Source organism: bacterium (assembly GCA_016703265.1).
In the GTDB taxonomy this organism is placed as follows: domain Bacteria; phylum Krumholzibacteriota; class Krumholzibacteriia; order LZORAL124-64-63; family LZORAL124-64-63; genus CAINDZ01.
Genome location: JADJCK010000003.1, coordinates 1 through 57671, shown reverse-complemented (window position 1 = coordinate 57671; position 57671 = coordinate 1). Strand labels below are relative to the sequence as shown.

General features: G+C 69.5%; 46 protein-coding genes and 4 pseudogenes (1 of these 50 running past the window's edge). 25 read left to right on the top strand and 25 right to left on the bottom strand.

Annotation, left to right across the window (positions count from 1 at the left end; translation table 11 throughout):
• The 3 genes and pseudogenes from carB to IPG61_04625 form a co-directional block, all read right to left on the bottom strand.
• Positions 1-2879: pseudogene (gene carB, locus IPG61_04635) on the bottom strand (carbamoyl-phosphate synthase large subunit); it reaches 392 nt to the left of the window's first position.
• Positions 2863-3993 carry a glutamine-hydrolyzing carbamoyl-phosphate synthase small subunit gene (gene carA / locus IPG61_04630; protein MBK6733362.1) on the bottom strand — a complete coding sequence of 377 codons (1131 nt, stop codon included), beginning with the start codon at positions 3991-3993 and terminating at the stop codon, positions 2863-2865. Before carA ends, carB begins: the two are co-directional and overlap by 17 nt.
• Positions 3993-4862, bottom strand: a complete 870-nt coding sequence (locus IPG61_04625) for a hypothetical protein (protein MBK6733361.1) — start codon at positions 4860-4862, stop codon at positions 3993-3995. The genes carA and IPG61_04625 overlap by 1 nt, the downstream gene beginning before the upstream one ends.
• A gap of 244 nt (positions 4863-5106) precedes the next feature.
• Here IPG61_04625 and IPG61_04620 point away from each other — a divergent pair, with 244 nt between their 5' ends.
• Positions 5107-7140, top strand: coding sequence for a glycosyltransferase (locus IPG61_04620; protein ID MBK6733360.1), 2034 nt, complete (start codon positions 5107-5109; stop codon positions 7138-7140).
• A gap of 24 nt (positions 7141-7164) precedes the next feature.
• Here the strand turns inward: IPG61_04620 and IPG61_04615 are convergent, their stop codons facing one another.
• Complete coding sequence (locus tag IPG61_04615) at positions 7165-7551, bottom strand: hypothetical protein (GenBank protein ID MBK6733359.1); 387 nt, start codon at positions 7549-7551, stop codon at positions 7165-7167.
• A gap of 220 nt (positions 7552-7771) precedes the next feature.
• Between IPG61_04615 and asnS the strand changes: the two genes are divergently transcribed.
• The 6 genes and pseudogenes from asnS to IPG61_04585 all read left to right on the top strand — a co-directional run bounded on the left by asnS (position 7772) and on the right by IPG61_04585 (position 14340).
• Positions 7772-9160: an asparagine--tRNA ligase gene (asnS, locus tag IPG61_04610; protein ID MBK6733358.1), complete on the top strand. Its 1389-nt coding sequence runs from the start codon at positions 7772-7774 to the stop codon at positions 9158-9160.
• A gap of 13 nt (positions 9161-9173) precedes the next feature.
• The gene (locus IPG61_04605; GenBank protein MBK6733357.1) at positions 9174-9587 is read left to right on the top strand and encodes a GNAT family N-acetyltransferase; all 414 of its coding nucleotides are present in this window, start codon (positions 9174-9176) and stop codon (positions 9585-9587) included.
• On the top strand, positions 9584-10957 hold the full coding sequence (locus tag IPG61_04600; GenBank protein ID MBK6733356.1) for a peptide MFS transporter: 1374 nt from the start codon (positions 9584-9586) through the stop codon (positions 10955-10957). Before IPG61_04605 ends, IPG61_04600 begins: the two co-directional genes overlap by 4 nt.
• A gap of 116 nt (positions 10958-11073) precedes the next feature.
• A complete protein-coding gene (locus IPG61_04595) occupies positions 11074-12276 on the top strand; it encodes an HDOD domain-containing protein (GenBank protein ID MBK6733355.1) in 1203 nt (400 codons plus the stop codon).
• Between the two features lie 107 nt (positions 12277-12383).
• Positions 12384-12827, top strand: a complete 444-nt coding sequence (gene nrfH, locus IPG61_04590; GenBank protein MBK6733354.1) for a cytochrome c nitrite reductase small subunit — start codon at positions 12384-12386, stop codon at positions 12825-12827.
• Between the two features lie 12 nt (positions 12828-12839).
• Positions 12840-14340: pseudogene (locus IPG61_04585) on the top strand (ammonia-forming cytochrome c nitrite reductase subunit c552).
• A gap of 167 nt (positions 14341-14507) precedes the next feature.
• Here the strand turns inward: IPG61_04585 and IPG61_04580 are convergent.
• The 5 genes from IPG61_04580 to IPG61_04560 form a co-directional block, all read right to left on the bottom strand.
• On the bottom strand, positions 14508-15683 hold the full coding sequence (locus tag IPG61_04580; protein MBK6733353.1) for an HNH endonuclease: 1176 nt from the start codon (positions 15681-15683) through the stop codon (positions 14508-14510).
• Between the two features lie 319 nt (positions 15684-16002).
• Positions 16003-16704: a hypothetical protein gene (locus IPG61_04575; GenBank protein MBK6733352.1), complete on the bottom strand. Its 702-nt coding sequence runs from the start codon at positions 16702-16704 to the stop codon at positions 16003-16005.
• 45 nt (positions 16705-16749) lie between these two features.
• Complete coding sequence (locus tag IPG61_04570; protein MBK6733351.1) at positions 16750-17874, bottom strand: MFS transporter; 1125 nt, start codon at positions 17872-17874, stop codon at positions 16750-16752.
• A gap of 119 nt (positions 17875-17993) precedes the next feature.
• Positions 17994-18332 (bottom strand): STAS domain-containing protein, encoded by a 339-nt coding sequence (locus IPG61_04565; protein ID MBK6733350.1) that lies wholly within the window; start codon positions 18330-18332, stop codon positions 17994-17996.
• 18 nt (positions 18333-18350) lie between these two features.
• Entirely contained in the window at positions 18351-20027 is a 1677-nt protein-coding gene (locus tag IPG61_04560) for an AMP-binding protein (GenBank protein ID MBK6733349.1), read from the bottom strand.
• Between the two features lie 728 nt (positions 20028-20755).
• On the opposite strand from IPG61_04560, the gene IPG61_04555 reads away from it, so the two are divergent.
• Together IPG61_04555 and IPG61_04550 are read left to right on the top strand one after the other, a co-directional pair.
• Entirely contained in the window at positions 20756-21295 is a 540-nt protein-coding gene (locus tag IPG61_04555) for a YfiR family protein (protein MBK6733348.1), read from the top strand.
• A complete protein-coding gene (locus IPG61_04550) occupies positions 21295-23349 on the top strand; it encodes a TonB-dependent receptor (GenBank protein MBK6733347.1) in 2055 nt (684 codons plus the stop codon). The genes IPG61_04555 and IPG61_04550 overlap by 1 nt, the downstream gene beginning before the upstream one ends.
• A gap of 75 nt (positions 23350-23424) precedes the next feature.
• Here IPG61_04550 and IPG61_04545 read toward each other — a convergent pair whose 3' ends face one another.
• From IPG61_04545 to IPG61_04535, 3 genes and pseudogenes are all read right to left on the bottom strand, one after another.
• A complete protein-coding gene (locus IPG61_04545) occupies positions 23425-24048 on the bottom strand; it encodes a hypothetical protein (GenBank protein MBK6733346.1) in 624 nt (207 codons plus the stop codon).
• A gap of 7 nt (positions 24049-24055) precedes the next feature.
• Positions 24056-26000, bottom strand: a pseudogene (gene lysF / locus IPG61_04540) (homoaconitase).
• Positions 26001-26138: 138 nt separating this feature from the next.
• Complete coding sequence (locus IPG61_04535; protein MBK6733345.1) at positions 26139-26594, bottom strand: CBS domain-containing protein; 456 nt, start codon at positions 26592-26594, stop codon at positions 26139-26141.
• 171 nt (positions 26595-26765) lie between these two features.
• Between IPG61_04535 and IPG61_04530 the strand changes: the two genes are divergently transcribed.
• The gene (locus IPG61_04530) at positions 26766-27230 is read left to right on the top strand and encodes a hypothetical protein (GenBank protein ID MBK6733344.1); all 465 of its coding nucleotides are present in this window, start codon (positions 26766-26768) and stop codon (positions 27228-27230) included.
• Between the two features lie 6 nt (positions 27231-27236).
• Here the strand turns inward: IPG61_04530 and IPG61_04525 are convergent, their stop codons facing one another.
• Both IPG61_04525 and IPG61_04520 read right to left on the bottom strand, forming a co-directional pair.
• Positions 27237-29585: a PAS domain S-box protein gene (locus IPG61_04525; GenBank protein ID MBK6733343.1), complete on the bottom strand. Its 2349-nt coding sequence runs from the start codon at positions 29583-29585 to the stop codon at positions 27237-27239.
• A 101-nt stretch (positions 29586-29686) separates the two neighbouring features.
• Positions 29687-31774: a thioredoxin domain-containing protein gene (locus IPG61_04520; GenBank protein MBK6733342.1), complete on the bottom strand. Its 2088-nt coding sequence runs from the start codon at positions 31772-31774 to the stop codon at positions 29687-29689.
• 294 nt (positions 31775-32068) lie between these two features.
• Here IPG61_04520 and IPG61_04515 point away from each other — a divergent pair, with 294 nt between their 5' ends.
• From IPG61_04515 to IPG61_04460, 12 genes are all read left to right on the top strand, one after another.
• On the top strand, positions 32069-32395 hold the full coding sequence (locus tag IPG61_04515; GenBank protein MBK6733341.1) for an iron-sulfur cluster assembly accessory protein: 327 nt from the start codon (positions 32069-32071) through the stop codon (positions 32393-32395).
• A 314-nt stretch (positions 32396-32709) separates the two neighbouring features.
• Positions 32710-33324, top strand: coding sequence for a cytochrome c3 family protein (locus IPG61_04510; protein MBK6733340.1), 615 nt, complete (start codon positions 32710-32712; stop codon positions 33322-33324).
• A gap of 16 nt (positions 33325-33340) precedes the next feature.
• Positions 33341-36439, top strand: a complete 3099-nt coding sequence (locus IPG61_04505; protein ID MBK6733339.1) for a TAT-variant-translocated molybdopterin oxidoreductase — start codon at positions 33341-33343, stop codon at positions 36437-36439.
• A gap of 80 nt (positions 36440-36519) precedes the next feature.
• Complete coding sequence (gene nrfD / locus IPG61_04500; protein MBK6733338.1) at positions 36520-37980, top strand: polysulfide reductase NrfD; 1461 nt, start codon at positions 36520-36522, stop codon at positions 37978-37980.
• Positions 37980-38540, top strand: a complete 561-nt coding sequence (locus IPG61_04495; protein ID MBK6733337.1) for a DUF3341 domain-containing protein — start codon at positions 37980-37982, stop codon at positions 38538-38540. Before nrfD ends, IPG61_04495 begins: the two co-directional genes overlap by 1 nt.
• A gap of 3 nt (positions 38541-38543) precedes the next feature.
• A complete protein-coding gene (locus tag IPG61_04490; protein MBK6733336.1) occupies positions 38544-39191 on the top strand; it encodes a cytochrome c in 648 nt (215 codons plus the stop codon).
• A gap of 55 nt (positions 39192-39246) precedes the next feature.
• Positions 39247-40455 carry a quinol:cytochrome C oxidoreductase gene (locus IPG61_04485; protein MBK6733335.1) on the top strand — a complete coding sequence of 403 codons (1209 nt, stop codon included), beginning with the start codon at positions 39247-39249 and terminating at the stop codon, positions 40453-40455.
• A gap of 52 nt (positions 40456-40507) precedes the next feature.
• Positions 40508-40882, top strand: a complete 375-nt coding sequence (locus IPG61_04480; GenBank protein MBK6733334.1) for a hypothetical protein — start codon at positions 40508-40510, stop codon at positions 40880-40882.
• 126 nt (positions 40883-41008) lie between these two features.
• Positions 41009-41899 (top strand): c-type cytochrome, encoded by an 891-nt coding sequence (locus tag IPG61_04475; protein ID MBK6733333.1) that lies wholly within the window; start codon positions 41009-41011, stop codon positions 41897-41899.
• Entirely contained in the window at positions 41900-43417 is a 1518-nt protein-coding gene (locus IPG61_04470; protein MBK6733332.1) for a cbb3-type cytochrome c oxidase subunit I, read from the top strand.
• A gap of 9 nt (positions 43418-43426) precedes the next feature.
• Entirely contained in the window at positions 43427-43966 is a 540-nt protein-coding gene (locus IPG61_04465) for a YeeE/YedE family protein (GenBank protein MBK6733331.1), read from the top strand.
• Complete coding sequence (locus IPG61_04460) at positions 43963-44562, top strand: YeeE/YedE family protein (protein ID MBK6733330.1); 600 nt, start codon at positions 43963-43965, stop codon at positions 44560-44562. The genes IPG61_04465 and IPG61_04460 overlap by 4 nt, the downstream gene beginning before the upstream one ends.
• 19 nt (positions 44563-44581) lie before the next feature.
• On the opposite strand, the gene IPG61_04455 is transcribed toward IPG61_04460, so the two are convergent.
• Positions 44582-44872, bottom strand: coding sequence for a hypothetical protein (locus tag IPG61_04455; protein ID MBK6733329.1), 291 nt, complete (start codon positions 44870-44872; stop codon positions 44582-44584).
• Between the two features lie 241 nt (positions 44873-45113).
• Here IPG61_04455 and IPG61_04450 point away from each other — a divergent pair, with 241 nt between their 5' ends.
• Entirely contained in the window at positions 45114-46631 is a 1518-nt protein-coding gene (locus tag IPG61_04450; GenBank protein ID MBK6733328.1) for a NapC/NirT family cytochrome c, read from the top strand.
• Between the two features lie 115 nt (positions 46632-46746).
• Complete coding sequence (locus IPG61_04445) at positions 46747-48975, top strand: NADP-dependent isocitrate dehydrogenase (GenBank protein MBK6733327.1); 2229 nt, start codon at positions 46747-46749, stop codon at positions 48973-48975.
• Positions 48976-49193: 218 nt separating this feature from the next.
• Here the strand turns inward: IPG61_04445 and IPG61_04440 are convergent, their stop codons facing one another.
• The 3 genes from IPG61_04440 to IPG61_04430 form a co-directional block, all read right to left on the bottom strand.
• Positions 49194-49883, bottom strand: a complete 690-nt coding sequence (locus IPG61_04440) for a CPBP family intramembrane metalloprotease (GenBank protein MBK6733326.1) — start codon at positions 49881-49883, stop codon at positions 49194-49196.
• The gene (locus IPG61_04435) at positions 49853-51925 is read right to left on the bottom strand and encodes a radical SAM protein (protein MBK6733325.1); all 2073 of its coding nucleotides are present in this window, start codon (positions 51923-51925) and stop codon (positions 49853-49855) included. Before IPG61_04435 ends, IPG61_04440 begins: the two co-directional genes overlap by 31 nt.
• Positions 51926-52124: 199 nt before the next feature.
• Positions 52125-52466, bottom strand: coding sequence for a hypothetical protein (locus tag IPG61_04430; GenBank protein MBK6733324.1), 342 nt, complete (start codon positions 52464-52466; stop codon positions 52125-52127).
• A 152-nt stretch (positions 52467-52618) separates the two neighbouring features.
• Here IPG61_04430 and IPG61_04425 point away from each other — a divergent pair, with 152 nt between their 5' ends.
• Positions 52619-52930, top strand: a complete 312-nt coding sequence (locus IPG61_04425; GenBank protein ID MBK6733323.1) for an antibiotic biosynthesis monooxygenase — start codon at positions 52619-52621, stop codon at positions 52928-52930.
• A gap of 78 nt (positions 52931-53008) precedes the next feature.
• On the opposite strand, the gene IPG61_04420 is transcribed toward IPG61_04425, so the two are convergent.
• The 7 genes and pseudogenes from IPG61_04420 to IPG61_04390 form a co-directional block, all read right to left on the bottom strand.
• Complete coding sequence (locus tag IPG61_04420; protein ID MBK6733322.1) at positions 53009-54718, bottom strand: T9SS type A sorting domain-containing protein; 1710 nt, start codon at positions 54716-54718, stop codon at positions 53009-53011.
• Between the two features lie 2 nt (positions 54719-54720).
• Positions 54721-55095 (bottom strand): hypothetical protein, encoded by a 375-nt coding sequence (locus IPG61_04415; GenBank protein ID MBK6733321.1) that lies wholly within the window; start codon positions 55093-55095, stop codon positions 54721-54723.
• Positions 55096-55237: 142 nt separating this feature from the next.
• Positions 55238-55810, bottom strand: a complete 573-nt coding sequence (locus IPG61_04410; GenBank protein ID MBK6733320.1) for an alkaline phosphatase — start codon at positions 55808-55810, stop codon at positions 55238-55240.
• On the bottom strand, positions 55741-56475 hold the full coding sequence (locus tag IPG61_04405; GenBank protein MBK6733319.1) for an alkaline phosphatase: 735 nt from the start codon (positions 56473-56475) through the stop codon (positions 55741-55743). Before IPG61_04405 ends, IPG61_04410 begins: the two co-directional genes overlap by 70 nt.
• 101 nt (positions 56476-56576) lie before the next feature.
• Positions 56577-56768, bottom strand: coding sequence for a hypothetical protein (locus IPG61_04400; protein MBK6733318.1), 192 nt, complete (start codon positions 56766-56768; stop codon positions 56577-56579).
• Positions 56769-56801: 33 nt separating this feature from the next.
• Positions 56802-57452: pseudogene (locus tag IPG61_04395) on the bottom strand (C69 family dipeptidase).
• Between the two features lie 21 nt (positions 57453-57473).
• Positions 57474-57647: a hypothetical protein gene (locus IPG61_04390; GenBank protein ID MBK6733317.1), complete on the bottom strand. Its 174-nt coding sequence runs from the start codon at positions 57645-57647 to the stop codon at positions 57474-57476.
• Positions 57648-57671 lie beyond the last annotated feature (24 nt).

Sequence of the window (57671 nt, the reverse complement as noted above, 5' to 3'; positions counted from 1 at the left end):
CGGCGCCCTCGTCGGGCAGGCCCTGGCCGCAGGCCAGCTGCGCGCGCGCGAAGGCCTCGCCGAAACCGCGACCGACACCCATCACCTCGCCCGTGCTCTTCATCTCGGGTCCCAGCAGGTGATCGGTGAGCGGGAAGCGGCGGAACGGGAACACCGGTCCCTTCACGAAGACGCGGCCCGCCGGCACCGGCGCCTCGCCGATGGCCAGGCCCTGTTCCTTCAGCGACACGCCCATCATGCAGCGCGTGGCGGCGCGGGCCAGCGGCACGCCGGTGGCCTTCTCCAGGAACGGCACCGTGCGCGAGGCGCGCGGATTGATCTCGATCACGTGGATCACGCCCTGGTAGCTGGCGAACTGGATGTTCAGCAGGCCGACGACGCCCAGCGAGCGGGCCAGTCGCCGGGTGTACAGCTGCATCATCGCCAGTTCGGAGGCGTTGGTCTTGAAGGGCGGCAGCACGGCGAAGCTGTCGCCGCTGTGGATGCCGCACTCCTCGATGTGCTGCATGATGCCGCCGATGAGCACATCGCTGCCGTCGCAGACGGCGTCGACGTCGAACTCGACGGCGTCCTCCAGGAACTGGTCGATGAGCACGGGATGGTCGCCGCTGACGAGCGCCGCGGCGCTGAACCACTCGCGCATCTGGGCCTCGTCGTACACCACGCGCATGGCGCGGCCGCCGAGCACGTAGCTGGGCCGCACCATCACCGGGTAGCCCAGTTCCAGGGCCACGGCGCAGCCGGTCTCCAGGTCGCGGGCGCTGCCGGAGCGGGGCGAGGGGAATGTCCAGGTCGGCCAGCAGGCGGCCGCAGCGGGCGCGGTCCTCGGCGCGATCGATCGCCTCGACGCCGGTGCCAAGCAGCCGCACGCCGGCAGCGTGCAGGTCGCGCGCGAGGTTGAGCGGCGTCTGGCCGCCAAGGGTGACGATGACGCCCTCGGGCTTCTCCACCTCGATGATGTGCATCACTTCCTCGAACCGCAGGGGCTCGAAGTAGAGGCGGTCCGAGAGGTCGTAGTCGGTGCTCACGGTCTCGGGGTTGCAGTTGACCAGGATGGCCTCGATGCCGTCGGCGCGCAGCGCCTGCACGGCGTGGCAGCAGCAGGTGTCGAACTCGATGCCCTGGCCGATGCGGTTGGGCCCGCTGCCCAGCACGATCACCTTGCGGCGGTCGGTGGGGCGGCTCTCGCAGGGGCCGTCCTCCCAGGTGGAGTAGAGGTAGGGCGTGTCGGAGGGGAACTCGGCCGCACAGGTGTCCACGCGCCGGAACACCGGGCGCAGGCCCTGCGCCTGCCGCGCCGCCAGCACCAGCGCCGCGCGCAGGCGCACCGTGGTCGACTCGTCGGCGCCCACGACCTGCCCCGTCTCCCATTGCAGCAGCTTCGCGATGCGCCGGTCGCTGAAGCCCTCGCGCTTGGCCTCGCGCAGCAGGTCTTCCGGCAGTTCCGACAGCGTGTAGCTGCGCAGGCGGCCCTCGACCTCCATGAGGCGGGCCAGGTTGTCCAGGAACCAGGGGTCGATGCCGGTCAGGCGGTGCAACTGCTCGGGCTCGAGCCCGCGTCGCATCGCCTCGTGCAGGTCGGCCAGGCGGCCCTGGCGGGGACGCGTCAGGTCGCGTGCCAGTTCCTCGCGCGAGCGGCCGCTGGTGGTGCTCTCCCAGCCGTCGAGGCCCAGTTCCAGCGAGCGCAGCGCCTTCTGGAACGCCTCGCGGAAGGTGCGGCCGATGGCCATGACCTCGCCAACCGACTGCATCGTGGTGCCCAGCCGGTCGGGCGTGCCGGGGAACTTCTCGAAGGCCCAGCGCGGCACCTTGACCACCGTGTAGTCGAGCGTCGGCTCGAAGCAGGCGCTGCTGGTGCCGGTGATCTCGTTCGGCAGCTCGGGCAGCGTGTAGCCCACGGCCAGCAGTGCCGCCACCTTGGCGATGGGGTAGCCCGTGGCCTTGCTTGCCAGGGCGCTGCTGCGGCTGACGCGGGGGTTCATCTCGATGACCAGCGAGCGCCCGCTCTCGGGGTCGACGGCGAACTGCACGTTGCTGCCGCCGGTCACCACGCCGACGGCGTCGAGCACCTTCAGGGCGTCGTTGCGCAGCCGCTGGAACTCGCGGTCGGTCAGCGTCTGTGCCGGCGCCACCGTGACGCTGTCGCCGGTGTGCACGCCCATCGCATCGAAGTTCTCGATGCTGCAGACGATGATGCCGTTGCCGGCGTGGTCACGAATGACTTCGAGCTCGTATTCCTTCCAGCCCAGCACCGACTCCTCGACCAGCACGCTGCCGACCGGCGAGGCGGCAATGCCTTCGCGCAGCTGTTCGCGCAGCTCGGCCTCGTCGTGGGCGATGCCGCTGCCGGCGCCGCCGAGCGTGAAGCTGGCGCGCAGGATCATCGGGAAGGAGAGGGCGGCCAGCACTGCGGGCGCCTGCTCGACGGCCGTCACCAGCAGGCTGCGCGGCGTCTCCAGACCGATGGCGGCCATCTGCTGCTTGAACAGCTCGCGGTCCTCGGCCAGGCGGACGGTGCGTGGACTGGCGCCGATCAGCTCCACTCCGTAGCGCGCGAGCACGCCGCTGTCGGCCAGCTCGACGGCCAGGTTCAGGCCGGTCTGGCCACCGACGGTCGGCAGCAGCGCATCGGGGCGCTCGGCGGCGATCACCTGCTCGAGCATCGCGCAGGTCAGCGGCTCGATGTAGGTCGCATCGGCCAGTTCCTCGTCGGTCATGATCGTGGCCGGGTTGCTGTTCACCAGCACCACGCGGTAGCCCTCGCGCTTCAGCGCGCGCACGGCCTGCGTGCCGGAATAGTCGAATTCGCTGGCCTGGCCGATGACGATGGGACCCGAGCCCACGACGAGGATGGTCTTCAGGTCAGTTCGCCGTGGCATGGCGCTCCTTGAGGGTTGCGGCCAGCTGGCGACGGGCGAGCATGCGTTCGCGGAAGGCGTGGAACAGGTGCAGGCTGTCGCTGGGACCGGGCGCCGCCTCGGGATGGAACTGCACCGAGAAGGCGTCGCGGCCTACCGCGCGCAGGCCCTCGACGGAGCGGTCGTTCAGGCTCACGTGCGTCACCAGGGCGCGGCGGGGATCGAGGCTGCCGTCGGGCACCGCGTAGTTGTGGTTCTGGCTGGTGATCTCGACGCGACCGGTGGCCAGGTTGTGCACGGGGTGGTTGGCGCCGTGGTGGCCGAACGGCAGCTTCACCGTGTCGGCGCCGAGCGCGCGGGCCAGCAGCTGGTGTCCCAGGCAGATGCCGAACAGCGGCACATCGGCCGCCAGGAGCCGGCCCACGGTGGCCACCAGGTGCGGCAGCGTGGCCGGGTCGCCGGGCCCGTTGCTCAGGAAGACGCCCTCGGTCGGCCCGGCCAGCAGCTCGTCGGCGCCCGTCGACGCCGGGAACACGCGGACCCGGCAACCGGCCTCGACCAGGCAGTCGAGGATGCTCTTCTTCACGCCGTAGTCGAGCACCGCCACTTCGCAGGGGTCGGCGATCGTCGGCTGGCGTTCGTAGGGACCGGCCGTCGTCCGCGTGACGCGCGACACCCAGTCGACCTTGTCCATGGCCGGCAGCGCGCGGGCGCGCTCGACCAGTTCGCGCGGATCGCCCGCCCCGACGAAGCCGCGACAGACGCCGCCGTCGCGCAGGGCGATCGTCAGCGCCCGCGTGTCGATGTCCGAGACGGCCGGCACGCCGGCGCGCCGCAGCGCGTGGTCGAGGTTGTGCTCGCTGCCGCGGTGGTAGTTGCGGCGGCAGAAGTCGCGCACCACCACGGCCCGCGGATGCACACGCTCGGACTCGCTGTCACCCGCATGCACGCCGTAGTTGCCAATGTGTGCGGCCGTGAAGACGACCACCTGCCCGGCGTAGCTGGGATCGGTCAGGATCTCCTGGTAGCCGGTCATCCCCGTATGGAAGACGACCTCGCCGCCCGCCGCGAGCGGGGCGCCCAGCAGCCGACCGGTGAAGATGCGCCCGTTTTCCAGCGCGATATGCCCGCGCATCAGCCGCGCTCCGAGGACGAGCGCAGGGCGGTGCCGTGCGGGACCGCGTGCATGACCTGCGCGATGCGGTCCATGGGGTCGATGAGCGTGTCGGTGACCTTCTCAAGCCCCATCAGGTACTGAAGCAGGCGGCCCAGGTCCAGGCTCAACGAGGCGCGTCCGTCCTGCACCTCGCCTTCCATGGCCACGCCGGCGTAGGGCAGGATGTACTCCACGCTCTCGCACAGGCTCGGCGCCGGCGCTGCCGCCGTGCCCTCCAGCTTGTGCGGGCGCGGCTGGTGGATGACCTGGCAGGGCAGGTTGCCGCAGTGCCGCAGCAGCGTCGCCTTGGCGGCCATATGGAGCGGCTGCCCGTACTCCAGGTCCCAGCCCTTGTCGTGCAGTACGGCCAGCGCCTCGGCGTATTCCAGGCAGGGGTGTTCCATGCGCAGCATGCGGTCGAGCCGCGTCACGTCGCGGCCGCCCAGCAGGTCGGCGCCCAGATCGGCGGCCACGAACCGCAACAGGTCGCGCTGCAGCGCCGCGAGGTCGGCCAGGGTCTGGTCGGAGCGGGCCGCTTCCATCAGCTTGAATCCGCGCAGGTGCCGCGGCTCCAGGCGGCCGCCCGGCGGCATGATCTCCGATTCGCACCACACGGCGCCGAAGCCCAGCGACAGCATGCCGTCCAGCTGCACGCGCGCCGGGTGGTCGGCCAGGGCGGTCACCGGCACCTCGTGGAAGCCGTCGGTCTCGAAGAATTCGCGGAGGCGTCGCACGACGCGGTTGTGGATGGCCAGGCGGCGCGCGAGCGGGCGCGGACGGCCGGGGGCTTCGAACATGGCGGCGGCGGGAAACGCTGGCCCGGGAACCGGGCTTTCGACGGTCATCATGGCGGGTCTCCTTTTGACGCTCGCTGACGTCAGTTAAAGGGCGGCCGCAGGATAGCCGTCGGGGACGTCCGTGTCAGGCCGCGCGGCGCGCGCGGCCCAATGTGCACGAATATTGCTCGTCTCGAATTCAAGCCGTTGCCAAACCGCAAGTTAAGCAACAGTTGCCGCGGCGGCTGATCGGATTCCGGCCAGAGGGGACCCGCAGATGCCCAATTTCGTCCCGACCACGGGCCAGGATGGCAGCGTGCCTGACGTTTCCATCATCATGCCCGTCTTCAACAAGTTGCAGCTGACCGAGCCCTGCCTGGACTCGATCCACCGCGAGGGCGCGCAGGCCAGCTACGAGATCATCGTCGTGGACAACGGCTCGACCGACGGCTCCCGTGAATGGCTGGCCGGGCAGGAGCGGCTGGGGCGCCTGCGGCTGATCATCAACCCCGACAACCTGGGCTTCGCGCGCGGCTGCAACCTGGGCGCGGCGGCGGCACGTGGCCGGCACCTGCTCTTCCTGAACAACGACATGGAAGTGACTTCGGGTTGGCTCGAGCCGCTGGTATCGACGCTGGATACCGATCCCGACGTGGGCATCGTCGGCGCGCGCCTGCTGTTCGCCGACGACACCATCCAGCACGGCGGCGTGGCGCTGGTGCAGGTGACGAAGGACGGCTGGACGCACATCGGCGGGCTTCACCTGTCGTACCAGGCGCCGGCGGACCACCAGGGCGCGCAGAACGCGCAGGTGATGCAGATCGTGACCGGGGCGTGCCTGCTCATCCGGCCGGAGGTCTTCGCGGCGGTGGGCGGCTTCGAGGAACGCTACTGGAACGGCAACGAGGATGTCGACCTGTGCCTGAAGGTGCGTGAACTGGGCTGGGACGTTGTGTACCGCGGCGAATCGGTGGTCTACCACTACGAGTCGCAGAGCGGTCCCGAGCGGTTCAGCCAGGTCGAGCGCAACGTGAAGACGTTCAACGAGATCTGGTTCGGGCGCGCGAAGCCCGATTTCGTGCAGGCTGCCGACGGCCACTTCTCGCCGACGGCAGACAACCAGATCCGACCTTATGCCGCGCCGCGGCTGCTGTACCACGACCACCGTCGCGGTGGTCGCGACGAGGCCAAGCCGCCGCGTGCATCCATCATCGTGCTGACCTGGAACGCCCTGGAGCACACGCGACGCTGCGTCGCCTCGCTGCTCGAGCACACCGACCCGCGCCATGAGCTGATCTTCGTCGACAACGGGTCGACCGACGGCACCGAGGCCTGGCTGGGCGAGGTGGCCCGCAGCCAGCCGCGCGTGCGCGTCATCCTCAACAATGCGAACCTGGGCTTTGCGGCCGGCAACAACGTGGGCCTGGCCGCCGCCCGCGGCGATTTCATGGTGCTGCTCAACAGCGACACCGTGGTCACGGCCGGCTGGCTCGACCGGCTCATGCGGCCGGCGCTGGCCGATGCGCGCGTGGGCCTGGTGGGACCGGTCACGAACAACGTCACCGGTGTGCAGAAACTGGCGCGCGTGGGCTACGACCAGGAAAGCCTGCAGGGACTGGAAGGGTTCGCGGCCCGCCATGCGGCCGAGCATGCGGGCAAGTCGTCGCCAGCGCTGTGGATCGTCGGCTTCTGCCTGCTGCTGCGCCGCGACGTGGTCGAGCGGCTGGGCGGGCTCGACGTCATCTTCGGCCGGGGCAACTACGAGGACACCGACTACTGCCTGCGCGCCTTCCTGGCCGGGTTCCGCGCGGAAGTGGCGCTGGACTGCTTCATCCACCACGTGGGCAGCGCCAGCTTCGACGCCGCCGGCGTCGACTACCGGCAGCAGATGAACGCCAACTTCGAGGTGTTCCGCCGCAAGTGGAACCTCGACGCCGATGTGCGACGCACGGGGCAGTTCAACCTGCCCGAGATCATCTCCAGCGGCATGGTGGCGCCGCTCCAGTTCCGCCCGCTGCCGTCCTCGCCGCACTACGACCTGACGCCGCTGCCGGACTGGGAAGCGGCCGCCTGGCTCACCCGTGGCGAGCAGGCGTTCGGGCGCGGCGACCTCGAGGAAGCCGAACTGTGGCTGCGCGCGGTGCAGGGGCTGCGTCCCGAACTGGCGCGGGCCGCGAACGACCTGGCCTGCGTGCTGTGGCGCCGCGATCCCGAGGGCGAGGGGCGCCGCGAAGCCGTGCGCCTGCTCGAGGGCGTGCTCGCGCGCGACCCCGATGACGAGGACGCCCGCTGGAACCTGGCGGAGATGGCGGGAAGGAACGCGCAGCCGGCCCTGGCCGCGCGGCCCTGAGGCCGGCGGCCGGGCGGCGGCGGATCAGATCAAGACGGTCTCCACGCCGCGCACGAACTCGCGGCGGCACTTCTGCAGGACGCCCTTCTTGACGACACCCATCTCGGTGAGGATCTCGCCGAGGCCGGGGCGCACGCGACGCTGCTCCTCGAGCAGCAGTTCCATGGTTTCCCGTTCCAGGTAGCCCATGAAGATGGCCTGTTCGCCGAAGCGCAGGCCCGTCTCCGGCTGCTCGGCCAGGATCGCGAACACCTGCTTCATGTTGAGCATGCCCTGCTTGAGGGCCAGGCGGCCGATGGGCGGCGTGCGGCGGCGCTGCTCGTCCAGGGCCTGCAGGGCGTCCTCGGGCGCGATGACGTTGGTGTCGACCAGAAACTGGGCGAAGGCTTCGCTGAAACGCAGGTCATCCATCAGGACCTTGCTCCCGGGTTGCCGACCGCTGGTGGCGGCGGACGCCGAAGTGCTGCTCACGCCGACGGTATCGGCAGGCCCGGCGGGGGCTTGACCCCCGGTTGCGGCGGGGGCCGGCGGCTTGTCGCCCATCCCCGGTTGCGCTATCTTCCGCGTTCCGGACGCCGCCCCGCGGGGGCGTTCCCCTGTTCCCACCCAAGGAGCGACGATGGCCCACGAGATGATCGCGAAACTGCTGGCCGGCGCGGTGCCGGTAGGCGAGACGGTGACGGTCAAGGGCTGGGTGCGGACCCGGCGCGACTCGAAGGCGGGCCTCAGCTTCATCAACGTGCACGACGGCACCTGTTTCGCGCCTCTTCAGGTCGTGGCCCCGGGCGACCTGCCCAACTATGCGGACCAGGTCACGCGCCTGGGGGCCGGCTGCTCGGTCATCGTCACCGGCGAACTGGTGGCCTCGCAGGGCCAGGGCCAGAGCGTGGAGCTGAAGGCGGCGTCGATCGAGGTCGTGGGCTGGGTCGATGACCCCGAAACCTACCCGATGCAGCCCAAGCGGCATTCGATGGAGTACCTGCGCGAGGTGGCGCACCTGCGCTCGCGCACGAACGTGATCGGCGCCGCCACCCGCGTGCGCAACTGCCTGGCGCAGGCCGTGCACCGGTTCTACCACGAGCGCGGCTTCTTCTGGATCCACACCCCGATCATCACCGCCAGTGACTGCGAGGGCGCCGGCGAGATGTTCCGCGTCTCCACGCTGGACATGGCGAACCTGCCGCGCACGCCCGAGGGCCGCATCGACTACAGCCAGGATTTCTTCGGCCGCGAGGCGTTCCTGACCGTGTCGGGGCAGCTCAACGTCGAGACCTACTGCTGCGCCCTGAGCCGGGTCTACACCTTCGGGCCCACGTTCCGCGCCGAGAACAGCAACACCAGCCGGCACCTGTCCGAGTTCTGGATGATCGAGCCGGAGATCGCGTTTGCCGACCTGAAGGCCGACGCCGACCTGGCCGAGGACTTCCTGCGCTACATCTTCACCGCCGTGCTGGCCGAGCGCGCCGACGATATGGCGTTCTTCGCCGAGCACGTGGACAAGGAGGCGATCACGCGCCTCGAGTCGTTCGTGAAGAGCAGCTTCGAGCGGATGGACTACACACAGGCCGTGGCCGCGCTGGAGAAGGCGCCGCGCAAGTTCGAGTACCCAGTCACCTGGGGCATGGACCTGCAGTCCGAGCACGAGCGCTACCTGTGCGAGGAGCTCTGCAAGCGCCCGGTGGTCGTGATGAACTACCCGAAGGACATCAAGGCTTTCTACATGCGGCTGAACGACGATGGCCGTACCGTGGCTGCCATGGACGTGCTGGCGCCGGGCATCGGCGAGATCATCGGCGGCTCGCAGCGCGAGGAGCGCCTGTCGGTGCTGGACGCCCGCCTGGACGAGATGAAGTTGCCGAAGGAAGGCTACTGGTGGTATCGCGACCTGCGCCGCTACGGCACGGTGCCCCACGCGGGCTTCGGGCTGGGCTTCGAGCGGGCCGTGAACTACGTCACGGGGATCGCGAACATCCGCGACGTGATCCCCTTCCCGCGGGCGCCGAAATCGGCCGAGTTCTAGGACGGTGCCGGTGATGGAATGGACACGTAACCGCTATCGCATCAGCGACGACAAGTCCGAACTGGACCTGTTCTGGGTCGTGCCCGCCATCCAGGATTCGTACTGGGCATCGGGCCGGTCGCGCGCCGTTATCGAGCAGTCCATCGCCAATTCGCTCACCCTGGGCCTGTACGCCGACGGCCGGCAGATCGGCTTTGCCCGCGCGGTCACCGACAAGTGCACCTTCGCCTGGGTCTGCGACGTGATGGTGCACCAGGACTACCGCCACATCGGCCTGGGCAAGTGGCTCATGGACTGCCTGGGCGAGCACCCGGACATGGCCGACGTCGCCGAGCAGTTCCTGCGCACCCGCGACGCCCACGGTCTCTACGAACAGTACGGCTACCGCGTCTGCGACGCGATGGTCCGCAACCGGGAGCAGGCATGACGGGTGGACACCCCAAGGGCCTGCAGGTCCTGTTCTACACCGAGATGTGGGAACGCTTCAGCTACTACGGCATGCGCGCCATCCTCGTGCTGTACATGACCAGGGCCCTGGGCTTCGACGTGGCGCGCGCCTCCACCGTCTACGGGAACTTCACCGGCCTGGCCTACCTGATGCCGCTGGCCGGCGGCTACATCGCCGACCGCTGGTGGGGCAACCGCCGCTCGATCCTGGTCGGCGGCCTGGTCATGGCGCTCGGCCAGTTCCTGATGTTCGTGGGCGCCTCGTTCCACGACAACGCCGCCATCGCCATCCCCATGCTGTGGGGCGGGCTGGGCGTCATCGTCTGCGGCACGGGCCTGTTCAAGGCAAACATCGCCTCGATGGTGGGCTCGCTCTACGCGCCGGAGGATCGCCGCAAGGACTCCGCCTTCACCATCTTCTACATGGGCATCAACATCGGTGCCTTCCTGGCGCCGCTCGTGGCCGGCGGCCTGGGCGACACGGGCAACCCGGCCGACTTCCGCTGGGGCTTCCTCTCGGCCGCGGTGGGCATGGCGGCCGCCACGCTCATCTTCCAGGTGTACAAGGACCGCTACGTGGTCGACGCCCAGGGGCGCCCCCTGGGCCTGCCGTCGTCGCAGCGCACGCGCTCGCACGCCGACGGCGCGCACGACGCCCCGCTCAATCGCGAGGACTGGGAGCGCGTGGCCGTCATCTTCATCCTCTCGTTCTTCGTGATCTTCTTCTGGATGGCGTTCGAGCAGGCCGGCGCCTCGCTGACCGTGTTCGCCGACCGCCAGACCGAGCGCGGGCTGCTGGGCTGGACCGTGCCCGCCAGCTGGTTCCAGTCGATCAACGCCGTGGCCATCGTGCTGTTCGCGCCGGTCTTCGCCCTCCTGTGGCAGAAGCTGGGCGCCCGCAAGCTGGACCCGAGCACGCCGGTCAAGATGTCGCTCGGCTTCGTCTTCCTGGGCCTCGGCTACCTGGTGATCGCCTTCGGCGTGAAGGGCGTGGGGGCCGACGTCAAGGTGAGCATGATGTGGCTCGTGGGCCTGTACCTGATGCACACCTTCGGCGAGTTGTGCCTGTCGCCCATCGGCCTGTCGGCCGTCAGCCGCCTGTCGCCGCCCCGGTTCGCCTCGCTGATGATGGGCGTCTGGTACCTGGCCAGCTCGGCCGCCAACAAGCTGGCCGGCGTGCTGAGCAGCTTCTACCCCGAGGCCGGCAAGCCCACGCCGGTGCTGCTGGGCTACCGCGTCACCGGGCTGCACGAGTTCTTCATCATCTTCGTGGCGATGTCGGCCGTGGCCGGTACGGTGTTGTTCCTCCTGGCGCGGCCCATTTCGCGCTGGAGCCACGGCCGGGCCTGAGCGGGGGCATCTCCCGCTAAACATCCGCCGGTTCCGTCCGATCATTCCCGGAACGGGATTGCCCGGTTCCTGCCGACGTACGGCCGGCGACCGGGTCGGACGGGAGTGGCCGGGGGATGTCGCTGGGCGACAGGCGCGTGCACGTCCTGCGTGCGATCGACGAATTGCCGCCTCTGAACCAGGTGGCGCGCCACCTCCTGTCCCTGCTCGGCGACGACCGCACTTCTGCCGGCGACCTTGACCGCATCATCCGCAACGACCAGGCCCTGACCGCCCGCGTGCTGAAGCACGCCAACTCGTCCGTGTTCGGGAAGTCGCGCCGCATCTCGTCGCTGACCGAGGCCGTCGTGCTGATGGGCGATGCGCGCCTGTCGGATCTCGTGCTCAGCGCCGCCGTCGACGACGTTGTCGGCGAATCCGGGATCCCCGGCTTCAGCGAGGTGGCCTGGGACCACTCGATCGACTGCGCGGCCGCGGCGCGCGCGCTGGCCCGCTTCAATGGCGGGATCGATCCCGACACGGCGTTCGTCGCCGGCCTCATGCACGACATCGGCCTGCTCGTGGTGGCGCGCGCGGCGCCGGCCGAGATGGCCGAACTGCTGGCCGCGAACCCGGAGGACCCGCTGGCGGCCGAGCGCCGCCTGCTCGGCATCAATCACCCCCAGGTGGGCCAGCGCCTGCTGGAGAAGTGGAACCTGCCGGGGCCGCTCTGCGAGGCTGTCCGGCTGCACCATGCGCCGCATCGCAAGTACGTCTCGGTGAATCCGCTCGTGAACTTCGTGGCCCTGGCCGACCTGCTGTCGACCATCGACGGCGCCGCGCTCTACCCCGCCGGCGCGCGGGCCGACCTCTTCGTCCTGCTGAAGCTGTGCGGCGTGACCCCCGAACGGCTCGGCGCTCTCTTCGAGGACCTGGCCCGCAGCCGCGACGAGGCCGACCGCCTGCTGGCAGCCGTGCGCGGGCGCGGTGCCCGCGGCGAGGCCGGTGCCGCGCCGCACGTCGTCTTCTCGGTCTTCGCCACCGACGCGCTGCGCCGCGAGTGGTACGAGAACGTGCTGCGCCACCTGGGCCACGCCGTCGTGCCGCTCGGCGACAATCAGGAGGCAGCCCCCGACGGCCCGGCCTGGGTGGTGGCCGACCTGCACGGCGCCTCGCCCGACGCCCGGGCCAGGGTCGCCGCCTGGGCTGATCGCCGCGGCGCGTCCGTGGCGCTGGTCGACACGTCGCTGCCGGACAGTCCCCCGTGGCGGGATGCCCCGCGTTTGCCGATGGTGTTGACCAACCGCGCCGTGGCGGCGCTGGAGCCTGCGCTGGCCTGACATTCCGCCTGGCCCACATTGTGAAATAAATAACTTGATATCTGGATCTAGAGGTCCGAATATGTTCTCCACGCGTCCGCGACGGCACCAGTCGGGAAGGGAGGAACATGGGACTCTTACTGGCCATCCTGTTGGGTGCTTTGGTGGGCCTCGGCGGCTCGACGTTCATCTACGGCAAGGGGCTCTCCTACTTCTCGAACGACCCGCAGTCCTGCAAGAACTGCCACATCATGAACGACCAGTACGATGGCTGGCTCAAGTCGAGCCATCACGCCGTGGCGACCTGCAACGACTGCCACTCGCCGCACACCCTGCTGCCCAAGCTCATCACCAAGGCCGATAACGGCTTCTGGCACTCCAAGGGCTTCACGCTGCAGGACTTTCCCGAGCCCATCCGTATCCGTCAGCACAACCGGCAGGTGCTCAACCGCAACTGCATGGAGTGCCACCACGAACTCGTCGAGGACGTCGTCGCGGCCCACGGGAACGACGACACGCGCTTCGATTGCATCCGCTGCCACGTCGCGTCCGGGCACGGCCCCGAGCGCTAGAAGGAGACCCCGATGAAGATGCGGTACATCCTGGTCGCTCTTGGCTCCGCCCTGGCGATGTTCGCCCTGTTCGCGCTGCGCGACAACATGTCCGAGCGCAAGACCGAGGCGAAGACGACCGTCTTCAAGCTGGTGGACCTGACCGAGCGCACGACCGACCCGGCCCAGTGGGGCAAGAACTTCCCCCGCCAGTACGACAGCTACAAGCGCACGGTCGACATGGAGCGCACGCGCTACGGCGGCAGCGAAGCCGACCCGACGGCGGTCGGCGCCGACGACGTCCACAAGACGGTCAGCAACATCGAGCGCGACACCCGCCTCAAGACGATGTGGAACGGCTACGCGTTTGCCATCGACTTCCGCGAGGACCGCGGCCACGCCTACATGCTGCACGACCAGCGCGAGACCGACCGCGTCCTGAAGAAGCCCCAGGTCGGCGCCTGCCTGCACTTGCCACGCCTCGATCACCGTGGCCTACCGCGAGGCGGGCATCGCCGCCGGCGCCCCCGGCACGCTCGACGAGCCGCTGCTGAGCGCCAACGGCCAGGAACAGCTGATGAAGGGCTTCCCCGTCATCTCGGCCCTGCCCTACGAAGAGGCGTCGAAGAAGGTCGAGCACCCCGTCACCTGCCTGGACTGCCACGACCCGGGCTCGAACCAGCTGCGCATCACGCGTCCCGGCCTGCTGAACGGCCTGGCCGTGCTCGCGGCCAGCGACGACCCCGTGCCGCATCTGGAGTCGGTCGAGAAGTGGCGCGCCGGCGACCGCGCCGCGCCCTACAACCCGAACACGCTGGCCAGCCGCCAGGAACTGCGCTCGCTCGTCTGCGCGCAGTGTCACGTGGAGTACTACTGCGCGTCGAAGGAGACGCTCTTCTTCCCCTGGAACAAGGGCCTGAAGGTGGAGCAGATCGAAGCCGTCTACGACGAGCACAAGTTCCCCGACGGCGCGCCGTTCATGGACTTCAAGCACAAGCAGAGCGGCGCCGCGGCCTACAAGGCCCAGCACCCCGAGTTCGAGATGTGGAGCCAGGGCGTGCACGCCCGTGCCGGCGTGGCCTGCGCCGACTGCCATATGCCCTACATCCGTGAAGGCGCGATGAAGGTCAGCGACCACCACGTCCGCAGCCCGCTGCTGAACGACGCCAAGGCCTGCCAGGTCTGCCACCGCGAGACGGCCGAGGAACTGACGTCCCGTGTGCACATCATCCAGGACCGCACCGCGGCCCTGATGAGCCGCGCGCTGGACGCCGTCGTGGCCCTCATCGGCGAAACCGAGGCCGCCATGGCCGCCGGCGCCACCGACGACCAGCTGGCCGAAGCCCGCAGCCTGCAGAAAAAGGCCCAGTTCCGCGTCGACTTCGTCAACGCCGAGAACTCGATGGGCTTCCACGCCCCGCAGGAGGCGGCCCGCATCCTCGGCGAGGCGATCGATTACGCGCAGCAGGGCCGGCTGAGCCTGGCAAAGCTGGGCCTGTCCGCGGCGGCGAAGCAGGTGGCGGTCGCGCCGTAGCGGACGCGAACATCACGCACCATGCCTGCGGCCGCGCTTCCGGAAGGGGCGCGGCCGTTTGCTTCTGTTGCCGGCGCACGTCGGGGCTTGATGGTGCCGCACTCAGCGGTAAGCGCTCCGCGCCCGCGCCCGCTTCCGCACCCGTCTCCGCTCCAGCCTGGTCCCGCTTACTCCCGCCCACCGCCGCCGACTTGCGCCGGCGCAAGTGCCAGCCGGCCGTCGCCCGCAGCGCCCCCGGCATGCATCCGCTCATGCGCGAACTGGTGGCACCGGCTGCACAGCGTGACCAGGTTCGCGGCATCGTTCGAGCCCCCGTCCTGACGCGCCACAAGGTGATGCACCTCGAGGAAGCGCGGCGAGCCGCACCCGGGCGTGGTGCAGCGGTGCCGATCGCGCGAAAGCACCTTCGCACGCACCGACGGCGCGATCACCGCGCGGTTCGGCTTTCCCGGCTCGCGCACGCGCGCATCGCAGGCGACGGCCCCCGCTTGCGCCGGCGCAAGTCGGTGCGGCTCGCCCGTGCCGGTCGCCACGGTCGCAGCGGCGCAGTCGTGGCACTGTTGGACAACAATCTGGTAGGCCGGCGCGGCAACCCGCCGTTCGCGAACAGTCGAAGCGTCCCCGACAGCCGCAGCTCCCGCCACCAGCGCCTCGAGCCCCGCCAAGACCGCTTCCAGCCGGTCAGCCCCTGCCGGCACGGCGCGCAGCTTCCGCGCCTTCTCGAGCAGCACTTCGAAACGGGCCGCCTGCAGCGCATCGCCGCGCAAGGTGATCGTGCAGGGCACCCGGGCCTGATCTTCGCAAGGATCAACGCACACCACTGGCCCGCCCACGACTTGCGCCGGCGCAAGCGCTGCACCCATGTCCAACTGTGCGCCGGCCCCCGCAGCGTTGCGCGCCTGGCGCCGCGCCACCCCGCGCGCCGCCTGCACCTCGCGCTCGAGTTCGCGCCGGCCGCAATCGGCCGCCCGCGCCACCCACTGCACCTCGCTGGCTGGCGTCGCAACGCGGGCCACCTGCTGCGCCTTGGTCCAGCCCAGCGTGCCGTCGGCCACCGCTTCGCGCAGTGCCGGCAGGCGGTCGAGGTCGTCGGCCAGGCGCTTGAACTGCCAGGTGCGGTTGTCGGTGAAGCCCAGCGCCTCGCGCGCGTAACAGAGCAGCGAGGGATGACCCAGGGCGCGATAGAGTTCGCGCCGCTGCACCTCGGCGAACCACAGCACGGCACATTCGCGGGCGCGGTCGCAGACAGCCAGGGCACTGCGGAGCGCAGCATCGACCTCGGCGGCGGGGAGCCCGGCGGTGAAGGCGGGAAGCTCATGGGAATGGGCGGTAGCGGCGTGCATGGCGGCGCCTTTCATTGCGGTCGGGGAACCCGGGGAGGATGGCGAAAATATAGCGACAAATATATCTAACCGCCATATTTATAAGATATTTATATCGCAGACGAATGGGCGGCGAGGCACGCAGTTTGAATCCCCGACACCGTCGTTCGGGGGCTACCGAACGTCGCGCGGTCCGCAGCGCCGGGACCGGCCTCGCCGCCATGCCCAACCGCCCGAAACCACGCACACACCCGCCGCCCCATCGCCCCTCCGCAAGCCGCACAAAAAAACCGCGCCCACTCAACGCAGGCGCGGTTCGACATCTCGCATCAACAGCCCATCACCCCGCCTTGCGCGCGCCTTCCATCATCTTCATCAGGTCGGCTTCCATCGCCTTGGCGGTGGCCACCGGGCCGGTGAGCTTGAAGAAGAGGCTGCCCTGCGGGCCCTCGAGCACGACGCCCACCAGGCGGTAGCCTTCGAGCATCTTCGTCTCGCCGCCCATCATCGGGCCGCCGCCCGACTTGTAGGTGCCTTCGAGGGTGATGATGTGGCCGGGCATGCCGTCGGCGCTGAACGAGGTGCGCTTGGCCGTAGCGGAGGGGTCGCTGCCGTCGGGCATGACCATCTGGTTGACCCAGCGCTGCAGGTTGGCGTCGACGCCGCCGCCCGATTCGGCGCCGAAGTAGAACACGTTCACTTCGGCCGGGGCCGTGTCGCCGCCGATCGGGGCCAGGCGGTACTGGGCCTGGCGCATGTTGGTCGGGCCCAGGTCCTGCCAGCCCGCCGGCGGTGTGAAGGCGACGGCGGCGAGGATGGCCTGGCGTCCGGTCGCGCCACCTTCGGCCGGCTGTGCAGCCGGCTGTGCTGCCGGCTGCGCTGCAGGCTGCTGCATGGACGGCTGTGATTGCGCCGCCGGCTGGGCCTGTGTCTTGTTGTCGTTCCCGCCGCAGGCCGTCAGGCCGGTCGCGGTGAGAGCCAGGAGCGCGAACAGGGGTGCCCGCCGCAGGGGCGAGCCGGAAAGGCAGATTTTGTTGTTCATGAATGCATGGATAATCGCACCGGCCAAGGGCCGCAACCCCTTGGATCACGCCGCCGTGCCGTCTCGCACGGATCCGCGCGGCACCAGCACCCACAACAGCGCCGCCGCCACCGCCGCCAGCGCGGCCCCGGCGCCGAACGCCGCCAGAGGCCCCCAGGCCTGCCACAGCGCGCCGAAGATCAGGCTGGCCGGCAGGGCCCCGGCGCCAAGAACGAACGCGTGCCAGCCGAAGGCGCCGCCGCGCGCAGCGACCGGCGCGAGGTCGACGAGCAGCGCCTTCTCGACGCCCTCGGTCAGCGCGTAATACAGGCCGTACGCGGCGAACAGGGCCCACACGTGCCAGGCGGTGCTTGCCCGCGCGAAGCCCAGGTAGACGAGCGCGTACACGGCCCAGCCGGCGATGATGAGCCGGCGGCGGTCGACGCGGTCCGACAGTGCACCCAGCGGCAGCGCGCCGGCCGCCTTCACCAGGTGGAAGAACGCCCACAGCAGGGGCAGGTGCGCCGGCGCCAGGCCGAGTTCGGCCGCACGCAGCAGCAGGAAGGCGTCGCTCGAGTTTCCGAGCGTGAACAGCAGGAGCACGATCAGGTAGCGGCGCAGGGGGCCGCGGGGCAGCGCGCCGAGACGGCGAGAGGCGGCCGGATCGATCGTCGAGGGAGCCGCCAGTTCCCGCACCGGCTCCCGCACCCGCCACACCAGCAACGCCACCCCCAGCAGCCCGGGCACGGCTGCCAGCGCGAACACCGTGCGCAATTCGAAGCGCCCGCTCGCCAGCAGCGCCGCCGCAACGAGGGGTCCGATCAGCGCTCCGGCATGGTCCATCGACCGCTGCAGGCCGAAGGCGCGGCCGCGCAGGGCGGGGTCGACCGAGTCGGCGATGAGGGCGTCGCGCGGCGCGCCGCGCAGTCCCTTGCCCACGCGGTCGGTGAAGCGGATGGCGGCGACCAGGCCCGCCGACGAGGCCAGCGCCACCAGGGGCCGCACCAGTGCGGCCAGGGCGTAGCCGAAGACGATGATGGGCTTGCGGCGGCGCGTGCGGTCGCTGCGCAGGCCGGCGCCGAGCTTGACCAGCGAGGCGGTGGATTCGGCCAGGCCCTCGATGGCGCCGAGGGTGGCCGGGCCGGCGGCCAGCACGGAGGTGAGGAAGAGGGGCAGCAGGGGATAGATCATCTCGCTGGCGATGTCGGTCAGGAGGCTGACCGCGCCCAGCGTGATGACGTTGCCGCCCAGTCCGCGCAGGAAGCGGGGCGCGCGCGAAGCACCAGGTGCCGCGGGCGCGCCGGAATCGCTCACTGGAAGCTGGCCAGCGCCTTTTCGCGGTCCTCGTGCACCTCGAAGACGCGCTCGAGCTGCGACACGTAGAAGATGCTCAGCACGCGTTCCTTCACGTTGCAGATCTTCAGGGTGCCGGAGGCGGCCTTGACCGAGTGATGGGCCGTGATGAGGATGCCCAGCCCGGTCGAGTTGATCCAGGGCACTTCGCCCAGGTCCATGACCACCTTCTTGAAGCCGGCGTCGACCAGGTCCTTGACCTCGGCCTTCATCAAGTCGAAGTCGGGGCCGCCCATGATCTTGCCCGAGACTTCGAGCACCATCACCTGGTCTTGGGGGATTCGCTTGACCTTCATCGTCGCTCCTTGGCTGCGTCAGCCGGCAAACGCGTCATAGACACGCCGCTTGATCTTCTTGGTGGGGGTCTTCTCGAACTCCTCGTACAGGATCTTCAGCTTGGCGATCTGGGCGTAACCGGGCAGCTTCTGGTTCAGTTCCTGGCGGTTCGCCTCCATGCGCACCTCGACCTGGCCGCCCTTGAGGCAGGCCCGGTCGACCGACTCCAGGTCGGGGTACACCAGTGCCAGCAGCCTGCCCTCGCGCTCGATCACCAGGGATTCCTCGACGCAGGGCATGTTGTTCAGCCGGCTCTCGATCTCCTCGGGGTAGATGTTCTGCCCCGACGCGGTCAGGATCATGTTCTTCGAGCGTCCCGTCAAGTACAGGAAGCCTTCGGCGTCGAAGCGCCCCAGGTCGCCCGTGTGCAGCCAGCCGTCACCGTCGATGGCGCCGGCAGTCGCTTCCTCGTCCTGGAAATAGCCGATCATCCGGTTCTCGCCCCGCACCAGCACCTCGCCGATGTCGCCGGGCTTGCCCGCCCCGTCGATGCGGCATTCGAGGTAGGGGATGACCCGGCCCACCGAACCGACCGGCGGCTTGTCCGCCGAGACCGAGTAGCTGATCAACGGGCCGCACTCGGTCATGCCGTAGCCGCAGGTCAGGTTGAAGCCGACCCTGCGGAAGAACTGCTCGACGTCGCGGTTCAGGGCGGCGCCGCCCACGACCAGTTCGCGGTAGGAGCCGCCGAACGCCTCGTAGAGGGCGCCCTGGATCTTCCGGTGCACCAGCGCGCGCAGCCCCGGCACCTTCAGCATGAGCTGCACGTTGGCCGACTCGAGCTGCGGCTTGACGCGGTTGCGGTAGATCTTCTCGATGATCAGCGGCACCGACATCACCACGACCGGCTTGAGCTCCGCGAACGCCGCGAGCAGGACTTTCGGGGTGGGGATCCTGTCGATGAACGTGATGTGGCAGCCCGCGAAGAACGGCGCCAGGAAGTCGAAGGCGCAGCCGAAGGCGTGCGCGAGCGGCAGGAACGAGACGATGTTGTCGCCCGGGTGCAGGGTCACGTGGTCGATGAAGAAGCGCACGTTCACCATCAACGCGCGGTGCGTGAGCATGACGCCCTTGGAGAAGCCGGTCGTGCCCGAGGTGTAGACGATGGTCGCCAGGCTGTCGCCGGCCACGAGCGGCAGCTTGAGGTCGGTCGGCAGTTGCGGCGCGTCGGCGGCGGAAAACGGCGTCGCCAGGACGGCCAGGGCGGCGGCGGCCTTGCGGCCCTGTTCGTGCAGCGGCGCGAAGTCGCGCAGGCGGGCGGCGGCCTCGACCGACGGCGTCTTGTCGCAATCGATCGCATCGGCGGCTGCGTCGGCCAGGAACAGCGCGCGGCAGCCGCTGTGGCGGACGATGTGCTCGATCTCGGCGCCCGTGAAGTCTGGCAGGATGGGCACGATGACGGCCCCGCGCGTGACGGTGGCCAGGTAGACGACCGCCCAGTGGGCGCTGTTGCGGCCGACCAGTCCCACGCGGTCGCCCGGCCGCAGGTCCAGGGCGTCGAAGAACCGGTGCAGGCGGACGATGCGGCGCGCCACGTCGGCGCAGCTGAGGGTGCTGCCGTCGAGGTCGCTGAAGCAGGGAACGTCCCAGTTGCGGCGCAGCGACTGGCCGATGCCGTCGGCGAAATTCTCGCTGATCGTGCGATGGGCGGCCATGGGACTCCTTCGGCTGGCGAGTGGTGGGGGCACATTACCGCATCGGGGCGCACTGGGCAACGGCGCACTGGGCACCGGTGCGCTGGGCAACGGTGCACTGGAAGCGAGAGCGCCGGCACCATCGGCGCCGGCGCTCCCGTAGCTTCAGTGCGGGCGGCGTCGGGTTCCCCCACGGGGGTCCTCAACTGCCAATCGCCGCAGTGGCCCCTCAACGCGGGGACGCCACCTCCACTGAGCCGAATCTATGACTACCCACTGGATCACCTCCTGACCGGGCGTGACCATCACGGCGGGACCCAACCCGCCCGGTCGCTGCGGCCGCCCGGGCCATCGCGACCGCCGCGCCTCCAGGGCGCGGAACGGACACCCGCGGCGAACCCCCGGGGGGGGATGAGCCGCCGCTGGCCTGAGGATACGGCATCCCCTCCGTTCCGGCCAGTGCCCGGTTGTTCCCCGTTGCGGTCCGTGATTCCCGACCGTCCTAAAGGCCCTGTTGAAAACGGCGATACCATTGTCCGCGGGAGTACCGCAGCGAGGGTACCGGCACTTCCGCGACCATGGCGCCCACGCCGGCCCCCCCGTCGGCGGCCGTGGATCACCGGCCCGACAAGGCCCCAAGGAGCATCGTGCACCACTTGCATCAGCCTCGAGGCAGTACCGCAGGTCGTCGTCGGGTCGGGCGTTGCAGCGCCCGGGCCCGTCACGCAGCGGCTGCGGCGCGGCGCTGGATGGCCGGGTTGTTGGCGCTGGTCTTTGCCCTGTCGCCGGCTGGAGCCGGCGCGCAGCAGGCAGAGGCCGTGCGGGCCGCCTTCGTGCTCAACTTCCTGAAGTTCGCCGAATGGCCGGCTGCGACGCCGGCGGATTCCGCTTCGGCCCTGGTCATCGCCGCGCTGGGCGACGATGCCCAGTCCGCGGCCCTGCACGCCGGGCTCGACGGCAAGGAGATCCAGGGGCGGCGCGTCACCGTCCGGGTCTTCCAGGACGCGGAGCAATGGCGACGTGAAGGCAAGGGCTGCCAGGCGCTGTTCATCACGCCGTCCGCAGCCGGGACCTGGAATGAACTGCGGGCCGAGATCGCCGGGCAACCCGTGCTGACCATCTGCGAATCGCCCGGCTTCTGCGAGCAGGGCGGCATGATCAACCTGTACGAAGACGACCATCGCATTCGTTTCGAAGCCAATCCGGCGGCGGCGGACCAGGCGGGCTTGAAGCTCCGCTCCACGCTGCTGACGCTGGCGACCATCGTCAAGACCAAGGGAGGCAAGTGATGTCGAGAGGATTCCACGCCCGGACGGGCGCGACCGGCGGCGGCCGCCCGCACCATTGCGGTCGACGCGGCGCCGTGTTGGCGGTCGCGCTGCTGGTCGTCGCCCTTGAATCGACGCTGGTCCTGCCCGCGACCGCGACGACCGCTGTCGACGACTACACCAGCCTGAGCCTCGAGCAGCTCATGTCCATTCCGGTGTACTCGGCGGCCAAGCGCGAGCAGAAGACCTCAGAGGCGCCCTCGTCGGTGACGGTCGTGACCTCGCAGGATGTACGTGCCTACGGCTGGCGGACGCTCAGTGACCTGCTGCGCAGCGTGCCGGGCATCTACGTGACGGCCACCCGCACCTACGGCTCGGTCGGCGTGCGCGGGTTCGAGCGGTCCGGCGACTTCGGCGGGCGCATCCTGCTGCTGGTCAACGGGCACCGCATGAACGACCCACTGTACGACTCCGCGGCAACCGTGGAGGACTTCATCGTCGACATGGACCTGATCGACCGCGTCGAGATCGTGCGCGGACCGGGTTCGACGCTGTATGGCACCAACGCCTTCTTCGCCGTGATCAACGTGATCACCAAGCGCGCCGACCAGTACGAGGGCTTCGAATTGTCCGGCGAGGCCGGCACCCTGGACGCCGCGCGCGGCCGCCTGACCTTCGGCACCCGCGGCGAGGACGGCAGCGAGACCGTCCTGTCGGTTGGCGGCTACACGAGCGACGGCCTGGCCGAGATCTACATGCCCCGCTACGACGGTAATCCCGCGGGCTTCGACGGCGTGCTGCGCGGCGGCGACAACGAGACTGCCACGCGCTACATGGGCAGCCACCGCCGCGGCGGGCTGACCGTCGAGGGCTTCTACGTGGGGCGCGACAAGGACACGCCGCCCTCGTACGGCACCGTCTACGACCTGCCGCGCCACACGTTCGACGCGAGGGCCTTTGTCGAGGCGCGCTACGAGCACGCCCTGTCGGCCGATGCCTCGCTGGCCGTGCGGCTGTATTACGACTGGTACAAGTACGTCGGCACGTACCGTTACGACTTCGGCGACCCTGATTTCCTGACCAACCTCGACTTCAGCCAGTCCGAGTCGGCCGGCGGCGAGCTCCAGTTCAGCTGGAAGCCGATGGACGATCACGCGGCGACAGCCGGCTTCGAATACCGCGACAACTTCCGCCAACTGATGCAGAACTACGACGTGGACCCCGAGTACTACTGGCTGAATATCGACCCGGCCACGCGCATCCTCGGGTTTTACCTGCAGGACGAGTACCGCCCGTCCGAGCGGCTGGGCATCACGGCCGGCGTGCGCTACGACCACTACGACTCGTTCGGCGAGTCGGTGAACCCGCGCCTGGCGCTGGTCTACGGCCTCGACGCCGTGACCACGTTCAAGCTGCTCTACGGCGAGGCCTTCCGTGCGCCCAACGCCAACGAGTTCTACTACGAGGAAGAGGGCGCGGTGAAGCTGAACCCCGACTTGCAGCCCGAGGAGATCACGACCTACGAGGTCGTCTGCGAACGGCAGTTCGGCGGCAACTGGCGCGGTTCGGTGGCGGGCTTCTACAACCGGGCCACTGACATGATCGACATGCTGTACGACGAGGGCGACGGACTCTACTACTTCGACAACAGCGAGGAAGACGTGAAGGCCACGGGCCTGGAACTCCAGGCCGACGGCCAGCTGGGCGAGGAGACGCGCGTCGGCGCCAGCTACTCGTTCACGCAGACCAAGGACGATGCGACCGGTGAGGAACTGGAGTTCGCGCCCAAGCACCTGTTGAAGGCGAACATCACGGCGCCGGTGATTCCGGACATCGCCCTGCTGGGCGTCGAGGTCCAGTACGTCAGCGACCGCTACAATGACGCGGGCCGCGGCTACCGGAACTTCTGGCTGGTCAACGCCACGCTGTTCAGCCACCGCTGGAAGGACCGCTGGGAGGCGTCGCTGAGCGCGTACAACCTGTTCGAGGCCAGCTACGACCGGACCGTCATCGGCGACCTGGAATCGCTGCAGGACGGCCGGCTGCTGCGGCTGAAGATGACCACGCGGTTCTAGGCTCGCCGCCGAAGGCAGGCCACAGGCAAGAATGGCCGCTCCCTGCAGGGGGCGGCCATTCGCTTGTGAACCGGGTCACGACCGGGCCGTGCTGCGGCGCCGTGGCCAGTAGCGCCCCACCTGCCGCCGGTACTCGGCGTAGGGGGCACCGATGTCGCGCAGCAGCTTGCGTTCTTCCAACTCGCAGCCGAGCAGCGTGTAGAGCAGGAACACGCCGCGCCAGGCCAGATTCACGTCCGTCCACGGCAGCATGAACACCAGCAGCAGCAGGGTTCCGCTGTACCAGGGATGGCGGATGACGCCGAGGATGCCCTCGGCGCGGAAGGGCGGCTCGGCGGGCTGGCGGCCGGCTGCGTAGTCGCGCATCTGGGCCAGTCCCAGGAAGTGGCGGTTGTCGAAGGCGCGGGCGCCGGCCCAGAACAGGAAGGCCGCCTCGGCCAGGCCCAGCCAGCGCGCCATGGCCCAGGGGCCCTTCCATTCCCACAGTACCTGCTGCGGCACCGAGCGCAGCCAGGCCATCAGCACGGCCAGGGTCAGCGTGCTGCCCAGCACGTACAGCACGCGGCTGAACGCGTGCCAGCGCGGGAAAAGGCGCTGCACCAGCGCGCGCCAGCGGTGCGTGGCCAGCAGGCTGTGCCACAGGCACCACAGGGCCGTCCAGAAGATGACCGCGGGCAGCGGCGCGGTTCCGTCTACCATGGGCTCATTAGACGCCCGCCCTGACCATGTTCTCGACGCCGCCCGCCAGCACGATGCGCTGCACCGGCGTGCCCAGCGGCAGGAACCGGAACGAACGGCCGCGCCAGCTGATCGTCGAGCCGGCCACGTCCAGGCGCACCGGTTCGTCGTCGATGACCGTCTTGCGCCCGCCGCCGCCCTGGTGGTGGGCGTGCAGGGCGCGCGCGAAATCGGGGCACTCCACGCAGAGGAACCCGTTGTTGATGGCGTTGCGCAGGTAGGTCTGCGAGTAGCTGCCGGCGATGACCATGCGGATGCCGGCGGCCATGAGCGCCGTCGCGGCCTGCTCGCGGCTGCTGCCGGTGCCGAAGTTGAAACCGGCGCAGACGATGTCGCCCGCGCGCACGAGCCCGGCGAACTGCGGGTCGTAGTTCTCCATCACGACGGCCGCCATCTGGGCCGGCGACATGTCCTCGCGGTAGGTGTAGTCCTTCCCGTAGATGCCGTCGGTGTTGAGGTTGTCGGTCGGCAGGTAGAGCAGCCGGCCCTCGATCATCGCCGGGAAGCCGGGCAGCACGTCCACGGCCGGGGCCTCGCCGCCCGTGCCGGCAGGCACGCGGAAGTCGCGGGCCGGCGCGCCGCCGCCCAGGTCCCAGCCCTCGGGCCCGGCGATGTGCCCGGCCACCGCGCTGGCGACCACCAAGGCAGGGCTGGCCAGGTACGCCTTGGCATTGCGGCTGCCCATGCGCCCCTTGAAATTCCGGTTGGTCGCCGAGATGCCGACCTCGCCGTCCTCGAGCAGCCCGGTGCCCAGCCCGATGCACGGCCCGCAACCCGACGGCAGGGCGATGGCGCCGGCGTCCAGCAGCACCTGCCAGGCGCCGGTGACCTGTGCCTCGGCCTCGACCAGCGCGCTGGCGGCCGAGACGTAGAGCTTCACGTGCGGGGCCACCTTCCTTCCCTGCACGACCGCGGCCGCCTCCTCGAGGTCGCGCAGGCGCGCGTTCGTGCAACTGAGCAGGTAGGCCTTGTCGACGCGGATGCGCTGCGGGGCCAGCTCCGCCAGCGAAGCCATCACCTGGACCGTGTCCGGTCCGCTCAGGTGCGGCGTGACCTGCGCGAGGTCGAGCGTGATCTCGCCGGCATGGACGGCGTCGGGATCCGAACAGGGAGGTGTCGTGCGCCAGCGGGCGATGTCGTCTACGGTCACGCGATCGATGATCCCGCGCGACTCCAGCCAGGCGCGCCGGCTCTCCATGTACGCCAGCGTGACCTCGTCGACCGGGAACCAGCCGGCCAGCGCACCCCACTCGGTGGTCATGTTCGCGATCGTCAGGCGTTCGTCGATCGACAGCGACGCCACGCCGGGTCCCGTGAACTCGATGACGGTGTTGGAGCACCTCGCCCTGGTTGTAGAGGCCGCACAGCGTGATGATCGCGTCCTTGCCCGTCACGCCGGGACGCAGCTTCCCGAGCAGGATCACCTTCACCGCCGGCGGCACCTGCCACCACACGGTGCCCGTGGCCCACAGTGCCGCGGCGTCGGTGCGCACGACGGGCGTGCCGAGCGCGCCGACGCCGCCGTAGGTATTGCTGTGGCTGTCGCTGGCCACGCACAGGCCGCCGGGCCGCGCATAGCCCTCCTCGATCATGATCTGGTGGCCGATGCCGCGTCCGGCCGGGTAGGCGTCGATGCCGTGCGTCTCTGCGAATTCGGCCAGCGTCTGATACTTCGCCAGGTTGCCGTCGCCCTGGTCCTGGATGTTGTGGTCGAGCGTGAACACGGGCTGGCGCGGGTCATGGATCCTCGTGATGCCCAGGCCCTTGAACTTGCCCAGCACGGCCGACGAGTTGTCGTGCGTCATGACATGGTCGGGAACGATGGTGACGTAGTCGCCGGCGCGGACCTCGTGGCCGGGCTTCAGGCCGACGGCGTGCGCCTGGACGATCTTCTCGATCACGTTCTGGGGCATGGCGGCGACTCCTGCGCTGGAGGCTGGGGGCGGGCGCGGTGCGGCGGCGCCCGCGCGGCGTCAAGGCACCAATCTAGTGGACGGGGCCCCGGCGGACAATCGCCGGGGCCCCGGTTCATCGGGCAGGCCGCCGGTCGGTCAGGGCAGGCCGGGCCCGGGGTAGGCGTCGCTGATGTACAGCTCGAGCGTCCGCAGTTTCACTTCCTGGTCGCGGCTGGCGGCCTTCACGCAGTCGCCGATGGAGACGAGGCCCACCAGGGTATCGCCCTCCATGACCGGCATGTGACGGATGCGCGCCTCGGTCATCACCGCCATGACCTCGTTGATGCCGGTGTCCGGCGTGGTGTAGAGGACCTTGCGCGTCATCAGTTCGAGCACCGGCGTGTCGCGCGCCGTGCGGCCCAGTTCGGTCACGAAGCGCAGGTAGTCGCGCTCGGTCAGGATCCCCCGCACCCGGTCGCCGTCCATCACCAGGATGGCGCCCACGTTGGACCGCACCATCCTGGTCACGGCCTCGAAGACCGTGTCGTCGGGTCCGACGCAGACCAGCGCGCGTTGGCTCTTCTCGGCGAGCAGTTCCCTGACGGTATGCATGGCAGCCTCCGGGGGGCCGGGTGGATGGTGGCGGTACGGATCCAAGGCTGATTCTAGCCTGATTTTCACCGCCTGACCAGCCCCCACCCGAGCGGGCACCTTGCTTCGGGGACAGCGGGGAGGTAGCATGCAGGCCGGGATCGGGCTTCCACTTGCGAACGGGGATGCGTCATGTACAGGGATTTCGAGGATCTGCGCGACAATTGCCCGGTCAGCCTGCGGGCGGACATCGCCATCGACCTGATCCATGACAACCCCCACCGCCTGGCCGAGGCGTGGCCGGCCACCGCCGACGGCGGCTTCCGCCTGGCGCTGACCGACGCGGTGACCCGCTTCTGGGAAGACGAGGTGCGCCAGCGGGCGGGCGGCAAGCTGCCCGACGACGCCCTGGCCATCGAGATCATGGTCGATTCGTACACCGACCCGGACATGGGCTCGTCGTTGTACCTGGAACTGCATGCCTACTGCGGCACCGAGGGCGTGGGCGACCTCTGCTGGCGGGTGTTCGACGACGACGACCTCGAACGCCGTTTCGGCGCGGAGATGGGTACGCGCGTCGTCGAACTGCTGGAGGCGGTCAGCCCGGGCCACGGCCTGCGCTGCATCGTCGAGGTGAACGAGGTCGAGGAGGACTAGCCCGGACTAGAGCGCTTCCTGGAACAGGCGCTGCAGCAGCCCCTCCAGGTCCTCCATGGTCACCGGCTTGCGCATGAACCCGGCAAAGCCGAGATCGGCCGCCGCCGCCTCGTCGATCGATTCGCTGAACCCCGTCCAGATCACCAACGGCAGACCGGGCCGGATGTCCCGGATCGCCACCAGCAGGTCGCGACCCGACATGCCCGGCATCGTCTGGTCGGAGATGACGGCATCGTAGTCGCCGGGCGCGGCGCGGAACGCCGCCAGCGCCGTCTCGGCGTTCTCGAAGACGAGGGCCCGGTGTCCGCGGCTGGCCAGCATCTGCGCCAGCAGGTCCGCCACCTCGACCTGGTCATCCACCACCATGAACGTGCGCATGACATCGGGCCCGGCCGTGGAGGCCGGCATTGGCACAGGTGTCGGCACTGCTGCCGTTTCCGCCAAAGGAAGCAGCAGCGTGAACGTCGTCCCGATCCCGACGCGCGACGTAACCAGCATGTGGCCGCCGCTCGCGTGGGCGATGCCATGCACCACGGACAGGCCGAGGCCGGTGCCGCGGCCGACGTCCTTGGTCGTGAAGAACGGCTCGAAGATCCGTTCCCGCACTTCGGGCGTCATTCCCGCGCCATCGTCGGCCACGTCGAGCGCGACGAAGCGACCGGCAATCGGCAGGCGACAGGCGGCGCACGTGCCCTCGCCTTCCCACGCCCGGAGCGCCAGCGCGATGTGCCCCTGCTGGCCGGTGGCCTGGGCAGCGTTCAGCAGCAGGTTGGCGACCACCTGCTGGAACTCCATGGGGTCGACCGCAACGGCCGGCAGCTGCTCCTTCATCTCCACGTCGATCTTCAGGCTGGTGGGCAGTGTCGGTCGCAACAGGCGCAGTGAACCCTGCAGCAGGTCGACCGGATCCTGGGGCGAGCGCATCGCCGCCGGCCTCCTCCGACCGAAGGCCAGCAGCTTGGCCACGAGGTCGCGGGCGTTCTCGCCCGCGCGCCGCATGGCGCCGACATAGTCGACCAGCGCGGTGTCGCCCTTTTCGGCGGCGATCTCGCCGGCCAGCGAGGCGTAGCCGAGGATCACCCCGAGCATGTTGTTGAACTCGTGCGCGATGCCACCGGTCAGCTGGCCGATGGCATCCATCTTCTGGGCCTGGAGAAGCTGTTCCTGGAGCTGCCGCCGCTCTTCCTCGTCGCGCAGGCGGTCGGTGATGTCGCGCACCGTGCACAGGTACTGCGGCTGGCCTTTCCAGAACAGCGTGCCGGACGAGATCTCGACGTCGAATGTCGAACCGTCGCTGCGGCGGTGGCGCGTACGGAACTGGTGCGGTGCAAGCGGCACGCTGAGAAAGCGCTGGCGGATGGCATCGGCGGACATGGTGACGTCCCAGTCCCAGACATGCATCGTCGAGACCTTCGCCACCGTGCAGCCCAGCATCTCGGCGAAGCGTGCGTTGCATTCCAGGGCGGCGCCGTTCATGTCGATGACGACGATACCGTCGCGCGACTGGTCGAAGAGCGCGCGCCGACGGAGCACTTCCTCGGCCAGTTCGGTGGCCGCCTGTTCGCGCCCGGTGACGTCGCGGAAGCTCCAGACGCGCCCCACGACCAGGTTCCCCATCCGCTGCGGCCGCGAATAGCGCTCGAAGACGCGCCCGTCCTTGAAGTGCAGGACGTCGAAACTCTCCGCATCGGGATGGGCGTAGAGATCGTTCACCTTGGCCAGGAAGCCGTCGGGGTCGATCAACTGGTCGAGCACGAAGGCCAGGGCGGCGTTGTCATCGCCACCGGCCAGCACATCCGCGGGCAGTTGCCACAGTTGCACGAAGCGCTGGTTGAAGGTCTCGATCCGGCCCTGGCCGTCGGCGACGAGAATGCCGTCGGCCGTCGAGTCGAACGTGGCGCGCAGCAGGGAAAGCGAATGCGCCAGCCGCTTCTCCACCGTGGCGTGGCCCGAGAGGTCGACATGGGTGCCGATGATCCGGCGGGGTTTCAGGGGTGCGCCATCGGCATCGCGCACGAGGACGCCGCGCGAGAGGATCTGCCGCCACTTGCCGTCGGCATGCTGCAGCCGGAACTCGCACTCGAAGCGGTCGCCGTCCGAAGCCAGGTAGTCGTCGATGGCCTGCAGCACGCGGGCCCGGTCATCGGGATGGCAGAGCGTGCTCCAGGTGTCGAGGCTGGGCGCCAACTCCTCGACGCGGTATCCCAGCATCCGCTTCCAGGCCGGCGAGTAGTAGACCTCGTCCGTCTCCAGGTTCCAGTCCCACATCGCGTCGTAGAGTTCGCGCAATGCCGCGTACAGGGACTCTTCGTTGTCTGAGGTCGGGCCGCCGATGTCGGGATGCTCGTCTGCCATGTGCGGATGTGTCCCTGGACGATGGTGCAGGTCGGGAAACGTTGGTGTCCCCGCGACTCGCCGATCATAAGCTCCGCCGGTCGGCGCGGGCAAGCACGCGATCAGCCCTCCAGTTGCGCCCGCAACGCTGCCGCGTCCCGGCACGGAGCGGAGCACACATGCCCGCGGCACACGTAGGCCGTGGGCAGGCCCGACACCGCAACCTTGCCGGCCAGGGCCGGTGCCGCTGCCAGCAGGTCCGCACCGGCGCCGGCTGCCGGCACCCGAACGACCATCGCCTCGACCGCACCTGCCGCGCGCGCCGCCGCCAGGAGCGCGACCGTCCGCTCGCCTGCCCTGTCCGCCGCGTTCGCCACATCCGCCTCGTCCGCCACGTCGCCGGCGACCACCACGACACGCGGCGGCCGCAGCGCCAGCGCCGCTGCCGCCAGCCAGCCCGCCACATCCAGCCCGGCCCGCTCGAGCAGGCCCGCGCGGGCGATGAGCACAGCCTCGGCCTGCCCGGCGTAGGACTCGTCGCCGGTGACGGCGGCCAGTCGCAGCAGCAGTTGCAGGAGCACGGCGTTGCCCGAGGGCTCGACGTTGTCGAACAACTCGATGCTGCGCCCCAGCGGCGCCTCGCTCCCCGCGGGGGTGAGGTACCAGCCGCCGTCCGGATGCGCGAAGCGGTCGCGGGCCACGGCGACCAGTTCGCGCGCGGCCACCAGCCAGCGCGCCTCGCCGGTGGCGAGGAACAGTTCGAACAGCCCGTCCGCAAGGCCTGCATAGTCGTCGAGGATGCCCTCGCCCGCGGCCCGGCCGTCCGAGGAGGCACGCCACAGAGAGCCGTCGGCGCGGCGATGGCTCTCCAGCAGGAACCCGGCCGCAGCCGTCGCTGCCGCGGCGAAGCGCGCTTCCCCGCACTGCACGCTGCCGCGGGCCAGGGCCGCGATGGCCAGGCCGTTCCAGGCGGTGACGATCTTGCGGTCGAGCCCGGGCGGCGTGCGCCGTGAGCGCGCCTCCAGCAGGGCGGCGCGGTGGCGCGCGAATGCTGCGTCGGCGCCGGCCCAGCCGCGCCGCGACAGGACACTGCGCCCGGTGTGCTCGAAGTTGCCTTCGGGCCCCACGCCGAGCAGGGCGCACAAGGTTCCCGCCTCATCCGGCCCGACCACGGCCGCGATTTCGTCCGGCGACCACACGTAATAGGAGCCTTCCTCGCCGCCGCTGTCGGCGTCGAAGCTGGCGTAGAGTCCGCCGTTCCGGTCGCTCATCTCCCGCAGCAGGAATTCCAGCGTATCGCGCGCGACCTCGGTGTAAGCGGTGTTGCCCAGAGCCTGGCCCGCCTCGAGGAACAGGCTCGCCAGCTGTGCATTGTCGTAGAGCATCTTCTCGAAGTGCGGGACGGTCCACGCCGCATCGACCGTGTAGCGGAAGAAGCCGCCACCCAGATGATCGCGGAGCCCGCCGCCGGCAACGGCCGCCAGCGTGCCTTCAATCATCGCGCGAAGCGACTCGTGGCGCGTGTGCCGCCAATGGCGCACCAGGAACCGCCACTTCACCGGCGTCGGGAATTTCTGCCGCTGGTTGAACCCGCCGTGCTCCTGGTCGTAGATCCCGGCCGCACGCGCCGCCGCTTCGTCCAGCCAGCGCCCTTCCAGCCTCTCGCCGCCCTGGCGCGACCAGTCCGGAATCGTGGCGATATGCGCCGCGATGCGATCGGCCTGCTCGCGCAACTCGCCCGGCTTCTCGCGCCACAGGTGGGCCACCTGTTCGATCAGGTGGCGGAAATGCGCCGGCGGGAAGTAGGTGCCGCCGTGGAAGGGGCGCCCCTCCGGCGTCAGGAACGACGACATCGGCCAGCCGCCCTGCCCGGTCAGGGCCTGCACGGCGTCCATGTAGACGGCGTCGAGGTCGGGCCGCTCCTCACGATCCACCTTGATGCAGATGAAATGGCGGTTCAGGAAGTCGGCGATGCCGTCGTCGTCGAACGCCTCCTTCTCCATCACGTGGCACCAATGGCAGCTGCTGTACCCGATGGACAGGAAGATCGGCCGGTTGCTGTCCACCGCCGCGGCGAGCGCCTCGGGTCCCCACGGGTACCAGTCCACCGGGTTGTGGGCGTGCTGGCGCAGGTAGAGCGAGGACTCGTCACGCAAGCGGTTGCCGTCGCGGCGGATCGTGGCGGCGGGGGGGGAGGGGAGGGGGGGCATGGGTGGGCGCTCCGGGGTTGGGGGCTCAAGTGACGCAATCCCAACCTAAATGGGTCCCCTTGGTTGTGCCGCCGAAATTGTGTCCGGGCCCCTGGTGGCCGGAGCTCGGCGCCTCCTGAAGTCCTTGACGCAAAGAAAACCAACAAAAAATCATCAAACACCACCACCTGTGGGGGTGATCCGGGCCAGACACAATTTCGACGGCACAAGCCAAGGGTTGCATCGGCGTAGGGCAGGGGATAGGTTTGGTCGGCAATTGCACCACCACCAACCCCCAACCCAGGCCCCCACACCATGATCACCTTCACCCCCGCCGCCATCGCCCAATGGCAGCTCGAACACCCGGATTCCGGATGTCCGACCGGCCCGATGGTACGCCTCTCGGTGGTTGCAGGTGGTTGTGCCGGCCTGAAATACGTGCTCGAACCTGTATCAGGTCCGGCCGAGGGGGACCAGGTGTTCGCCCACGAGGGCCTGGCCGTGGTGTGCGCGCCGGACGACCTGGCGCGATTGACTGGTTTGCGGGTTGATTACGTGGACGCGATGGTCGGTGGTGGCTACCGCTTCGAGAACCCGAATGCCGGCCGTTCCTGCGGGTGCGGCGCCAGCTTCGGCGAATAGACGACAGAAAGTCGAAAAGACGGGATCAAGAGCCGGAAATTGCGGCCCGGGGCCGAATTATCGGTGGGAAAGGTCCCAGTTTTCCGTTGTCAGGCTTCGGGTCGGCCACTAGTATCGGCGACCGAAAGCCTGATCCAGGATGACCGACACGGCCCCGCGGGCAAGCCCGGCCCGGGCTGCCGGGCGGCGGCTTAGCGGGACGCAGGGGGGAGAGTCGTTTGGCTCCGGACAACCACGCTCACGATCAGGGACAGCGCCCCGGTACCGGCTCCGAAAAACACGACAGGTTCGTCTTTCCCAAGTGGACCAACCGGCTGCGCGAAGCGGTGGCTGTCGCCGCGCTGGGCGGCGTGGTTTACCTGGTCGTGCTGGTGGCCGGCGTGTTCTCCCCGCAGAACTCGGCGATCGGCTACGCACCCGAGCAGCCGGTGCCGTACAGCCATGCGCTGCACGCGGGCGAGTTGGGCATCGACTGCCGGTACTGCCACGTGACGGTCGAGACCGGCGCGCGGGCCAACGTGCCGCCGACGGCGACCTGCATGAACTGCCACAAGACGGTGCGGACGACCAGCGAGAAGCTGACCCTGGTCCGCCAGAGTGCCGAGACGGGCGTGCCCATCCACTGGGTGCGCGTTCATGACCTTCCCGATTTCGTGTATTTCAACCACGCCGGGCACGTGCAGTCGGGTGTGGGTTGTGTGAGTTGCCACGGCCGCGTCGACCGCATGGAGGTCGTCGAGCAGGTGGCGCCGCTGACGATGGGCTGGTGCCTCGACTGCCATCGCAATCCGGATCCCAACCTGCGGCCGCGTGACCAGGTCACGGCCATGGACTGGGTGCCGGAGGGCGATGCGGCAGCGCTGGGTGCGAAACTGCGGGCCGAACGGAACATTGCTCCGTCGGTCGACTGCGCCACCTGTCATCGGTAGGCAGGAAAGGAATTTCATGTCCGCATACAGCCTAGAACCCGGCAGCGGCTCTCCCTACTGGCGCAGCCTGCAGGAACTGGCCGATACCGACGACTTCCGCAACCAGATGGAACACGAGTTCCCTGGCGGCATCGAAGCGCCCGACGGCATGTCGCGCCGGCGGTTCCTGCAGATCATGTCGGCGTCCATCGCGATGACGTCCCTGGCGGGCTGCCGGTGGCCGGTCGAGAAGATCGTCCCGTACGTCGCCAATACGCCGGGCATCGAGCCCGGCACGCCGGTCCGGTTCGCCACGACGATGCAGATGGGCGCCACCGCGACGCCGGTGCTGGCCACCAGCTACGACGGTCGGCCCATCAAGATCGACGGCAACCCCGGACACGCGCTGAGCGGCGGCGCCTCCAGCGTGTTCGCGCAGGCCAGCGTGCTGGACCTGTACGACCCGGACCGCAGCCAGCTGGTGAAGCGGCGGGGCGGGCTGTTCGGCACCGACAGCGATTGGGCCGCCTTCCTGGCCTGGGCCCAGCCGCGTTTTGCCGCGAACCTGCAGGGGACGGCGATCCTGACCGGCGCCACGAGCTCGCCGGCGACTGCGTTGCTGCTGCGCCAGGCTGCGGCCCGCGGCGCCCGCATCTACATGCACGAGCCGGTGTGCCGCCTGAACGAGATGCGCGGCCTGAAGCTGGCGTACGGCACCGCCGCGATGACGCAGCTGGACCTCGGCGCGGCCGACATCATCGTCGACTTCGACGCCAACTGCCTGCAGGACCACCCGACCTCGCTGCGCCTTGCCAAGGCGTTCGCTGCGGGTCGTCGCGCCGAGTCCGGGCACATGAATCGCCTCTACAGCTACGAGAGCACCTTCAGCATCACCGGCGGCATGGCCGACCATCGTTATCCTACGGCGGCGCGCGACCTCGGTCCGGCCGTGTGGGCCCTGGCGGCGGAACTGGTGCTTGGCGAGCATCTCGAATTGCCGCTGGGCGCGGGTGTGTCGGCGGGACAGCTGGCGTCGTGGCGCGGCCACGCGGCCGGCGGCCCCGATGTGGCCCACCTGGCGCGCGACCTGATGGCCCACCGCGGCCGCAGCCTGCTGGTGACCGGACTGCGGCAGGATCCCGATGTGCACGCGCTGGTCCATGTGCTGAACGCAGCCCTTGGCAACGTCGGGCATTCGGTCAGCTACCTGCCGTTCGAGCTGCCCTCCTTCGGGATGGTCGACGAACTGGTGTCCGACCTGAACGGCGGCCGCGTCTCGACGCTGGTGCTGGTGGGCGGCAACCCGGCCTACGATGCGCCGGCCGACCTGAACTTCGCCGCGGCGATGACGCGCGCGAACGAGCGGATCCACCTCGGTCTGCACGACGACGCCACCGGCCAGGCCAGCACCTGGCACCTCCCGGCGGCCCACTACCTGGAAGGCTGGGGCCTGGCCCAGGGCTGGGACGGCTCGCTGCTGGCGGTGCAGCCGCTCATCAATCCGCTGTATGCCGGCCATACCGTCGACGAAGTGCTCTCGGTGCTCGTCGACCCAACGCCGCGCACCGGTCACCAGGTCGCGCGCGACGTCTTCTTCACGCTGGGCGGCGGGCAGGGCCCGGCCCCGGCGCCGGAAACCGATCCGCTGTTCGAGAAGAAGTGGCGCGCCTTCCTGCACGAGGGCTTCCTGGCCGGCAGCACGCAGGCCGGCGTTGCGCTGGCGTTCACCGGGGCGACGCTGACCGCGCCGGCGACGGGTGCAGCGCTGGGCGCCGACAACCTCGAGATCACGTTCCTGCAGGACCAGTCGGTGTACGACGGCCGTTTCGCCGACAACGCCTGGCTGCAGGAAATGCCCGACTTCATGACCAAGCTGACCTGGGACAACGCCGCCGTCATCAGCCCGGCCATGTCGAAGGAACTGGGTATCGTGCACGGCGACCTGGTCGAGCTGCAGTACAAGGGGCGCTCGCTCGAGGCGGCGGTGTACGTGCTGCCGGGGCAGGCCCGGCATTCGGTGGCCATCACGCTCGGCTACGGCCGCGACGACGCCGGCCGCGTGGGCCAGAACGCCGGCTTCAACGCCTACAAGCTGCGCACCTGGGACGGATTGCACCGCGGCGAAGGCCTCAAGCTGCGCAAGACGGGCAAGCAGTACCGCCTGGCCACCACGCAGGACCACCACGCCATCGACAAGGTCGGTGCGGCTGAGATCCAGAAGCGCGTGCCGGGCCTGGTGCGCGAGGGCACGTTCGAGCAGTACACGAACGAGCCCGAGTTCGTCGACCACCTGGGCATCCACAGTCCGCCGCTGATCTCGCTCTGGAAGGAGTGGGAGTACACGGGCCACAAGTGGGGCATGGCCGTCGACCTGAATACCTGCACCGGCTGCAACGCCTGCGTGCTGGGCTGCCAGTCCGAGAACAACATCCCGGTGGTGGGCAAGGACCAGGTGGCACGTGGTCGCGAGATGTCGTGGGTGCGCCTGGACCGCTACTTCCTGGGCGATGCCGACGACCCGAAGTGCGCGCAACAGCCGGTCGCCTGCGTGCAGTGCGAGCTGGCTCCGTGCGAGCAGGTCTGCCCCGTCGCGGCGACCACGCACACGCGCGAAGGCCTCAACGCGATGGTCTACAACCGTTGCGTGGGCACGCGGTACTGCTCGAACAACTGCCCCTACAAGGTGCGGCGGTTCAACTGGTACAACAACTTCGAGGACCTGACCGAGACACAGCGGCTGGTGCTGAACCCGGATGTGACCGTGCGTGCGCGCGGCGTCATGGAGAAGTGCACCTACTGCGTGCAGCGCATCGAGGGTGCGCGCATCACCGCCCGCGTGGAAGGGCGCCCCATGCGCGACGGCGACATCACGCCGGCCTGTGCGCAGACGTGCCCGACCGACGCGATCGTCTTCGGCGACCTGAACGACAAGGACAGCCGCGTCAGCAAGCTGCGGGAGCTCTCGCGCTCCTACGACCTGCTGGACTACCTGAACATCAAGCCGCGCACGTTCTACCTGGCGCGCCTGCGCAACCCCAATCCGGCCATTGCCGGGACCGGGGCGGCAGGCGGCCATGGCGCGCCGGCCGGGCACGGCGGCCACGGTGGCGGCCAGGCCGAGAAGGCGCACGGGTAGCGCGCCACGTAATCGACAGAATATCGGTCGACGGAACACCGGCCATTGCACGAACGGTACGTTGAACGGGAGCCCGAATGATGAAACCGCAGGTCTCGGATGCCTGGGACAACACGAAGGACGACCCCACCCGACCGGTGGAGTTGATCCTCGGCGGCAACGACTTCACGTCGATCACCGAGAAGGTCTCGGACATCGTCCTGGAGCGGAAGACGCCGCGTGCCTGGTACCTGGCATTCTTCGCGACGGCCGGATTGACGGGCGTCCTGTTCCTGATGATCGGCTGGCTCTTCATTCGCGGCGTCGGCGTCTGGGGCCTGAACAACCCGGTCGGCTGGGCGTGGGACATCACGAACTTCGTGTTCTGGGTCGGCATCGGCCACGCCGGTACACTGATCTCGGCCATCCTGTTCCTGCTGCGGCAGAAGTGGCGGACCTCGATCAACCGCTTCGCCGAGGCGATGACGATCTTCGCGGTCGTCTGCGCCGGCATCTTCCCGGGCATCCACGTCGGCCGCGTCTGGGTGGTCTACTGGCTGTTCCCGCTGCCCAACAACCAGGCGATGTGGCCCAACTTCCGCAGCCCGCTGCTGTGGGACGTGTTCGCCGTCGGCACCTACATGACGGTGTCGCTGCTGTTCTGGTACACGGGCATGGTGCCCGACCTGGCCACGCTGCGCGACCGCTCGAAGACGCGCATCCAGCAGGCCATCTACGGTTTCCTGGCCCTGGGCTGGCGCAACTCGCACCGCCACTGGCACCGCTACGAGAAGGCGTACCTGCTGCTGGCCGGCCTGGCCACGCCGCTGGTGCTCTCGGTGCACTCGGTGGTGTCGTTCGACTTCGCGACGTCGCAGATCCCCGGCTGGCACACGGCGATCTTCCCGCCGTACTTCGTCGCCGGCGCCGTGTTCTCGGGCTTCGCCATGGTGGGCACGATCCTGATTCCCGCCCGCAAGTGGTTCGGGCTGGAGCAGATCATCACCAAGCACCACCTCGAGAACATGAACAAGATCATCCTCGCCACCGGCAGCATGGTCGGGTTCGCCTACGCCACCGAGTTCTTCATCGCCTGGTACAGCGGCAACCCGAACGAGAGCTTCGCCTTCATCAACCGAGCTTTCGGCCCCTATGCCTGGGCCTACTGGACGATGGTCACCTGCAACGTGATCACGCCCCAGCTGTTCTGGTTCAAGAAGCTCCGCACGAACCTGCTGGTCATGTGGATCATGTACATCTTCGTGAACATCGGCATGTGGTTCGAGCGGTTCGTGATCATCGTCACGTCGCTGCACCGCGACTTCCTGCCGTCGAGCTGGGCCTACTTCCGGCCTACGCCGGTCGACATCCTGACCTTCGTCGGCAGCTTCGGCCTGTTCTTCACGCTGGTGCTGCTGTTCATCCGTTTCCTGCCCATGATCGCCATGGCCGAAGTCAAGACGGTTATGCCGATCGCCGACGCCCACAGCGGCGAGCGGCGCTCGGTGGGCGACTACCACGGCGACATCCCGGCCCATATCCGGGACGGAGGTGACCGCTGATGAGCGCAAGACATGGCAACGGCGGCCTCTACGCGCTGCTGACCGAATTCGAGAGCCCATCGGCCTTCATGAAGGCCTGCGAGAAGGTGCGCGACGCGGGCTTCCGGCATTGGGATGCGCATTCGCCGTTCCCGGTCCACGGCATGGACGACGCCATGGGCATCAAGGGCACGCGCCTGCCCTGGCTGGTGCTTGCCGGCGGCGCCAGTGGCCTGGCCCTGGCGGTCCTGATGCAGTGGTGGATGAATGCCGTCGACTACCCGTTCATGATCTCGGGCAAGCCCATGTTCGGCCTGCCGGCCGCCGTGCCCGTCATGTTCGAGCTGACGGTGCTGCTCAGCGCCTTCGCCTGCTTCTTCGGCATGTGGGGCCTCAACGGCATGCCGCGGCTGAGTCATCCGCTGCTGGCGCACGACCGCTTCCGGCGCGCGTCGCAGGACCGGTTCTACATCGTGATCGAGAGTCGCGACCCGAAATTCGAGGTCGAGAAGACCCGCGCCTTCCTCGCCTCGCTGGGTGGCAGCGTCGTCGACGAGGTTCGCGAAAGCGTGGAGGACTGACCGATGCCGCGCTGGATCATCTATGTGTTGCTGTTGCTGGTGGCGGTCAGCCTGGTCCCCATGGGCCTGATGTACCGCGCCAACCACCAGCCCAAGAATCAGCCGCGCCTGCAGGTCGTCTACGACATGGACCAGCAGTCGTACTACAAGGCGCAGACCGAGAACACGTTCTTCCCGGACGGGGTGACCATGCGCAAGCCCCCAGTGGGTACGGTCGCGCGCGGCCTCCTGAACGAGGATGACGCCTATTTCCGCGGTATCGCCCGCGACACGATCTTCGTGCAGGAGATCCCGGTGCAGGTGACGAAGCCGATGCTGGAGCGCGGCCGCGAGCGCTTCAACATCTACTGCGCCCCGTGCCACGGCCAGAGCGGCAACGGCAACGGGATGACCCACGTCCGCGCGCAGGCGCTGGCGGAGGGCACCTGGACGCCGCCGACGGACCTGACCAGCCAGACGGTGGTCGAGCGGCCGTCCGGGCACATCTACAACACGATCAGCAAGGGAATCCGGACGATGCCGTCGTACGGCGCGCAGCTGAATCCGCAGGACCGCTGGGCCGTGACCGCGTATGTGCGGGCGCTGCAGCTGTCCCGCAACGCAACGATCGCCGACGTCCCGGTCGAGAGCCGGGCCGCCCTGGGCCAGTAGGCATTTTTTCGGTTTGGCGCCGGCCTGCGGGCCGGCCAGCACGGGAGAGAAGGACTTGGCTCATCACCATGTTCCCACCCTGCAGGACACGCACACGACCCTCGACGGGTTGGGGCCGCGCGTCCTGGGGATCAGCCTCGTGGTCGGCCTGGCCGGCCTGGCGGCGGCGTTCGGGCTGGGCGCGGCGCAGGGCGACAACCTGCGGCAGTTCGCCTTCGCCTACGTGCTGAATTTCGCCTTCTTCCTGGGCATCAGCCTGGGGGCGCTGATCTTCATCGGCATCATGTATGTGACGCGCGCGAGCTGGAACGTGGTCATCCGCCGCCTGGCCGAGGTCATGGCCGCGGTGACGCCGCTGCTGGCCCTGATGGCCATCCCGGTGCTGCTGCTGGCAGGCCGCGTCTACGGCTGGATGGACCCGGAGATCGCCGCGAGTCCCGCCCTGGCCCACAAGCTCGGCTTCCTGAACCTCGGCGCCTTCACGCTGCGCTGGGACATCTACTTCACGGTCTGGAGCGGCTATTCGCTGTTCTACTGGCGCAGTTCGCTGGCGCAGGACAAGAGCGGCGACCTGGCCATCACCCGCCGCTTCGAGAACCTGAGCGGGTTCGCGCTGATGGCCTCGGGCATCTGCACCGCGCTGGCCGCCTTCGACCTCGTGATGAGCATCGACCCGCTGTGGTTCAGCACCATGTTCGGTGTCTACTACTGGGCCGGCGGCTTCGTGTCGTTCTTCGCCGTGCTGACGCTGCTGACGCTGGGCCTGCAGCGCACGGGCCGCCTGACGCGCATCGTCAGCCCCGAGCACTTCCACGACTACGGCAAGGCGATGTTCGCCTTCACCTTCTTCTGGGGCTACATCGCCTTCAGCCAGTACATGCTGTACTGGTACGCGAACATCCCCGAGGAAACGGCTTGGTACCTGCTGCGCTCGCGCAACGGCTGGGGCGAAGTGGCGCGGGCCACGCTGTTCTGCACGTTCGCGCTGCCCTGGCTGGGCCTCGTCTCGCGCTGGGCCAAGCGCAACCGCAAGGTGCTGGCCTTCTGGGCCATGTGGATCATCGTGGCGCAGTGGCTGAACCTGTACTGGGTGATCATGCCCGCGTACAGCGCGACCGCCTTCTTCAGCCCGATCGCCGTCGCCGGCTTCTTCGGCATCGGCGGCCTGTGGCTGGCCGGCGTCACGCGCCTGGCCATGGGCGGTTCGCTGGTGCCCATGCGTGATCCGCGCCTGGACGAGTCCCTGCGGTTCGAGAACGCGTAACCGATTGATGTCCTAGTCCAAGGCGCCCTCCACGGCGCCCGGGAGCAAAACGATGGCTGCGGTCGATCCGAGAGCGAAAAACGGCTTCAACGGCCTGGCGGTGGTCCTGTGCGCTCTGGCGGCGCTGGTCTTCGTCGTGGCCCTGTCGCTGTTCCTGCAGGGCGGCTACCTGGCCGCGCAGGCCGTCGAGACGAAGCAGAAGCTCGAAACGCCCGTCAACGAGCCGTTGCGCGCGCTCGACGCCGAGCACGCGGCGCGCCTGATGGAGTCGCCGCGCTGGCTCGATGAGCAGAAGTCCAAGGCAGTGATGCCGATCGACGCGGCGATGAACCGGCTGGCGGCCGAGGCGTCCATCCAGCCCCTGCCTGTGGCGCCGGCCGCAGAGGCGCCCGCAGAGGCGCCGGCAGGAAACGAGGTACGGCATTGATCGGCAGCGCCAACATCATCAGCTGGCTTCCGCAGGCGGCCTCGACCCAGGCCCAGGGCGTCGATGCGGCGTTCTACGGAGTCTATGTCGCGGGGGCTTTGCGGTCATCCTGGTCACGGGCTCGCCGTGACCTTCGTGCGGCAGTTCCGGCGCCAGCGTGACGACGCCCAGGGTGCTCCGGGCGGCCGCGCCAACCCCATGTTCCAGGCCTTGTGGGTGCTGGCCGCGGTCGGCATCGCCGTCTACGCGTTTGCGGCCGGGCTGCCCGGCTACCTGGACGGCCGTGCGGCGCCTTGGCTTTCGTACCGCGTGCTGGTGAACGCGGGCCAGGAAGGCTTCAAGTTCACCTACCCGAACGGCCATGTCGCCGACACGCTGCACGTGGCCACCGGCCGCCCGGTGCGGCTGGATGCCACCACCGCCGACGTGATCCACAGCGTGCAGGTGCCGGCACTGCGCGTGAACGAGCCCATCATCCCCGGCCGCACGGCCCAGGCCTGGTTCACCGCGACGACGCCCGGCACGTTCGACCTTCGCAGCGGCATCTACGGCGGCGACACCTACCAGAACCTGCGCACCGCCGTCGTGGCGCACGCGCCGGCCGACTTCGATGCCTGGATGACGCGTGTCTCGGACATCTTCGCCGGCCGCACCATGGAGCAGGCGGGCGAGCTGCTGTACGGCACCAAGGGCTGCCGCGCCTGCCACAGCCTCGACGGTTCGAAGCTGGTCGGCCCGAGCTTCAAGGACATGTACGGTTTCGAGTTCGATACCCGCGAGGGCGTGCGCATCACGGCCGACGCCGCCTATATCCGCACCTCGATCCTGACCCCCAACGTGTCGGTCATCGCCGGCTTCGAGCCCGTCATGACCCCGTTCGAGGGCAAGATCACCGACAAGGAGATCGAGGCCATCACCGCCTGGCTGCGCACGCTCTCGAGCAAGGGTGGCGCACCGGCCGCGGCCGATTCGACCGGCGCGGCGCCGACCGTCGCCGCCGCGCAGGAGGGCAAGTAGATGAGCAAGGCCACGCACGCGGCCAGTGGCGCCAACTGGCTGACCACCACCGACCACAAGCGCATTGCGCTGCAGTTCCTGTGGTGGACCTGCGGCGCGTTCCTGCTGGGCGCGATCTACGCGATCATCCTGCGCCTGCGGGTCACGAGCGGGCTGGTCGACCCGGGGCTGTACCGGCAGATGCTGACGCAGCACGGGATCCTGATGGTGTTCCTGTTCCTGGTCCCGGCCATTCCCTCGGTGCTGGGCAACTACCTGCTGCCGATGCAGCTGGGCGTCGGCGAATTGCGGCTGCCCTGGCTGACGCGGCTGTCGCTGCGGCTGCAGATGGCTGGCACAGTGCTGCTCGTCCTGTCGATCATGTTCGGCGCCGTCGGGGCCGGCTGGACATTCGTGACGCCGATGAGCCTGGCTGCTCCCGGCGCCTTCTGGCTGCTGGCGTTGGCCCTGGTCTGCGTGGCCGGCGGCTGGCTGGCCACCGGCCTGAATTTCATCGTCACCGTGCACCACGGCCGCCGGCCCGGGCTGGGCTTCTTCCAGATGCCCATCTTCAGCTGGTCGCTGTACCTGACCGCGTACGCCCTGGTGGTCGCCGGCACGCTCTTCGCGGTGCTCGTGATCTACCTGGCCGCTGCGCGCGGCGCCGCCGCCGGTCCCTTCGGCGCCAATGCCGATCCCTTGCTGTGGCAGGGCTACTTCTGGTTCGCCGTGCAGCCGCTCGCGATCTTCGCTTTGCTGCCGGCCGCCGGCGTCATCACCGAGGTCATCGCCGGCATCGCGCGGCGCCCGGTCGTGGGCTACCGCACGGTTGTCGGTTCGTTGATCGCGCTGCTGGGCCTGGGCTTCTCCACCTGGGGCGTGCACCTGATCGGCAAGGGCCAGTCGCCGGCCCTGAGCTTCGTCTTCGCGAGTCTCTCGCTGCTGACGGCCGTGCCCGTGGCGCTGCTGAGCTTCAGCTGGCTGTCGACGCTCTACCGCGGCGCCGTGGCCTGCGCTGCGCCCACCTCGTTCGTGGTGGCCTTCCTGCTGAACACCGGCATCGCGGTGATGAGCGGCCTCATGCTCTGCACGCTGGCGGCCTCGAACTACCTGGCCAACACCGTGTTCGCCACCGCGCACCTGCACTACGTGATGATGGGCGGCGTGCTGACGGCGCTGCTGGCCGGCCTGCACTACTGGTGGCCGGTCATGTTCGACCGCATGTACAACCCGCTGCTCGGTCGCCTGTCGGCCTTCACCTACCTGGTGGGCCTGAATCTGGCATTCCTGCCGCAGCTGATCGCCGGCGCCCGCGGCGTGCCGCAGGGACTGGCCAACGTGCCGGCGGGCGTGGGCGGGCTGGACGTTGCCGCCACGTGGGGCATGTGGATCCTGACCACCGGCCTGGTGATGATCATCTCGAACCTGTTCGGCGCGCTGCATGACGGCCCCAAGTCGAGCGCCAACCCGTGGGGTGCGACGACGGGCGAGTGGCGGGGCGCGGCCGGGCCGGCCGTCGGCGATCCGTACGCCCGCTAGGGGCGAGCCGTGACGGAACGCCACGGCACCAACGGCTTCAGCAACGGCAGGCCGTACTGGAATCCCTGGCTCGCCGGCGTCCTGCTCGGCCTGGTTCTCCTGCTCTCTTTCATCGTCGCCGGCCGCGGCCTCGGCGCCACGGCGGCCTACTCGGCCGTGGCCGCCTGGCTGGCCGGCCTGGCCGATGCCGCGCGCGCCGCCGACCATCCTGTCCATGCCCGCTTCTGGAACGACGGCGCCCCGCTGCTGTCGTGGACGCTGTTCCTGCTGGCCGGCGCCGCGATCGGCGCCTTCATCTCGGGCCTGCAGGGGCGGCGCCTGGCCTGCGTGACCGAGCGCGGCCCCGCCGTTTCGGAACGCACCCGGCTGGTGCTGGCCTTCGTCGGCGGCATCCTGGCCGCGTACGGCGCCCGGCTGGCCCGCGGCTGCACCAGCGGCCAGGCCCTGACCGGCGGGGCGATGCTCAGCGTGGGCGGGCTCGTCTTCATGGCGGCGGTCTTCGTGGCCGCCTACGCCCTGGCCGGCCCCGTGCGGAGGCAGTGGCGATGACGTTCCCGCTCTTCGCCCGGCTCGAACCGGGCCAGGCCGCCGTGCTGGCTACGGCCCTGCTGCTGGGAGCGGGCTTCGGCTTCTGCCTGGAGCGCGCCGGCTTCGGCAGCGCCCGCAAGCTCGTCGCCGTTTTCTACCTGTACGACATGGCGGTGGTGAAGGTGATGTTCACCGCCATCGTCACCGCCATGGTGGGCCTGACCGTCCTGTCGGCGGCGGGACTGCTGGACCTGGAATGGGTCTATGTCGAGCCGACCCACCTGGCGGCCCAGGCCCTGGGCGGACTGGTGTTCGGCGCCGGGTTCATCATCGGCGGCTACTGCCCCGGCACGGCGGTCGCGTCGCTGGCCACCGGGCGCCGCGACGGCCTGGCCTTCACGTTGGGCATGCTGGCCGGTGTCATGGCCTACGCCGAGCTGACCCCGGGCCTCGAGGCGTGGATCGAGGCCGGCAGCCGCGGCGAGCTGACGCTGCCGGCCGTCACCGGAGTCGGCCGCGGCTGGTGGACGCTGGTTTTCGTGGCCGTGCTGGCGCTGGTCGCCTGGTTCCTGGCGCGCGTCGAGAAGCGCTTCGCGGACCGTCGACCAGACCGCTGAACGACACGGCCGGGAAAGGTCAGCCCAGCGGCGCGCGCCCGTCCTCGACGCCGTCCTCGCGATCGATCTCTCGCATGAGCGCCGCGAACTCCTCGCGCGTGCAGATGCCCTTGGCGACCATCATCCGCTGCACCGTCTTGGTGGCCAGGGCCAGCTCGCCCAGCGAACGTTCGAGCCGCGCCGTGTCGATGCCGCCGCCGCCGCCCATGCGCACCGACGAAGCTTCCATCCGCGCCTGCCGGGCCTCGTCGCGCGCCTTGTCGATCTGCGTGTGCTGGTAGATGTCGAAGATCCAGTTGATGAGTCCCATTTTCATTCTCTCCGTCGGGTGTGGAGGTCGGGGTAGCTGACACCTCGCCTTACAGTAGGAACGCAAGCCGCATCTACGGGGAAGCGGAGCCACAGTTTCATTGATCCCACGCAACGGCTCTGGCATGCTCCGCCGACGCGTCGCCGCGCGGCGCAACAATCGGGACACTCCTGTCTTTTTTCTGGGCTTTATGGCCGGAAATCCCTAGATTTCCGGCATCCCGAACCCCGGAGGCCTGCCCGTGTCGGACCATCACGAGACGCCGAAGAAGTCCCGCGCCACCAAGCTGCCGGCGTCGTACTACAACGCCATCTCGCTGCTCGGGGCGGGACTGGCGGCGCTGAGCCTCGCGTTGATCCTGTTCCTGTTCGCGCTGGAACACTTCGGCGGTTCGCAGAGCCCATACATGGGCATCATCGCGTTCGTGATCCTGCCGGGCTTCCTGATCATCGGCCTGGCGCTGGGTGCCATCGGCGTCCTGCGGCAACAGCGGCGACGCCGGCTGGGATTGTCGAATACCGAGCGCCTGCCCCGCATCGATTTCAACGACCCCAGCCACGTGCGCGGCACTTTCCTGGTGGGCGGCGGTTTCCTGATCTTCATGGCCTTGTCGGCCTTCGGCAGCTACCAGGCGTACGAGTTCACCGAGAGCGACAAATTCTGCGGCACCACCTGCCACACCGTGATGAAGCCCGAGTACACGGCCTTCAACGCCTCGCCGCACCAGCGCGTGGGCTGCGTGAAGTGCCACATCGGCTCGGGCACCGAGTGGTACGTCCGTTCGAAGCTGTCGGGCGCCTACCAGGTGTACTCGGTGCTCTTCAACAAGTACTCGCGGCCCATCGAGACACCGATCAAGAACCTGCGTCCGTCGCGGGACACCTGCGAGCAGTGCCACTGGCCGGAGCACTTCTCCGGCGACAAGCTGAAGTCCTACGACTACTACGGGCGCGAAGAGGGCAACACGCACTGGAGCCTGAAGCTGGCGATGAAGATCGGCAGCGGCGGCGCCGGCGGCGCCGAGGCGCACGGCATCCACTGGCACACGGCCAACCAGGTCACCTACGTGGCCACCGACGCCAAGCGGCTGGACATCCCGTGGGTGAAGTTCACCGGCAAGGACGGCACCGAGAAGATCTACCGCAGCTCCGCCTCCGACCTGACCGACGAGCAGGCCGCCGCCCTGGAGCAGCGGGCGATGGACTGCATCGACTGCCACAACCGGCCCACGCACCACTACAACCCGCCCTCGCGCGTGGTCAACCGCGACATCGCGAACGGGCTCATCGCCTCGGACCTGCCGGGCGTCAAGAACCTGCTCGTGGACCTGATGCAGGCCGAGTACCAGACCGAGGACGAGGCTCTTACCGCCATCGCCGACGGCGTGCATACGTTCTACACCGAGGAGCATCCCGAGGTGGTGGAGGCGCGGGCCGGCGACATCGAGATGGCCATCACCCGCGCCCAGTTGCTGTTCAAGACGAACATCTTCCCCGAGATGCGCGTGAACTGGCGCGAGTTCCCCGACCACATCGGCCACCTGACCACGCCCGGGTGCTTCCGCTGCCACGACGGCCTGCACCAGACCGACGACGGCGAGGTGCTGCCGCGCGACTGCGACCTGTGTCACACGATCCTCTCGCAGACCCGCAAGTCGGGCGAGGAGTTCACGTCGCTGGCCAGTGTCGAGTACGTGCACCCGGAAGACATCGGCGACGAATGGAAGACGACCAACTGCAACGAATGCCACGGCGAATAGGCGACGACTCACGGCGCCCGGGCGGGCGGCTTGACTCCGCCCGGGCACCGGATGATTTTAGTTGAGAATGCCGGTTCAGCCGCCTGCTCCACCCCAGCCAAGCCGAGGGATACCCATGGCCAACTCCAAGATCGTCTGGACGAAAATCGATGAAGCGCCCGCCCTGGCCACCTACGCCCTGTTGCCCATCGTCCAGGCCTACACCCGGGGTACCGGCATCGACGTCGAGGCGTCGGACATCTCGCTGTCCGGCCGCATCATCGCCAACTTCCCCGAGAAGCTGACGGCGGCGCAGAAGCTGCCCGATGCCCTGGCCGCCCTGGGCGACCTGGCCAAGTCGCCGACGGCGAACATCATCAAGCTGCCGAACATCTCGGCCTCGATCCCGCAGCTGCAGGCCGCCATCAAGGAACTGCAGGAGCACGGCTACGACATCCCTAACTATCCCGAAGAGCCGAAGAACGACGCCGAGAAAGCCCTGCAGCTGCGATTCACCAAGGTACTGGGCTCGGCCGTGAACCCGGTGCTGCGCGAGGGCAACGCCGACCGCCGCGCCGCCGCCTCGGTCAAGAAGTTCGCCCAGAAGAACCCGCATCGCATGATGAAGGACTGGCCGAAGGAAGGCTCGAAGGCGCGCGTCGCGCACATGTCGGAGAAGGACTTCTACGGCAGCGAGATCTCCGTCACGATGGATGCCGCCACCGAGGTGCGCATCGAATACACCGGCGCCGCCGGCGACGTGAAGGTGCTCAAGGAGGGGCTGGGGCTGCTGCCGGGCGAGGTCATCGACGCCGCCGTGATGAACGTGGCCGCCCTGCGCGCGTTCTACGCGAAGACGATCGACGAGTGCAAGCGCGACGGCACGCTGCTGTCGCTGCACCTCAAGGCCACCATGATGAAGATCTCCGATCCGGTGATGTTCGGCCACGCCGTCTCGGTGTTCTACGCCGCCGCGCTGGACAAGCACGCCGGCACCCTGAAGGAGATCGGCGCCAACGTGAACAACGGCCTGGCCGGCGTCATCGAGAAGCTGGACAGGCTGCCGGCGGCGAAGAAGGCCGAGATCGAGGCCGACATCCAGGCCGTTTACGCCACGCGCCCGGCCATCGCCATGGTCGACTCGCGCAAGGGCATCACGAACCTGCACGTGCCCAACGACGTGATCGTCGACGCCTCGATGCCCAACGTCGTGCGCGACGGCGGCCGTATGTGGAACAACGACGACCAGCTGCAGGACACCGTCGCCATGGTGCCGGATCGCTGCTACGCGACCATCTACCAGGCCATCATCGAGGACGCCCAGAAGAACGGGCAGTTCAACCCGGCGACGATGGGCGCGGTGGCCAACGTCGGCCTCATGGCCCAGAAGGCCGAGGAGTACGGCTCACACGACAAGACGTTCATCGCCCCGGGCAACGGCGTGGTGCGCGTGATCGACAAGGCCGGGAAGGTGCTGCTGGAGCGTGCGGTGGAGCCGGGCGACATCTTCCGCATGTGCCAGACGAAGGACGAAGCCATCCGCGACTGGGTGAAGCTGGCCGTCACGCGCGCCCGCGCCGCCGGCACGCCGGCCATCTTCTGGCTCGACGCGGCCCGCGGCCACGACGCGCAGATCATCGCCAAGGTGAACGCTTACCTGCCGCTGCACGACACGAAGGGCCTCGACCTGCAGATCATGAAGCCGACCGACGCCATGGCCTTCACGCTGGTGCGCACGCGCCGCGGCGAGAACACCATCTCGGTCACCGGCAACGTGCTTCGTGACTACCTGACCGACCTGTTCCCGATCCTCGAGCTGGGCACCAGCGCCCGCATGCTCTCGATCGTGCCGTTGCTCAACGGCGGCGGCCTGTACGAGACGGGCGCCGGCGGCTCGGCTCCCAAGCATGTGCAGCAGTTCCTGCAGGAAGGCCACCTGCGCTGGGATTCGCTGGGCGAGTACTGCGCCCTGGTGCCGTCGTTCGAACAGATCGCCGCGACCGGCAACGCGCGCGCCGCGCTGCTGGCCGAGACGCTCGACACGGCCATCGGCTCCTACCTGGAGAACGCGCGCTACCCCAGCCGCAAGGTGAACGAAATCGACAACCGCGGCGCCACCTTCTACCTGGCCATGTACTGGGCCCAGGCGCTGGCGGCGCAGGACAAGGATGCCGAACTGAAGGCGCGCTTCGCGCCGGTGGCGAAGGTGCTGGCGGAGAACGAGGCGAAGATCGCCGGCGAGCTGCTGGCGGCGCAGGGCAAGCCCGCCGACATCGGCGGCTACTACCATCCCAGCGACGAGAAGGCGGGCCGCGCGATGCGGCCGAGCGCCACGTTCAACGCGGTGATCGACGGGCTGGTGTAGGGCCTGCCGCACCCGGACGAACGAGCGATCAGGACGGCCGCCGGTACGATGCCGGCGGCTTGCTTTGCGGCCTGGTAGGTTACGCCCCCGCAACGAGGTGGCCTGGCGCGGCCTGGATACGGCCGGAAGGGCCCTGCCCTCGGGTACGTACCTGGCGCGGCTGGAGGCGGGCGGCGCCCTCTCGACAACGCGCCTGACCTTGCTGCGCTAGCGGCGGATCAGCGCGGCATCACCACGAGCACGAACAGCGCCACCATCGCCAGGTCGGCTGCCAGGTGCGCGACCCAGGTTGCGCGCCAACTGCCGCGCGCCAGCGCCAGGTGCGACCACAACAGCGATGCCGCGGCGATCAGCACCACGCGCGCCAGCATCAGCGGCCACGGGAACAGCGCGCCCAGCAGCACCATGTGCCAGGCGGCGAAGGCGCCGGTCACCAGGGCCAGGCCGGGACCGCGGCCGAACGCAGCGCTGCAGCGCGGCGTGGCCTGCCCGCGCCACCACCATTCCTCGAGCCAGGGATTGAAGACCGCGAACAGCAGCAGCCAGGCGAAGGGCTCGCCCAGGTCCAGGCCCAGCGCTGCGGCGCGGGTCCGGTAGTCGGAGATCGGTCCCAGCCACGGCCGCACCCCGGCGTAGATCGCCAGGAAGACCGGCCCGAACAGCACCGCGAGCGCCACCTCGCCGCGCCACACGCGCGCAGCCTTCGGTGCGAAGGGCAGGCCGCCGCGTCCCGCAGGGAACCGCGCACCCAACAGCAGCCACGGGACGAGCACGCAGCCGCCCGCGGCGTAGAGCAGGAATGTCGCCGGCAGGCTCCCGAGGCCGTGCACGCCGATGGCGCCGAGCAGGGTCGGCGCCGCGAGCGCGGCCAGCAGGGTCAGGCGTGTGCGGCGCACGTCATTGCGCAACGGCCACGCCCCCCCCGCGGCCGGGGGGGGCCCCCCGCACAGGCCGCCGGCGGCCCCGGCGCGACCCCCGCCCCGCCGCGGGCCCGGCCCGCCCCGCCCGGCCCCCGCGCCCCGCCGGCAAAGGCACGGGCCGGCCGCGGGCCCCGGGGGCGGCGCCCGCGGCCCCCCCGGCCGCGCCCGGAGAAGGCGGGGCCGCGCCGCGGGCCGCGGGGCCCCCGGCCCGCGGCCGGGCGGCGGCCCCCCCCGCGGCCCCCCCGGGGCCCCCCCCCCGCGCCCGCGGGGCGGCGGGCCGCCCCGGCCGCCCCCCCCCCCCCCCCGCCCCCCCCCCCCCCCCGGCGGCGCCCCCGGCCGGGCGGCGCCCCGCCCGGCCGCGCCCCCCCGGCGGGCCGGGGCCGGCGGCCCCGCCCCGGCCGGGCCCCCCCCCGCCGCCCGCGGGGCCCCGCGCCCGCGGGCGGGCCCGGCGCCCCCCCCGCGGAACCCCCCGGCCCCCGCCGGCGCGGCCGGCCCCGGCGCGGCCGGGCCGGGCCCCCCGCCGCCGCCCCGCCCCGCGGGGCGGCCCCGCGCCCCCCCCCCCGCCGGCGCCCCCGGCGCCCCCCCCCGGCCCCCGGCCCCCGCCGCCCCCGCCGGCGGCGCCCCGGCCCCGCCCAACGGGGCCCCCGCGGGCGGCCGCGAGGGGAAGGCCCCCCCCCCCGCCGGGCCCCCGGGGGGGCGCCCGGCGGCCCGCCCCCGCCGCCCCCGGGGCCCCCCCCGGCGCCGGGGGCGCCCGGCCCCCCCCCCCCCCCCCCCCCCCCCCCCCCCCCCCCCCCCCCCCCCCCCCCCCCCCCCCCCCCCCCCCCCCCCCCGCCCGCCGCCTCGGTCAACCGCGCGCGAAGCGGATCGATGAAGTTGCCGGCCACCGTCACGTTGATACGGTACATCTTCAGGATGGCCATGGCGCGGTCGAAGGTGGCCAGTCCGCGCCGCAGTTCCTCGTCGTCCAGCTCGCGCAGGGGCCGCACCGTCTCGGCGCCGGGCACGTCCGGGTACTTCATCAGGTCCCAGAAGGTGATGTTGCGCACGCCCATGGTCACGGCCAGGCCGGCGAACGTGTCCAGGCGCGAGATGCTCTTGTCGTACAAACCGCAGCTGAAGGCGAAGACCGGCGCCCGCCGCGCCGTGAGCAGGGCGCGCAGCCGGATCTGGGTCATGTTCGCCAGGATGCGGCTCAGGTCGACCTTGCGCCGGATGCGCTTCAGCAGTTCCTCGTCGGCGGTATCGAGGCTGATCTGGATGAGCGTGAACCGCGACAGCGTGTCGATCTCCGCCTCGTCGTAGCGCCGTCCGAGGTTGGTGATCACCGACAGCGGCGCGCCCTGCGCCAGCAGCTGCTCGCAGAACTCCCGCCAGCGCGGGTGGTGCGTGGTCTCGCCGTGGCCGTTGACACCGACATCCTGCAGGTTCGGGTACGCGTCGATGAACCGCGCCACCTTCGCCAGCACCTCGTCGCTCATGTCCTTGCCCGGCTTGGCCCACGGCGCACTGAGCGCACAGTACACGCAGCGCAGGTTGCATTCCTGGGTCACGTCCACGCGCACGGTCTCCAGCTTGCCGCCCTCGAGCAGGTGCGCGTCATCGCCCAGCTTGGCGTAGACGTCGGCGATGAGCTGCTCGGTCGGGACCTTCTCGCGGATGTGGCAGCGCGTGCACTCGTGGCTCAGGTCGCCCGACAGGAGGCGATGGCGCACTTCGCGGAAGAGGGGATCGTTGTGCGCGGCCGCAACGTCGGCGCCGTCGCCCAGCGCGGCGCCGCGGAAGTAGTTGCAGCAGGGCTTCAACTCGCCCTCGACGGTGAACTCCGCATTGATCCACGGATCCAGGCAGAGCCGGGTCGTTCCCGACAGCTCCTTGCCGAAGCCGCCGCCGGCATTGCCGCGGAAGCGACCCAGCAGCAGGTAGTGGTGGTAGCCGTCGCGGACGATGCCGCGTTCGACGGCGGCCTTCACGTCCGGATTGGCCGCCAGGTACTCGTCCTCGCGCCAGCCGAAGCTCTCGTATTCGTTCACGGCCCACCGCTTTCGTCGGAACCGGCGGCGCAATGGCGGAAAGGTTCCGGCCAATCGGTGCCGGAATCGGCCCCCGGACGCTGGACGGCACCCGCCCGCGGGGTTTTCAACCTGTTTTGCGCCAATGACATGGAAACCGAGGGCGCCGGGCGCCGACGGTCCTGTCGATCCCAACGGCAAGTTCCGGGCCACCGGCCCGTCAGTTGAAGGTGACGGTGTGCTCGTGCGTATCCGTGGTCGTGGTGAGTTTCGACACCTGGTTACCGGCGCCGATCTGTCCGACCTCGCCCGACGTCAGCGACACGGCGTGCGCGTGCCCGCCGCCGGTGAGGGTCAGGTTGACGGCGCCCCCGGCCATGAGCTGCGCCTCGGTGATCTTGACGGAGTGCCCGTGGTTGGCGCTGATGGCGCCGGCCACGTCGCCATTGTTCGGCGTACCCGGATTGCTGTCGTCTCCGCAGGCCTGCAGGACGATGGAAATGCCCAGCCAGGTCGAAACCAGGCCGGCATTCTTGAGGAAAGCGCGGCGGTCCATGTCCATGGCAACTCCCACTATTGTGTTGGGTGATGTGGGCTGGCGTCACGATAAGGTGGGGCGCCTCCGGCGGCAAGCGACCGCAGCCTTGCCGACCGGCCGGCCTGCGCCGAGATTGAACGCTCACTGCCCGCCGCCCACCAACCCGGGAGCCCGAGATGAACCCGACCGACATCCACGTCATCATCCGCTACCGTGCCCAGCCCGGGCAGGCGGAGACGGCCCTGCGCGAGCTGGCGGCGCTGGTGGCCGTCGTGCGCCGCGAGGAGCGCGACTGCACCGGCATCATCATCGTGCAGCGCGACGAGGACCCCTGCGACTTCACGCTGCTCGAGACCTGGACCAGCCGCGAGGCCTACGCCGGGCCCCACCTGCAGACGCCGCACATCCAGGCCTTCAAGGCGCGCGCGGGCGGGTTCATGGCCGGGGCGCCGGAGATCACCTACTGGCGCGAGGGCTGCCGCGTCTGATCCGGGATGCCCTTCAGGAGAACGGGCCCGGCTGCCTTGCGGCGGCCGGGCCCGATCTTTTCCAGGCAGTGTCGGAACCTACTTCAACAGCACCATGCGCTGCAGCCCTTCGAAGCTGCCCGAGGTGAGCTTGTAGAAGTACACGCCCGAGGGCACGCGCGCGCCGCTGTCGTCGCGCCCGTCCCAGGTGACGCTGTGGTCGCCGGCCTCGAGGCCGCCGGCCACCAGCTTGCGCACGTTCTGCCCGCGCACGTTGAACACCTGCAGTTCGGTGGCACCGGCCTCGGCCAGCGTGAAGCTGATGGTCGTGCTGGGATTGAACGGATTCGGCGCGTTCTGGCGCAGCGCCCAGCGCGAGCCGGCTCCCGGCACCGGCGAGGCGCCGAAGAACCAGCCGAGGTCGCGGAAGGCCGCCAGCGTCAGGTCCACGCCGTTGTGGGCGAGGTCGCTGTTGATCGCCGGTTCCATCAACAGGTTGGGCAGGGCGCTGACGTCCCAGTGCGACACCGACGATCCCTGCTGCAGCGGGTTCGGCGTGTAGACGAGCGGACGGCCAAGGTCGTCGGTGCCCGCCCGCCGGGTGGCGCTGGTCTGGATCGAGGCGAACAGCCCGTTGGCCAGTTCCGCCTTGAGCAGGTTGCCGTCGGCCTGGCTGACCATGATCGAGGGGATCGTGATTGTGGCGCTGGCGCCGCCCATGCTCGCGGCGGGGCCGGCCACGTTGTTGACGACGATGACGCCGATGGCGCCGGCGTCCTGCGCCGCCTGCACCTTGGCCGCGAACGAGCAGATGCCGCGGTCGATCAGCGCAATGTTTCCGGCAAGTGCCGCCGCGTTCGTGATCGCCTCGCAGCCGTCGGCCGTCGGGATGGTGCTGTCGACCACCAGGACGACATCGCCGCTGACCGGGCTGCTGGCAACCGTCGGGCCGAACGAGGCATCGCCCACGAAGTACGAACCGGCCACGTTCGCCGGCGCGCTGACCAGCAGTTCCGAGGCATAGCCGAGCAGGTTGCCCGCATCGTTGACGGCCTGCGGCCCGGTGAAGACCACGTTCAGAGGGTTGATGGCCGAGGCGGCGCGCTGCCCGTTGGTCATGTCGGGCCAGTGGAGCCCGACCGTGTTGTCGAACAGGAACTGCGAGTAGACGTCCTGCAGGCCGTTGAACAGGCTGCCCGTCGAGCTGTTGACGAAGCTGGCGAAGCCCAGTCCGTGGCCGAACTCGTGGAGCAGCACCACGACCAGGTCGATGTCGGCGCCGTTGTTGCCGTCAAGACCGTAGTACCAGCCCGAGGTACCCAGGCAGGTGGCATCATCGACACTGACGTTGAAGCGCGCCTGGATGTCGTCGGCGCTCGAGTTCGAGGCGCCGGGCGCCAGGTCGACGCCGGCCAGCTTGTTCGCCAGGGCGACCGGATACACCGTCGACGCCTGCGGGGCGCCGGCGAAATCCCAGAACGCCTGCCGCGCTCCGGCCGAGCCCAGCACGGCGCTGGTCGACGTGCAGGTGAGCGGATCGAACGAGGCGGTGATCTTGATCGTGACGGTGCTGGGCAGGATCGCGCCCCACACGTCGGCCGCGAACTGGAACGCGATCAGCCGCTGCTGGCCGCGCGTCGTGCCCGTATTGCCGCCGACCTGCGCCACGGGCGTGGGGTCGTTGAACCCCTCGCCGGCGCCGTCGGCGTTCACGATGGTGATGGTGGCGGCCCCGGCCGGTGCGGCCAGGCCCAGGCCCAACAACGCGACGAGCGCGAGCAGGGGCGCCCGCAGGATGATGTTCTTCATCTTCAGCGCACCTCCGGGCCGTCGGGCAGGGCTTCGGCGGCGAAGAAGGCGTCGTACTCTTCGCGTGTGCTCACGCAGCCGATGACGATGCGACCCTCGGCGTCGATCCGCGCTACGCTGGTCGACATGAAGCTGTCGTCCAGCACCGCCGAACGTGATCCGTCCGGATGCACGGTCACCACGAGTGACGCCTCGTCACGCAGGGCGATGGGATGGGCGGCGGCCGGTTCAGCGGCGCCGGCGCCGGCCGTGGCAACGGGCGTGGACGCCACAGCGGGCCGGCTCGCGGGAGTCGGCTCGGCAGCCAGGGCGCCGCAGGCGCCCAGCAACAGGCAAAAGCCCGGCAGGCCTGAAAGCAGTCGGGGGCGAGTGTACATGGTCGGGTCCGGCTCCTCGATAAGGGTTCACGGGCAGGCGCCGGCGCGCTGCCCGGGCGGATGCAATGCAAGATTATATCACAGTTGGTTAAAAGGTGCCAACGCGCCCCGGAGAGCGCCGCCGCCAGCGCCCCGGCGACGGTTAGCGGGCCGCCAAGTCCTGCAGCAGCAACCCGATAGCCGTGTTGTCGAGATAGGGCCCACGCACCGGATCGCGGTGTCCGGCCAGCCCCGGCAGGCGTTCGTTGCCGCCCCGGCGCCGCCAGGGGCAGGCACCAGCATTGCGTGGTTCCGGGAATGGAACTCCAGTCCGGGCAGATTCCCGGCGCCGCGGCGCAGCAGGGGAGGGCGGCGGGGAAGCCGGCGGGTCCTCGGCTGGTGATGGACCGGTCAGGTAACCGGTCTCGTGATCGGCGGTGATGAGCAGCAGGTTTCGCTCCCAGCCGCCGTTCGCGTCGATCCACCGCCGCACGGCGGCCACCGCCTCGGCAAAGCCAACCACTTCCTCGACCAGCCGCCCGGGCTGGTTATCGTGCGCGGCCCAGTCGACGGCGCCGCCCTCGATCATCAGGAAGAAGCCGTCCGGATCGGCGTCCAGCACGTTGAGGGCGCCGCGGGCCATGTCCGTCAGCGACGGCACGCCGGTCAGCAGCGGTTCGGCGAACGGCGCCGCCTGCCTGTCGCCGGGCCGCTGTTGCTGCAGGGTCTCGCGCACGCGCGCCACGCCGAGCACCCGCGCGGGCGCCGGACCCTCGGCCAGGCGGCGAACGCGGCCGGTTCCTCGACGAGGCGCCACGGGTCGGGCCAGCCGTCGCCGTCGGCATCGCCGCCCACGGTGCCCGCCAGCAGGCCCTGCCAGGTGTCCTCGCCGCCCACATAGCGGTAGTCGCTCTTCTTTGCCGGCAGGCCCTGCCGGTCGAACAGCGGGTGGCCCGCGCCCATGAGCACGTCGAGCCCGCTGCGCGTCAGCTGTTCGGTGGAGATCTCGAGGTAGCGGCCGCGATCCTCGCCGTTGACGACGCAGCCGGCAGGCGTGGCGTGCGCGATCTGCACGCTGGTCACCAGCCCGGTCGATCTTCCGCCGCGTTCCATCGCCTGGACGATCGTGAGGATCGGAGCGCCCGCGGGGTCCACCGCCAGGTGCCCATTGATCGTCTTGCGACCGGTGGTCAATGCGGTGATGGCGGCCGCCGAATCGGTGGCCGGCCGCGCCGAGGGTCCCTCGATCCAGTTCTGTTCGGGGTCGTAGCCGCCGCCCTCGGCATAGGTGCTCACGGCCAGGCTCACCGGCAGGTCGGTCCAGTCGGTGAACAGGTCGGCGTCATCGCGCCAGAATGAACCGGCGCGCAGGTGATTGAAGCCGCAGCCGTCGGCGATCATGAGGATGATGTCCCGCGGGCTGTGCGGCAAAGGTCGTGGAGGCCACGGTCGGCAAACGCTCGCATGAGAAGCAACAGCACGCCGGCGGGTGTCGTTCGCATCTAGTAGTCCTTCGGTTCGGCGACGGGCGTGGTGTCTGCCGGCAGCCGCAGCCTGCCGGGATCGCGCCGGATGACTTCGCGCAGCCACGGGGCAGGATAGCCTGTTTCCCGCGGGTCGCCGGGTTCACCCTGGATGTAGCCGTCGTTGTAGGTCGTCAGCAGGTGCTCGCCGAGGGCACGCCAGGTGCGCACCAGTTCCCTCGGCGTGCAGGACCGAGAAGTTGGTCAAGCAGATCGCCGCCAGTTCCGGATCGCTCGCCTGGAAGAGCGCGGCCGCGGTCTGCTCCACGCCGGCTGCAGCGCCAGGTATCGACTTCGACCGACGCCTGCTGGTGGCGCACGTCGACGATCATGTCCTGCACGTAGCGCGGCGTAGTTGGAGACGAAGTTGAACACCCACCAGGGCGAATGCCAGGTGAACTGCCGCAGTGAGCCCGTCGCGTACGAGGGTGGCACGGCGGTTATCCCGCAGTAGAGCGGTGTGTAGCAGGTGAAATCGGTGTCATCCAGACCGTACCAGGTCACGCCGCCCACGGCGTCCGGCAGGAAATGCCGCGCCTGCGTGACCATCGAGAAGCCGGTCTGCTGTGTCGAGATCGGGCGCTCCCAGGTGTAGGCGGTGTCGTCAACCGTGAAGCCCATGGGGCGCGTGCGCAACGGGTAGCCCCACGGTCCGGCGTCGAGCCCGCGGGACATGTCGTAGTCGGTGCCTTCGTAGTGGTCACGCATGAGGGCGAAGACGTCGTTCAGGCTCAGCTTGCGGTCGGGCCTGATGAACAGCGGGTAGGGCTCGGCCCCGGGCACGCCGCGGTGGTAGTCGGGGCTGAGCGCCAGCGAGGGCGCCGCGCGCCGGAACAGGCTCCAGACGCGCGTAGCCGTAGCGTTTCTGCTGCGCTGTCAGGGATGGAAAGCGGCGCTCCAGTCGAAGGCACCGTCGGCCGATATCCACCAGCGAAGAGTGCGCGGCGGCGAACTCCCGATGCCCGGCGAGTAGAGGCAGTTCTTCGGGTCGTTCTTCCGAAACGTCGATGCGCCGCCGTTGGCAAAGGCGCTGATGAAGCCGTCGGGCACGCGGATGGCCACTCAATGGGCACC

Coding starts and splice junctions, on each gene's coding strand:
- carA (MBK6733362.1), bottom strand. CDS start 3,993: ATGCGCGGGCATATCGCGCTGGAAAACGGGCGCATCTTCACCGGTCGG.
- IPG61_04625 (MBK6733361.1), bottom strand. CDS start 4,862: ATGATGACCGTCGAAAGCCCGGTTCCCGGGCCAGCGTTTCCCGCCGCC.
- IPG61_04615 (MBK6733359.1), bottom strand. CDS start 7,551: ATGGATGACCTGCGTTTCAGCGAAGCCTTCGCCCAGTTTCTGGTCGAC.
- asnS (MBK6733358.1), top strand. CDS start 7,772: ATGATCGCGAAACTGCTGGCCGGCGCGGTGCCGGTAGGCGAGACGGTG.
- IPG61_04605 (MBK6733357.1), top strand. CDS start 9,174: ATGGAATGGACACGTAACCGCTATCGCATCAGCGACGACAAGTCCGAA.
- IPG61_04600 (MBK6733356.1), top strand. CDS start 9,584: ATGACGGGTGGACACCCCAAGGGCCTGCAGGTCCTGTTCTACACCGAG.
- IPG61_04595 (MBK6733355.1), top strand. CDS start 11,074: ATGTCGCTGGGCGACAGGCGCGTGCACGTCCTGCGTGCGATCGACGAA.
- nrfH (MBK6733354.1), top strand. CDS start 12,384: ATGGGACTCTTACTGGCCATCCTGTTGGGTGCTTTGGTGGGCCTCGGC.
- IPG61_04580 (MBK6733353.1), bottom strand. CDS start 15,683: ATGCACGCCGCTACCGCCCATTCCCATGAGCTTCCCGCCTTCACCGCC.
- IPG61_04575 (MBK6733352.1), bottom strand. CDS start 16,704: ATGAACAACAAAATCTGCCTTTCCGGCTCGCCCCTGCGGCGGGCACCC.
- IPG61_04570 (MBK6733351.1), bottom strand. CDS start 17,874: ATGATCTATCCCCTGCTGCCCCTCTTCCTCACCTCCGTGCTGGCCGCC.
- IPG61_04565 (MBK6733350.1), bottom strand. CDS start 18,332: ATGAAGGTCAAGCGAATCCCCCAAGACCAGGTGATGGTGCTCGAAGTC.
- IPG61_04560 (MBK6733349.1), bottom strand. CDS start 20,027: ATGGCCGCCCATCGCACGATCAGCGAGAATTTCGCCGACGGCATCGGC.
- IPG61_04555 (MBK6733348.1), top strand. CDS start 20,756: ATGGCCGGGTTGTTGGCGCTGGTCTTTGCCCTGTCGCCGGCTGGAGCC.
- IPG61_04550 (MBK6733347.1), top strand. CDS start 21,295: ATGTCGAGAGGATTCCACGCCCGGACGGGCGCGACCGGCGGCGGCCGC.
- IPG61_04545 (MBK6733346.1), bottom strand. CDS start 24,048: ATGGTAGACGGAACCGCGCCGCTGCCCGCGGTCATCTTCTGGACGGCC.
- IPG61_04535 (MBK6733345.1), bottom strand. CDS start 26,594: ATGCATACCGTCAGGGAACTGCTCGCCGAGAAGAGCCAACGCGCGCTG.
- IPG61_04530 (MBK6733344.1), top strand. CDS start 26,766: ATGTACAGGGATTTCGAGGATCTGCGCGACAATTGCCCGGTCAGCCTG.
- IPG61_04525 (MBK6733343.1), bottom strand. CDS start 29,585: ATGGCAGACGAGCATCCCGACATCGGCGGCCCGACCTCAGACAACGAA.
- IPG61_04520 (MBK6733342.1), bottom strand. CDS start 31,774: ATGCCCCCCCTCCCCTCCCCCCCCGCCGCCACGATCCGCCGCGACGGC.
- IPG61_04515 (MBK6733341.1), top strand. CDS start 32,069: ATGATCACCTTCACCCCCGCCGCCATCGCCCAATGGCAGCTCGAACAC.
- IPG61_04505 (MBK6733339.1), top strand. CDS start 33,341: ATGTCCGCATACAGCCTAGAACCCGGCAGCGGCTCTCCCTACTGGCGC.
- nrfD (MBK6733338.1), top strand. CDS start 36,520: ATGAAACCGCAGGTCTCGGATGCCTGGGACAACACGAAGGACGACCCC.
- IPG61_04495 (MBK6733337.1), top strand. CDS start 37,980: ATGAGCGCAAGACATGGCAACGGCGGCCTCTACGCGCTGCTGACCGAA.
- IPG61_04490 (MBK6733336.1), top strand. CDS start 38,544: ATGCCGCGCTGGATCATCTATGTGTTGCTGTTGCTGGTGGCGGTCAGC.
- IPG61_04480 (MBK6733334.1), top strand. CDS start 40,508: ATGGCTGCGGTCGATCCGAGAGCGAAAAACGGCTTCAACGGCCTGGCG.
- IPG61_04470 (MBK6733332.1), top strand. CDS start 41,900: ATGAGCAAGGCCACGCACGCGGCCAGTGGCGCCAACTGGCTGACCACC.
- IPG61_04460 (MBK6733330.1), top strand. CDS start 43,963: ATGACGTTCCCGCTCTTCGCCCGGCTCGAACCGGGCCAGGCCGCCGTG.
- IPG61_04455 (MBK6733329.1), bottom strand. CDS start 44,872: ATGGGACTCATCAACTGGATCTTCGACATCTACCAGCACACGCAGATC.
- IPG61_04445 (MBK6733327.1), top strand. CDS start 46,747: ATGGCCAACTCCAAGATCGTCTGGACGAAAATCGATGAAGCGCCCGCC.
- IPG61_04430 (MBK6733324.1), bottom strand. CDS start 52,466: ATGGACATGGACCGCCGCGCTTTCCTCAAGAATGCCGGCCTGGTTTCG.
- IPG61_04425 (MBK6733323.1), top strand. CDS start 52,619: ATGAACCCGACCGACATCCACGTCATCATCCGCTACCGTGCCCAGCCC.
- IPG61_04420 (MBK6733322.1), bottom strand. CDS start 54,718: ATGAAGAACATCATCCTGCGGGCGCCCCTGCTCGCGCTCGTCGCGTTG.
- IPG61_04415 (MBK6733321.1), bottom strand. CDS start 55,095: ATGTACACTCGCCCCCGACTGCTTTCAGGCCTGCCGGGCTTTTGCCTG.
- IPG61_04405 (MBK6733319.1), bottom strand. CDS start 56,475: ATGATCGCCGACGGCTGCGGCTTCAATCACCTGCGCGCCGGTTCATTC.